This window comes from Collinsella sp. AM20-15AC (genome assembly GCF_003471405.1).
Classification (GTDB): Bacteria; Actinomycetota; Coriobacteriia; order Coriobacteriales; family Coriobacteriaceae; genus Collinsella.
The window spans coordinates 1-57,671 of sequence record NZ_QRJA01000017.1 but is presented as its reverse complement, the minus strand read 5'-3'; the positions used below and the strand labels follow the sequence as shown (position 1 = coordinate 57,671).

General features: G+C 58.9%; 46 protein-coding genes and 1 pseudogene (1 of these 47 running past the window's edge). 21 read left to right on the top strand and 26 right to left on the bottom strand.

Going from position 1 to position 57,671, the window contains the following annotated elements:
- Positions 1 to 522, top strand: the 3' end of a protein-coding gene (locus tag DW233_RS06920) for an MATE family efflux transporter (RefSeq protein ID WP_118267434.1). It extends 861 nt beyond the left edge of the window; only the last 522 of its 1,383 coding nucleotides appear in the window; its start codon lies off the left edge, out of view; the stop codon is at positions 520 to 522.
- Between the two features lie 29 nt (positions 523 to 551).
- Here DW233_RS06920 and DW233_RS06915 read toward each other — a convergent pair whose 3' ends face one another.
- A complete protein-coding gene (locus DW233_RS06915; protein WP_118267432.1) occupies positions 552 to 1,418 on the bottom strand; it encodes a LysR family transcriptional regulator in 867 nt (288 codons plus the stop codon).
- 158 nt (positions 1,419 to 1,576) lie between these two features.
- On the opposite strand from DW233_RS06915, the gene DW233_RS06910 reads away from it, so the two are divergent.
- Positions 1,577 to 2,479 carry a DMT family transporter gene (locus DW233_RS06910; protein WP_117862360.1) on the top strand — a complete coding sequence of 301 codons (903 nt, stop codon included), beginning with the start codon at positions 1,577 to 1,579 and terminating at the stop codon, positions 2,477 to 2,479.
- 86 nt (positions 2,480 to 2,565) lie between these two features.
- A complete protein-coding gene (locus DW233_RS06905; protein WP_118267430.1) occupies positions 2,566 to 3,294 on the top strand; it encodes a uracil-DNA glycosylase in 729 nt (242 codons plus the stop codon).
- Between the two features lie 5 nt (positions 3,295 to 3,299).
- Here DW233_RS06905 and DW233_RS10575 read toward each other — a convergent pair whose 3' ends face one another.
- The 8 genes from DW233_RS10575 to DW233_RS06865 all read right to left on the bottom strand — a co-directional run bounded on the left by DW233_RS10575 (position 3,300) and on the right by DW233_RS06865 (position 16,998).
- A complete protein-coding gene (locus DW233_RS10575) occupies positions 3,300 to 7,421 on the bottom strand; it encodes a leucine-rich repeat protein (protein WP_147357141.1) in 4,122 nt (1,373 codons plus the stop codon).
- A gap of 141 nt (positions 7,422 to 7,562) precedes the next feature.
- Positions 7,563 to 9,875 carry a transglutaminase domain-containing protein gene (locus tag DW233_RS06895; RefSeq protein WP_158567822.1) on the bottom strand — a complete coding sequence of 771 codons (2,313 nt, stop codon included), beginning with the start codon at positions 9,873 to 9,875 and terminating at the stop codon, positions 7,563 to 7,565.
- A 1-nt stretch (position 9,876) separates the two neighbouring features.
- Positions 9,877 to 11,049 carry a DUF58 domain-containing protein gene (locus DW233_RS06890; RefSeq protein WP_118267424.1) on the bottom strand — a complete coding sequence of 391 codons (1,173 nt, stop codon included), beginning with the start codon at positions 11,047 to 11,049 and terminating at the stop codon, positions 9,877 to 9,879.
- A gap of 35 nt (positions 11,050 to 11,084) precedes the next feature.
- Positions 11,085 to 12,038: a MoxR family ATPase gene (locus DW233_RS06885; protein ID WP_118267423.1), complete on the bottom strand. Its 954-nt coding sequence runs from the start codon at positions 12,036 to 12,038 to the stop codon at positions 11,085 to 11,087.
- A 2-nt stretch (positions 12,039 to 12,040) separates the two neighbouring features.
- Positions 12,041 to 13,684, bottom strand: a complete 1,644-nt coding sequence (locus tag DW233_RS06880; RefSeq protein ID WP_118267421.1) for an ATP-binding protein — start codon at positions 13,682 to 13,684, stop codon at positions 12,041 to 12,043.
- 131 nt (positions 13,685 to 13,815) lie between these two features.
- Entirely contained in the window at positions 13,816 to 14,496 is a 681-nt protein-coding gene (locus tag DW233_RS06875; protein ID WP_118267419.1) for an SDR family NAD(P)-dependent oxidoreductase, read from the bottom strand.
- A gap of 9 nt (positions 14,497 to 14,505) precedes the next feature.
- On the bottom strand, positions 14,506 to 15,228 hold the full coding sequence (locus tag DW233_RS06870; RefSeq protein WP_233543264.1) for a VUT family protein: 723 nt from the start codon (positions 15,226 to 15,228) through the stop codon (positions 14,506 to 14,508).
- Between the two features lie 156 nt (positions 15,229 to 15,384).
- The gene (locus tag DW233_RS06865; protein ID WP_118267417.1) at positions 15,385 to 16,998 is read right to left on the bottom strand and encodes a peptide chain release factor 3; all 1,614 of its coding nucleotides are present in this window, start codon (positions 16,996 to 16,998) and stop codon (positions 15,385 to 15,387) included.
- A 215-nt stretch (positions 16,999 to 17,213) separates the two neighbouring features.
- Between DW233_RS06865 and DW233_RS06860 the strand changes: the two genes are divergently transcribed.
- From DW233_RS06860 to DW233_RS06850, 3 genes are read left to right on the top strand one after another with little or no spacing between them, the layout of a single operon-like run.
- Positions 17,214 to 17,594 carry a GntR family transcriptional regulator gene (locus DW233_RS06860; protein WP_117862352.1) on the top strand — a complete coding sequence of 127 codons (381 nt, stop codon included), beginning with the start codon at positions 17,214 to 17,216 and terminating at the stop codon, positions 17,592 to 17,594.
- A gap of 23 nt (positions 17,595 to 17,617) precedes the next feature.
- On the top strand, positions 17,618 to 18,499 hold the full coding sequence (locus tag DW233_RS06855; protein ID WP_118267415.1) for an ABC transporter ATP-binding protein: 882 nt from the start codon (positions 17,618 to 17,620) through the stop codon (positions 18,497 to 18,499).
- Positions 18,496 to 19,194: an ABC-2 transporter permease gene (locus DW233_RS06850; RefSeq protein ID WP_118267413.1), complete on the top strand. Its 699-nt coding sequence runs from the start codon at positions 18,496 to 18,498 to the stop codon at positions 19,192 to 19,194. The genes DW233_RS06855 and DW233_RS06850 overlap by 4 nt, the downstream gene beginning before the upstream one ends.
- A gap of 89 nt (positions 19,195 to 19,283) precedes the next feature.
- Here the strand turns inward: DW233_RS06850 and DW233_RS06845 are convergent, their stop codons facing one another.
- The 3 genes from DW233_RS06845 to DW233_RS06835 all read right to left on the bottom strand — a co-directional run bounded on the left by DW233_RS06845 (position 19,284) and on the right by DW233_RS06835 (position 21,711).
- Positions 19,284 to 20,588, bottom strand: coding sequence for a chloride channel protein (locus DW233_RS06845; protein ID WP_118267412.1), 1,305 nt, complete (start codon positions 20,586 to 20,588; stop codon positions 19,284 to 19,286).
- Between the two features lie 126 nt (positions 20,589 to 20,714).
- Complete coding sequence (locus tag DW233_RS06840) at positions 20,715 to 21,248, bottom strand: TIGR00730 family Rossman fold protein (protein ID WP_118267410.1); 534 nt, start codon at positions 21,246 to 21,248, stop codon at positions 20,715 to 20,717.
- Positions 21,249 to 21,285: 37 nt separating this feature from the next.
- Positions 21,286 to 21,711, bottom strand: a complete 426-nt coding sequence (locus DW233_RS06835; RefSeq protein WP_055252221.1) for a potassium channel family protein — start codon at positions 21,709 to 21,711, stop codon at positions 21,286 to 21,288.
- 281 nt (positions 21,712 to 21,992) lie between these two features.
- Between DW233_RS06835 and DW233_RS06830 the strand changes: the two genes are divergently transcribed.
- Both DW233_RS06830 and DW233_RS06825 read left to right on the top strand, forming a co-directional pair.
- Positions 21,993 to 24,797 carry a transporter substrate-binding domain-containing protein gene (locus tag DW233_RS06830; protein WP_158567821.1) on the top strand — a complete coding sequence of 935 codons (2,805 nt, stop codon included), beginning with the start codon at positions 21,993 to 21,995 and terminating at the stop codon, positions 24,795 to 24,797.
- Between the two features lie 42 nt (positions 24,798 to 24,839).
- The gene (locus DW233_RS06825; RefSeq protein WP_118267407.1) at positions 24,840 to 25,319 is read left to right on the top strand and encodes a pyridoxamine 5'-phosphate oxidase family protein; all 480 of its coding nucleotides are present in this window, start codon (positions 24,840 to 24,842) and stop codon (positions 25,317 to 25,319) included.
- 96 nt (positions 25,320 to 25,415) lie between these two features.
- Here DW233_RS06825 and DW233_RS06820 read toward each other — a convergent pair whose 3' ends face one another.
- Together DW233_RS06820 and DW233_RS06815 are read right to left on the bottom strand one after the other, a co-directional pair.
- Positions 25,416 to 26,627 (bottom strand): MalY/PatB family protein, encoded by a 1,212-nt coding sequence (locus DW233_RS06820; protein WP_118267406.1) that lies wholly within the window; start codon positions 26,625 to 26,627, stop codon positions 25,416 to 25,418.
- A gap of 113 nt (positions 26,628 to 26,740) precedes the next feature.
- Positions 26,741 to 27,478: a tRNA (N6-threonylcarbamoyladenosine(37)-N6)-methyltransferase TrmO gene (locus DW233_RS06815; protein ID WP_233547961.1), complete on the bottom strand. Its 738-nt coding sequence runs from the start codon at positions 27,476 to 27,478 to the stop codon at positions 26,741 to 26,743.
- Between the two features lie 140 nt (positions 27,479 to 27,618).
- Here DW233_RS06815 and DW233_RS06810 point away from each other — a divergent pair, with 140 nt between their 5' ends.
- Entirely contained in the window at positions 27,619 to 28,446 is an 828-nt protein-coding gene (locus DW233_RS06810) for a TipAS antibiotic-recognition domain-containing protein (RefSeq protein WP_118267403.1), read from the top strand.
- Between the two features lie 51 nt (positions 28,447 to 28,497).
- On the top strand, positions 28,498 to 28,743 hold the full coding sequence (locus DW233_RS06805) for a glutaredoxin (protein ID WP_118267401.1): 246 nt from the start codon (positions 28,498 to 28,500) through the stop codon (positions 28,741 to 28,743).
- 171 nt (positions 28,744 to 28,914) lie between these two features.
- On the opposite strand, the gene DW233_RS06800 is transcribed toward DW233_RS06805, so the two are convergent.
- Complete coding sequence (locus DW233_RS06800; protein WP_117773961.1) at positions 28,915 to 29,871, bottom strand: tRNA-dihydrouridine synthase; 957 nt, start codon at positions 29,869 to 29,871, stop codon at positions 28,915 to 28,917.
- 539 nt (positions 29,872 to 30,410) lie between these two features.
- Here DW233_RS06800 and DW233_RS06790 point away from each other — a divergent pair.
- Together DW233_RS06790 and DW233_RS06785 are read left to right on the top strand one after the other, a co-directional pair.
- Positions 30,411 to 30,938 carry a DUF3592 domain-containing protein gene (locus tag DW233_RS06790; RefSeq protein WP_117583287.1) on the top strand — a complete coding sequence of 176 codons (528 nt, stop codon included), beginning with the start codon at positions 30,411 to 30,413 and terminating at the stop codon, positions 30,936 to 30,938.
- Positions 30,939 to 31,001: 63 nt separating this feature from the next.
- Positions 31,002 to 32,135 (top strand): hypothetical protein, encoded by a 1,134-nt coding sequence (locus DW233_RS06785; protein WP_118267399.1) that lies wholly within the window; start codon positions 31,002 to 31,004, stop codon positions 32,133 to 32,135.
- Between the two features lie 37 nt (positions 32,136 to 32,172).
- On the opposite strand, the gene DW233_RS06780 is transcribed toward DW233_RS06785, so the two are convergent.
- From DW233_RS06780 to DW233_RS06765, 4 genes are all read right to left on the bottom strand, one after another.
- Positions 32,173 to 35,427 (bottom strand): ABC transporter ATP-binding protein/permease, encoded by a 3,255-nt coding sequence (locus tag DW233_RS06780; RefSeq protein ID WP_118267397.1) that lies wholly within the window; start codon positions 35,425 to 35,427, stop codon positions 32,173 to 32,175.
- A 227-nt stretch (positions 35,428 to 35,654) separates the two neighbouring features.
- Entirely contained in the window at positions 35,655 to 36,617 is a 963-nt protein-coding gene (locus DW233_RS06775; protein WP_118267395.1) for a redoxin domain-containing protein, read from the bottom strand.
- 35 nt (positions 36,618 to 36,652) lie between these two features.
- Entirely contained in the window at positions 36,653 to 37,612 is a 960-nt protein-coding gene (locus tag DW233_RS06770) for a 4Fe-4S binding protein (RefSeq protein WP_118267393.1), read from the bottom strand.
- Complete coding sequence (locus DW233_RS06765) at positions 37,557 to 37,703, bottom strand: CD1871A family CXXC motif-containing protein (RefSeq protein ID WP_197032826.1); 147 nt, start codon at positions 37,701 to 37,703, stop codon at positions 37,557 to 37,559. Before DW233_RS06765 ends, DW233_RS06770 begins: the two co-directional genes overlap by 56 nt.
- Positions 37,704 to 37,792: 89 nt before the next feature.
- Between DW233_RS06765 and DW233_RS06760 the strand changes: the two genes are divergently transcribed.
- Positions 37,793 to 38,467 carry a response regulator transcription factor gene (locus tag DW233_RS06760; RefSeq protein WP_118267391.1) on the top strand — a complete coding sequence of 225 codons (675 nt, stop codon included), beginning with the start codon at positions 37,793 to 37,795 and terminating at the stop codon, positions 38,465 to 38,467.
- Positions 38,464 to 39,612, top strand: coding sequence for a HAMP domain-containing sensor histidine kinase (locus DW233_RS06755; protein WP_118267389.1), 1,149 nt, complete (start codon positions 38,464 to 38,466; stop codon positions 39,610 to 39,612). Before DW233_RS06760 ends, DW233_RS06755 begins: the two co-directional genes overlap by 4 nt.
- A 116-nt stretch (positions 39,613 to 39,728) precedes the next feature.
- Here the strand turns inward: DW233_RS06755 and guaA are convergent, their stop codons facing one another.
- Positions 39,729 to 40,709 carry a glutamine-hydrolyzing GMP synthase gene (gene guaA / locus DW233_RS06750; RefSeq protein ID WP_082435590.1) on the bottom strand — a complete coding sequence of 327 codons (981 nt, stop codon included), beginning with the start codon at positions 40,707 to 40,709 and terminating at the stop codon, positions 39,729 to 39,731.
- A 297-nt stretch (positions 40,710 to 41,006) separates the two neighbouring features.
- On the opposite strand from guaA, the gene DW233_RS10350 reads away from it, so the two are divergent.
- Together DW233_RS10350 and DW233_RS06740 are read left to right on the top strand one after the other, a co-directional pair.
- Entirely contained in the window at positions 41,007 to 42,011 is a 1,005-nt protein-coding gene (locus DW233_RS10350) for a helix-turn-helix transcriptional regulator (protein WP_055252404.1), read from the top strand.
- A gap of 155 nt (positions 42,012 to 42,166) precedes the next feature.
- Positions 42,167 to 46,534, top strand: coding sequence for a hypothetical protein (locus DW233_RS06740; protein WP_118267387.1), 4,368 nt, complete (start codon positions 42,167 to 42,169; stop codon positions 46,532 to 46,534).
- A gap of 90 nt (positions 46,535 to 46,624) precedes the next feature.
- Here the strand turns inward: DW233_RS06740 and DW233_RS06735 are convergent, their stop codons facing one another.
- From DW233_RS06735 to DW233_RS06725, 3 genes are all read right to left on the bottom strand, one after another.
- Entirely contained in the window at positions 46,625 to 47,209 is a 585-nt protein-coding gene (locus tag DW233_RS06735; RefSeq protein ID WP_055252406.1) for a hypothetical protein, read from the bottom strand.
- Between the two features lie 9 nt (positions 47,210 to 47,218).
- Positions 47,219 to 47,449: a helix-turn-helix transcriptional regulator gene (locus DW233_RS06730; RefSeq protein ID WP_055252407.1), complete on the bottom strand. Its 231-nt coding sequence runs from the start codon at positions 47,447 to 47,449 to the stop codon at positions 47,219 to 47,221.
- A 270-nt stretch (positions 47,450 to 47,719) separates the two neighbouring features.
- Positions 47,720 to 48,280, bottom strand: a complete 561-nt coding sequence (locus DW233_RS06725; protein WP_055252408.1) for a sugar O-acetyltransferase — start codon at positions 48,278 to 48,280, stop codon at positions 47,720 to 47,722.
- Positions 48,281 to 48,514: 234 nt separating this feature from the next.
- Here DW233_RS06725 and DW233_RS06720 point away from each other — a divergent pair, with 234 nt between their 5' ends.
- Positions 48,515 to 50,512 (top strand): type IIA DNA topoisomerase subunit B, encoded by a 1,998-nt coding sequence (locus DW233_RS06720; protein WP_055252409.1) that lies wholly within the window; start codon positions 48,515 to 48,517, stop codon positions 50,510 to 50,512.
- A gap of 45 nt (positions 50,513 to 50,557) precedes the next feature.
- Entirely contained in the window at positions 50,558 to 52,798 is a 2,241-nt protein-coding gene (locus DW233_RS06715; protein WP_118267385.1) for a DNA gyrase subunit A, read from the top strand.
- Positions 52,799 to 52,897: 99 nt separating this feature from the next.
- On the opposite strand, the gene DW233_RS06710 is transcribed toward DW233_RS06715, so the two are convergent.
- The 3 genes from DW233_RS06710 to DW233_RS06700 all read right to left on the bottom strand — a co-directional run bounded on the left by DW233_RS06710 (position 52,898) and on the right by DW233_RS06700 (position 55,657).
- Positions 52,898 to 54,187 carry an ATP-binding protein gene (locus tag DW233_RS06710; protein ID WP_118267383.1) on the bottom strand — a complete coding sequence of 430 codons (1,290 nt, stop codon included), beginning with the start codon at positions 54,185 to 54,187 and terminating at the stop codon, positions 52,898 to 52,900.
- A gap of 180 nt (positions 54,188 to 54,367) precedes the next feature.
- Positions 54,368 to 54,898, bottom strand: a complete 531-nt coding sequence (locus DW233_RS06705) for a flavodoxin family protein (protein ID WP_055252412.1) — start codon at positions 54,896 to 54,898, stop codon at positions 54,368 to 54,370.
- A 204-nt stretch (positions 54,899 to 55,102) separates the two neighbouring features.
- On the bottom strand, positions 55,103 to 55,657 hold the full coding sequence (locus DW233_RS06700; RefSeq protein WP_117583297.1) for a TetR/AcrR family transcriptional regulator: 555 nt from the start codon (positions 55,655 to 55,657) through the stop codon (positions 55,103 to 55,105).
- Between the two features lie 143 nt (positions 55,658 to 55,800).
- Between DW233_RS06700 and DW233_RS06695 the strand changes: the two genes are divergently transcribed.
- The 3 genes and pseudogenes from DW233_RS06695 to DW233_RS06685 form a co-directional block, all read left to right on the top strand.
- Complete coding sequence (locus tag DW233_RS06695) at positions 55,801 to 56,766, top strand: Sir2 silent information regulator family NAD-dependent deacetylase (protein ID WP_199574602.1); 966 nt, start codon at positions 55,801 to 55,803, stop codon at positions 56,764 to 56,766.
- Positions 56,767 to 56,769: 3 nt separating this feature from the next.
- On the top strand, positions 56,770 to 57,468 hold the full coding sequence (locus DW233_RS06690) for a hypothetical protein (RefSeq protein ID WP_118267381.1): 699 nt from the start codon (positions 56,770 to 56,772) through the stop codon (positions 57,466 to 57,468).
- Positions 57,456 to 57,671: pseudogene (locus DW233_RS06685) on the top strand (hypothetical protein); the annotation flags it as partial. The gene DW233_RS06690 and the pseudogene DW233_RS06685, both read left to right, overlap by 13 nt.

Below are 57,671 nucleotides of genomic sequence, written 5' to 3'. Positions count from 1 at the left end.
TATGTGTGCTACAACCTGCTCAACAGCTTTAGCCAGGCCTGCACCACCTTTGTGGGGCAAAACCACGGCGCTCGCCAGATCGACCGCTGCACCAAGACGCTCAAGGTCTGCCTGGTCGAAGGCGGCATCGTCGCGCTCACCACCATCGTCATCATCGTCGGTCTGGGGCGCGAGATCCTGGCGCTCTTTAACAGCGATCCCAACATCGTCTCAATCAGCTATATCCGCGTGTGCTCGATCTTCCCGGCATACGCCTTTAGCATGTTCTACGAAAACATGTCCGGCTACCTGCGCGGCTTTGGCATCTCGCTTATGCCCGCCCTCATCACCATGATTTGCGTCTGCGGCATCCGCTTCTATTGGGTGTTCTGCGTGTTCCCGCACTTCCGCACCTTTGCGAACATCATGATGGTCTACCCCATCAGCCTGGGCACCACAGCGTTCTTTATGGTCGTGGCGGTATTGCTCTGCCATCCGGCACGCACCTATCGTCTGGCGCAAGCCAAGACTGGGGCGCGCTAGACACATCCAACAAGGTGGCGCATCGGCAACTAGCTCACGATATGTGAGCTCATGTAGTCGATAAAGCGCCTCGTGGCGATCGGCATGGTATCCCAGCTGCGCCAGGCTGCCACGACGTCGCGTGAGGGAGCGTGCACGATGGGACGCACGCAAATATCAGCCTGCATGCCCTCGACCGTACGCCGGTAGAGCATGCTCACGCCGAGGCCCTCCTCCACCATCGCCATAATGGTGTAGTCGTCGGTAACCTCACTTGTCACGTGCGGGGACAGCCCGTGCGCCGCGAATGCATCGAGCACCAGGCTCTGCTCGCCCTCATCCAGCAGCACAAACGGTTCGGACGCGAGGTCGGCGAGCGTCACCTTTTCCTTTGCCGCCAGCGGATGGGCGGCTGGCAACAGCGCCACCAGCTCGTCATGATAGGCCACGCGCTTCTCGAGCCCTGTGGTAAATCCACGCGCCGTAAAGCAAAAGTCAACCACGCCATCGTGCACCCATTGGGCGTTGCGCGTGTAATCGCCCTGCTTGAGGGTAAAGCGCACGCCCGGATGCAGGGCCCCAAAGTCGCGGATCACGCGCGGCAGCACGGTACGGCTCACGTTGGTAAACGTCGCAATGCGAATGTCGGTCGATGAAAGCCCCAGCAACTCCTGACGCTTGCCCTCGAGCTCGGCCTCGGCCGTTACGATCTGGCGCAGATATGGCAGATACTGTTTGCCGTCGCGCGTAAGCGAGACGCCCTGCTTGCCACGCTCGATAATCGTGGTGCCCAGCTCGCGCTCGAGCGCCTTGACGGCCTGGCTTACCGCGCTTTGCGTATAGCCCAGCTCGTCGGCGGCACGTTTCAGGCTGCCGCAATCGACCACCATACATACAATCTGATACCGCGATGCCATCGTGCCTCCACATCGATGTAGCCGTAAAACGTTTTGCCAGGACTTTTTCTTCCAACATTAGTACTTCTTAATCATACTGAAGATACATTCGCTTTACTACATCCATATCTGGGAGCAGAATCCTTTTTGCGAAACCGTTCTGTAACAAAAGGAGTCCCATGGATCGCAAAAAAGCAATCGCGCTCTCATTTTCCGTTCCCGTCGCATGGGGCTTTTCGTACCCCCTCATGAAGATCGGCATGGACAGCATGAATGCCACGAGCATCGTCGCGCTGCGCTGCATCATCGCCTTTGCGGCCTGCCTGCTGCTCTTCCACAAGCACGCGGTGCGCATCAACCGTGACCTGATGGTCCGCGCCGCCATCATCGGCGCCATCATGGCAACCGAGATCACCTGCATGTGCCTGGGCTCCAGCCTCACCTCCGCCTCCACCGCCGGCTTTTTGCAGAGCCTGACGGTCGTGATCGTGCCGTTTGCCAACGCGGCCCTGCTGCGTCGCGCCCCCGAGCGCAAGGTGCTCATCGGCACCGCCATCGTCACCTGCGGCATGTTGCTGCTCTCGGGCGCCGACTTTACCAGCCTGAATCCCGGCGCGATCATCATGCTGCTCTCGGCCTTTATCTATGCCGGCCACATTATCATCGCCAAGCGCTTTGTCGAAGAAGTCGATCCGCTGGCTCTGGGCGTTTGGCAGCTGGGCTTCGGCGGCTTGTTCTCGGGTATCGCCGCATTTACCTTCGGCGGCTTCACGCTTCCCAGCACGCCGAGCGAGATCGTCGTTATCGTTGCGCTCGCACTCATCTGCTCTGCCTACGGCTTTATCACCCAGACGCTCGTGCAGCCCCACGTACCCGCCGAAACCACTGGCTTCGCCTTCTCGCTCGAGCCGGTCTGCTCCGCCGTCTTCTCGTTTTTCCTGGTCGGCGAGGTCCTGAGCCCCATCGCCTTCCTTGGCGCTGCCCTCATCCTCACCGGCGTCATGGTGGCAACTGCCGAGCTTCCGCGCCTTCGCGCACATGGGCATGCTCATATGGCGGCAGCGCCCGAGCACGTCTCGTAGACCCCACTCCTCATACAGCCGCGGCATAAAGGTCTCTGACGCCTTTACAATAGATGCCGACAAAGCATCTGCCCTAAAGGAGTTCCATGGACGCTGCAACTCGCGACCGCAACATAGCAACTTGGTTGGGCGATGCGCCGCAGCCGGTACGTAACGCTACGAACCAGCTGCTCGAGTGCATCGCCCTTCTGCGTGCCGAGCAGACCATCTACCCGGCACAAGACGACATCCTCAATGCCCTCGCCTACACGCCGGCCCACCAGGTCAAGGCCGTCATCCTGGGCCAAGACCCCTATCACGGGCCCAACCAGGCCATGGGGCTGTCGTTCTCGGTTCCTGCGACGCAAACCAAGTTGCCGCCGAGCCTGCGCAACATCTATAAGGAACTCAACGCCGATCTGGGCTGCCCCATTCCCGCCACGGGAGACCTAACCCCCTGGGCACAACAGGGCGTCCTGCTTCTCAACACGACGCTCACCGTGCGCGAACATGCCGCGAACTCGCACGCCAAGCTGGGCTGGAGCACGCTCACCGACTACGTTATCGAACGCTGCTGTCAGCTGCCCCAGCCGGTCGTCTTTTTGGCATGGGGCCGCTTTGCCCAGCAGATGGTCGAGGGCAAGCTCGCCGCGACCGGCGCGGGCAAGGCGGGCGGCAAGTTCTGCCTTGCCTCCACGCACCCCTCGCCGCTTTCGGCCAACCGTGCCACGGCAGAACTCCCCGCTTTTATGGGGTCGCGTCCCTTCTCGGCAGCCAATGAATTGCTCGAGCAAAACGGCAGCAGCCCCATCGACTGGGGCTGCCTCGCTTCATAACCTGCCTAGCCGGCGATCCAATATTGCGGATACTTATTGATATCAATGGGGTCGCCGAGCTCGCCGATATCGCTTATGGCCTCCATGCCCATCAGCGAGCGCAAGCGATTCTCGCACTCCATGATGGGCTCATTTACGGCCTTATTGAGCACATCGAACGTCGGCGACTCAAACGTATCCATGTTGACGTTGCCGAACCACTTGCTCTCAACGTAGTCGGCCTCCTCGTCGTCTGTGGCAACCCCCACCATCTGACGAGACCACGTCTTGAGCAGCGGCTCGCGATCGGCCTCGGCAATATTGAGCGCCACGTTGCCGCCAAACGAGAACGGCATGCTCTCCATCCCGCCCAGCAACTCCGGCAGCAGACAGCCAGTAGGCAGCGTCACCGTCACGCCGCTGCAGCCCGCAAACGCACCGCTCTGGATGCCGACCACCTTATCGCACAGCTCAATCTCGATGAGGTTCGAGCAGTGCGAGAAGGCATTCGAGTCGATTACGGTCGGTCCCGTCAACACACTCGCTAAATCGGCACGCTCGATATCGGACGGCGCCGAGACCAGCGTGGCGGTACCGTCACCGCTGTCCTCGATCTTCCATTCATCGCTCTCGAACGCATCGCCGTCCGCCTGGATAACCGTAGAAGCCTTGACCAACGGCAGCCCCATCATGGTTCGCAGGCGATTCTCGGGCTCCAATAGGTTCTGAGCCATCTGCGCCCTAACCGCATCGGCCGTCGGCTCCGGACCCTCCCCCATGAACCAATCGGAAAGCATGCCAAATTCCACAACGCCATAATACGTGTCGTAGTCGTCGTAGCCAATGAGTCCGTAGACCCATGCATTGAGGTAGTCCTGCTCCATGCCGCTGGGCAACGACAGGTGAATGCGGCTGGCCTCTTCTTGGGCATCGGTTGCGCCGTCCAAGAAGAAACCCACACCCGGCGATGGATAGCCCAGCGTCGCGATACCGGTACCGACGGTCAAGTTCGTAAAGGCGGCATCATTGCCAAACACCGATGACGCCAGGTAGTTTCGAGAGCCCGCACCCGTAGCTGCGTCGTAGTCGCCATTGGTATCCGCCACAAACGATGCACTCGCGAGCCTCGGGCAGTCCATGAATGCCTGGTCGCTGATTTCGATCGTTGCCGCGTGCACAGACGCCGAGACAAGATTCGTACAGCCTTCGAACGCCGACACGCCGACGTAGATATCGTTATCGGGAAGATCGATGTTCAGGTCGCCGGAGATGCCGGAATTTCTGAAGGCATAGCGATCGATATATGCCAGCTTGGGAGCCGAAGCCCAATCGACATCCCACGCGCCTCCGGTCCCCTCAAAGGCACCAGGCAGGTCCTTGGCGCCAGACAAGGAATAGCCGCCAAAGATCTCAATCGTACTCGGCAGCAGCTCAATCGTACCGTTGAGCATCCAGGGCGCACCGAGCAGGATGCTTGGCTTGCCTTCCTCGTCGCCATCGTAATAGCCGTAGAGAAGGGGCGCGTCGTCGCTTTGGGCATCGCAAGCAAAATCGTAAATGCCGTCGACAGTGACAAAGCGGCTGTCGTAGCCCTGCAGCTCGCCATCGGGCGCATACCAGGTGCAGCCGGCCGGATTGGGATTCTCGGTCGTGGCAAAGACAGCCTTTTTAGCACGCGACGCCACAAAGCCCAGGCCCGTACAGCCCTTAAAGGCATCGGCCCCCACCTCGATGCTATCAGGCGTGCCGATAAACACACCTTGAAGGTTTTGGCAGTTCTCAAACGCGTTACGGCCGATGGCACTCGTCTTCTCGCCCAGATTGACAAACCTGAGCTCCGCATCGCCCGAGAAAGCATACGGTGCGATGGAATCTACTTGGAGCTGCTTGCCGCCATCCGTAAGCAAGGTGCCGTCAAAGGTCGCGGACAGGTTGCCATCCTCATCGCCTGCAGCGGACAGCAAAATCGTCTTGTCGGCGTTGGCATAATACAAGTATCCGTCTTGAGACAGGCTCATCTTAATCACGCGCGCATCGGGTGCACCGGCAGCAGCCTTATGCTGCTCGACATACGCGACCTGGTCGTCGGTTGCGCACACGATGGTCCGCACGGAACCGCCCGCAAGGCTGCCGTCCTCGAGCGTCACCCTATCGTCAAACCGCGGCATGAGCACCAGCGTGTCCACAGAAGTGTTGCCCGCAAAGGCACCCTTCTTGATGGTGTTGGAAATCTGCACCAGGGCAATATTGGAACCCGTATCGAGCACATAGCACAGGTCGCTTTCGAGCTGCGAATTAATGTTGTACACCAGCCCCTGTGAGTACGTGAGCTGGACACTGGGGTTGGTCGCGGGCGACACGTATACGCCGTAGGCATTCTCTAGTTCGTCCGCGTGCTCGGTAATAAAATCGAGCAGCGCGGCATCGTCAACGACCAGGGTACAGTCCTGCAGCTTACTCACGTCAATCTGGGGCAACTCGCCCTCTTGGGACGCGTGCAGAACAATACGATCGAGCTTATTGCGATCGGGAATGACGACATGGGTAATATCGGCGGGAACATCGAGCTCGCGCGTATGGTAGGGAACGCCCAGATACTCCTTGCCATCGCGAGAGGTCAAGATACCCTCATCCGTTGCGGCATAGACGGGGTTATCCGATGCGACACGGTAGGCATCGAGCACCTGAAAGCCCGCATTGACGTTGACGTAGTACACCGAGGACGGTAGCTCTAGATTGTTGATCTGCCACGTAAAGACTTCACGCTGACGACTGTCGGTATAGGCGTCGACCGCCTGCACACCCTGCGGAACGCTGAGCGTCTCGCCCCCGCCATCGACCGACACGACCGACTCATCCACATCGACAAGCGTCTGCAGGCGTGAGTTATTGAGGCTGGTAGGGTCGTCGTCAAAGCGATAGTCCTCGTCGAGAGCATAACCCTGAAAACGCACCTTGTAGGCGGGGTCGATGGACACGACGTCGCCGGGAACCACCACATGGCGACCGGGTGTCAGCGTGTAGAAATACGGGACGGCCGCCTCGTTCTCGCGCCACCCCAGCAACAAGGCATTGAGGTAGCCCTCCGAATCGACATGGCCCGCCTGCTTCATAAAGGCTTCTTGTGTGTTAACGCCCAGCAGGTTCTCCTTGGAGCTCAGCGTGCTCCAAATCACACTACGCTGGCCCATCGAATCGGGCTGGCCGACCACAAACAGGCGCGACTGCGCCGGCTGGATGGTAACGGTTCGTGTCGTCCACGCCGTATCCTGCGACAAGCGCAGCGAGACGCTTACCGTGAGCGGCTGGCTCGAGCACAGCGCCGGATTCTGCTCGCCCGCTGCATTGGTCCACGAGTCGATGCGGAGATATGGAAACGTGGCGAACTCACCCTTGGTGCAGGCAAGATAGTAGAGGCCCTTGTCGTCACTCCAGTGGACATCCATGGCGCAGAACAGCGTCCAGGCGTCGAGCATCTGCCCATCGTAGATTGCATCCTCCACGGGCGAAATCTGCACGTTAACGGGATCGATGAATCCGGCCGCACCGTTAAACTGCGTAAGGAACGTTGTATCTCCCATGGGGGCACCCTTTTGAGGCGTGGGGTCCTGAAGGAGATACTTGTAGGAATTGGCCGTTGAGGTGGCCGAGCCGCCAGAACCACCGTTGCCGCCCGAACCGTTTCCACCCGCACCGCCGCCGGCATTGCCGCCAGACGCTCCACCCCCATTAATGACGGGGACGTTCTGTCCCGCGCCCGAGCCGCCAGCGCCGCCCGCGCCGCTGCCCGAGCCGCCCGCAACCCCTACGCCCGTTCCATCGGCGTTGCCGGTAACGTTATAGGCGGTCGTGCCGCTTTGCCCCGTCAGATTTACCTGTCCCTGTGTATTATCGAGCGGTGCCCGCTGCTCGCGTGCGCTCGTTTCCCGGTTGTCGCTATCCTCGTCATGACGATTTGCCTCGGCATCCGTCGAGAGCGGACTGATCCGATACGCCTCGCCGGACTCCGCGTCACCGTGACTGTATGCAGCGATATGCCCCGAAGGGTCGAAGCTCAGATTACTCTGGGCCAACTCAAAGGCGACTGTGCCAAATACGCCGACCACAGCAACCGAAACCGCCGCCGCCACAACGCGCGTTGCAGCCAAAGGCTTGGCACCATACATATTTTTAGCGGCATGCTGAACACGCGCGGACGCATTCCGCGGGCCTTTTAATTTGGCCGACGCCGCGTTCTTGTGCGAAGCCATATGTTGAGGATATTTAGAAAACACGTAGACCTACTCCCTCTACAACGCGTACAGCATGTAGCGACGGAAGCGTTCAATAACAGTTTGCGGAGCCGGCATGCTCCGATGCAGGCGTTCGGTAAAACGTCGGAGCGTGCGCAACTCGTTCGGTCTAAGCTGGCGGCCACCAAACGCATAAGCTTGATGAAGTCGAATCGCTCGACGGTATTCCCACGGGTCGATCTGGGGGAACACTGCAGCAAAGGCATCCAGGCAATCGAGCGGCTTGGTCTCGTCAAAGGCGTCGAGACCGCTTTGGTTCATCACAAGGGCAAGATAGCCGTAGAGTGCCGGCACGCATATATCCTGCTCATCACTCTCGATAGCCCGCGTGCGCCGAGCGCGCAAGACAAACCTGCGAACAAACAGAGCGAGCAGGGCGGCAATCGCCGTGCCGATCAAACCGACCCCAACTTTGGCCACAACGGGGATGTTATACATTACCGGCACATCCTCGCGATGCTTATCCTCGGCCTGTCCTGCGACCGAGCCCGCATCGAGCGTCTTATCGTTGGCGCCGTTGCTCCATGCCTCGCCCACATCGATAATCTTATCGGCATCGAGCGTCTGGCTATAGTATCCAGGGGTGACCTCCACGGGCGTCCATCCCTGACCGTCAAGGTAGATCTCGGTCCACGCGTGCGCATCGGCAGCCGTCAAGTTGAGCGCCACGCCTGCCCCAACAGCAGCGGCCATCTGATCATCTGTTGCCCGATAGCCCTCGACATAGCGTGCGGGAATTCCCTGAGATCGAAACGCGAGCGTCGCCGCCGTGGCAAAGTAAGCAGAGTTGCCCTCGTGCGCCGTGCCCAAGAACCACGCGACAAACGACATCGCCCCGGTATAGGCTGGCGGGTTATCCGTCTGCCCCGCAAGCGAAGCCAACATCGTGCGCACGCGACTGATCACGGCTGTATCCGAAACAGTCGCCCCAGCATCCCAGCTGTCGCTCGAGAACAGGTATGCATCGATGGCATCCCGCTCCTCTTCGCGAACGTCCAAGTAATTATCGCGAACAAAAGCGGCGTACACCCGCTCGCTTTTTGCATAGCTGCTCTTGGAGGACGCCAGCCAGCTCGAATCTGCGATGACGTCATCCACCGGCACGTTATCGACGGTCATGCGATACGCCTTAGACGGCAAAAAGTCCATGCTTAGCATCGTCGAGGCCGTCAACATTGCACCGGTACCGCCCAGCGAGCGCAGCGTATAGGGAGCATAGGTGTATCTGCGGTTGGCGCCCGACGCATCGACCGAAATCTCAACCGCCTCGACAGGCTCTCTGCCCTCACGCTCGGCCTCGGTGTCAAACGCGGCGCGCTGCTCGGCTACCGTCAAACCGTTCTGGCGCAGCCAATCACGCATGCCGGACCATTTGCCCTCGTAGGACATCCAGTCGCCGCGCCCCCAAGACATGCCATCAAACGTCGTGCCCACAAAACCCTTCATGAGTAGATCGTCGCCGAGCGTCTTGCTGGCGGCAAGCGACAGCGTCGTGGACTCGCCTTCGTTCATGTCCGCCGCTTGCGAAAGGTCGCCCTCGGGCAGCGAATCGTCCCCAAATCGAACGCCCTGGACTGCTCTGACGGCAGACGCCGACAGGGCGGACAACGCGGGAAGAGGTTGTACAAGGGCAACGGTCAGTACAAAGAGAACGCCGCATGCAACGCACAGGCCGCCAAGACCAAAAAGAACCTGGGGCAAACCTACCGTAGAGCCCCGCAACTCGTCAGCACGGCACTGGACAAGCCAGCCCGCAACGCCCAGCGTCATAGACATCGCAGAATCACCAAGCTGCAGCGCCATGGAAGCCGAGCCGCAGATAACGATGATTAAGAGCGTGGGCCACGAAACGCTCAAGTTGGCAAAAAGCCAGGCGAGTGAGCCGGCAAACATGCCGGCGAGCACCGCCAGCGACACGGCTTCACACAGCAGACCGGCGTCTGCCACCAATGGAATATACAGCTCACAGATTGAGTTGACGCGAGCGATAACGGTATTGACGCACGCATAGAAGCCCCAGCGTGCCGAAGGAATCAAGAGCGCGCATAAAAGCGCTACGGACGCCGCAGCCAAGGCAATCCAGAGGGGAGCCTTTTTCGAAGCCATCAAAACGCCCAAAGCGCCCAGCGCAACGGCCACGCCAACGGCAACGGCCAGCATTATCCCCATGCACGTTGCACTCAGGCACCGAGCAATTGTGCAGCAGAAGCCCGCAGACAATAAAACCGCGGGAGCCACCGACAGGAACATGGCAACAACGCGACCATTCGAAGCGATGCGCTCCGTCGAGGTAAGAGTCACAAAGTTCATCTTAGAGCTCCAGACTCTTGATACGGGCCGAATCACTCGATACCGGGCAATGCGTGATGATGTAGTTGGCTCCGTGCTCGATGCTATACGACTCGACCGAATCCGACACATGGAGTACCGATAGATCGGTCAGACGGCCTATCTCGATATAGGCCTGTTCATCGACGCCCACCGTTACCAGCACCGTTTTGCCAATGCCCTTTGCTGCCACGAGCTTGGCATAGTGCTCGTGCGATGTTGGATAGGCAGGGCCAAGCGGCGTTGCCGTCAAAGCATCAAGCATCCTATTGAACCCACGTCGGTCATCAACGGGATAGACAGCCAAAGAGCCTTCGGGGGCAGCCACGACCACATGATGGTATCCCTGACGCATAAGCGCCAGCGATATCGATGCGGTAAAACCCAGCACCGCAGAAAGAACCTCAGCGTGGCTTGCGTGCTCAAAATCGCACGCAAACGCACCAAACAAGATGGCAATAGCGTGGTCTTGTGGGCGCGAAGCCTCGCGCACCAGCATGTCGTCAAAACGCGTCGACAGCTTCCAGTGAATCGACTTAACGGCATCACCCTCGTGATAGGGCCTTATGTCAAAGACCTCGGAGGCATCTTGGCCGCTTCGATGGGGATCGTAGCTCGTGCCCTCAAGACCAGCAGAAGCACTTTGGTTAGGAACAACCTGGATGTCGAGCACCTCGGGATAGACCGTAAACAACCCATGAAAGTCTGCATTCTCGAGAGCAAGCGACGTAAAGCCCATCTCATCGACCAGGCGCGCGGTGTCAAGGGTAATCGTGTGCGCACCGCAGACGGTCGAATCGAGCTCCAGCTCAAACAAAGCGGGCCTGCCCGTCGCGGGGGCAAGACTTACGGGATAGACCGTCCGCGCTCCCGTCAGCTGGTTATAAACCGAAAACGACAGCTCCATACGACCGCGAAACATAAGCGGGCGATCCAGTGTGATGCGCAATACAAGAGGCGCGTTTACAACACACGACCGAGGAAGCTCAAAGCTAAGCTTAAGCAAGGCAACGCTCGAACGGCACGCCGCCACCGTAATCACGGGCATGGCGATCAACGCCGCGGCAGCAGCAAGCGCAGCCGCATTGGCGGTAAACACGAACGTGGCGAGCAGGAGCGCGACGGACGCGATATAGGTAATCTTGTTGGCAATCATGGGCGTAACGTAGGACGCAAAAGGTACACGATCCGCTACGAGCGGCCGCGAACCTGACCCATAGACGGGGCGGGAACGGCAGCGAGGATGCGGTCGAGGACGTCGGCGGCGCCAATCGATTCAATACGGGCCTGGGGGCGTAAAACGAGACGGTGGGCGCAAACAGCCTTAAATACCTCGCGCACGTCCTCGGGCACCACATAGTCGCGCTCACGAATCAATGCGCAGGCGCGCGCCATGCGGGTGAGCGCGATAATGCCGCGGGGGCTCACGCCCAGCTCGACAAGATCGTCATTACGGGTCTCCTCGCACAGGCGGACGATATAATCCAGCACCGTGTCGGCAACCTGTACGCCGCCCAGGTAGTTTTGGATATCGAGCAGGTCATCGCAGGCAACCATGGGCCTAATGTCGTCGAGCGGGTTGGCATAGCGACGGGCCTTGAGGATATCAATCTGGTCCTGGCGCGACGGATAGCCAACAGACAGGCGAACCATAAAGCGATCGAGCTGGCTATCGGGCAGCGGTTGCGTGCCGGCCGAGCCCACCGGGTTCTCGGTTGCGATACACACAAAGGGACGCGGGACCTGATGTGTCTGCCCGTCGATAGTCACCGCGCGCTCTTCCATAACCTCGAGCAGGGCCGACTGCGTCTTTGCGCTGGTACGGTTAATCTCGTCGCCCAGCAGCATGTTGCAGTTGACGGCACCCCACACAAAGCGAAACGTGCCGGTGTCGCGGTCGAACATCGTAAAGCCCGTTATGTCCGAAGGCAGGGTATCGGGCGTAAACTGCACGCGCTTAAAGTCCAGACCCAGCGCACGCGAAAGAGCCAGGGCCAGCGTCGTCTTGCCGGTACCGGGCACATCCTCCAACAGGATATGACCGCCAGCATAGATAGCCATGAGCGCCTTCTCGATCACATCGCGCTTGCCCAGCAGGGCGCGGCTCACTTCGTTGATGATTCTGCTTGACTGTTCGACGATCACGGTTACTCATTTCCTCGGTAAGCTGCCTCGGCCGTCGCGGCCGCCAGCTGTGCTTTCAAAACGTTCAGATCAATGGGCTTGCCCACATGTCCGTTCATGCCCACGCTGCGCGAGCGCTCAACGTCCTCGGTGTAGTCATTGGCGGAAAGCGCAATGATGGGAATGACAGCGGCATCCTCATGATTAAGTCCTCGAATCTGCTCCGCCGCTTCCCAACCGTTGAGCACGGGCATCTGAATATCCATAAGGATCGCATCGTACGTGCCCGTGGGCATGCTCTGAAATCGCTCAACAACCGCCTGGCCGTTTTCGGCACGATCAACCGCCGCGCCTCGTCTTGCCAGCAACTCAATCACGATCATGGCATTGATTTCGTTATCCTCGGCCAACAGGAATCGCTTGCCCTCAAACTGATAGGTAAACGACAAGTCAATGGAATCGCGCGCCGTCTCGAGGGTCTGCTCCTTACGTTTAAGGTCCTCGATCTGCTCCGACGTGGCCAGTCGCAGCGGAATGTAGGCCGAAAACGTTGAGCCGCGACCGGGCTCGGTATCGACGACGATCTCGCCGTCCATCAGGTCGACGAGCGCGCTCGTAATGGCCATGCCCAGACCCGTTCCGCCGTAGCGGCGAGCGATAGTGCGGTCTTCCTGCTCAAACGGTTTAAAGATTTTGCTGACGTAGCGCGGATCCATACCCTTGCCTGTGTCGCGCACGCGCAGCATATAGCTCACGCCGCCGTCTGCCCGGTACATCTCGCGCAGGGTTACGGTAACGCTGCCGCCCTGCTCGGTAAACTTGACCGCGTTGGAGATAAAGTTGATGACGATCTGCGACAGGCGTATGCGGTCGCCCACGACAAAAACGTTTTCGCAGTCCTCCAGATTGACCGAGTACGTAAGCCCTTTGTCGGCTGCCTGCGAGCTAAACATGCGCTCGATCTCGTCGGCAAACAGACGCATATCAAACGGCGCATCGTCAAGGCGCACGCGCCCGCTGTTGAGGCGACTCATGTCGAGCATGTCGTTGATAAGCGAAAGCAGGTAAGCCGAAAGCTGCGAGGCACGAGACAAGTCATCCATCAGGCGAGACTCATCCGCATGATGCTCGCGGGCAAGCGAAATCATGCCCTCGATGCCATTGAGCGGCGTGCGGATCTCGTGGCTCATCTGGTTCATATAGTCCGTGCGCGCGTTGGCGGTCTCGACGGCGCGATCGCGCTCGGACTCTGCCTTGGCGATACGCTCGTTTTCGGTCGTCACATCGACTGCAGAAACCAGATACTGCGTGCCGTCTTGAATGAGCGCAATCGTAAACCTAATGCTGAGCTGCGTTTTTTCTCCATGGGGCGCATGGTAGGAGCACAGAAGGTTCAGCGGAGTCGCGTGGTCCCAGTCCCTCACCTGTCGCTGTATGCGAACACGGTCGCTATCGGGAATAAAACGGTACAGCGTCTCGATGTCGTCGCCAATACGCTCGGGCGATACGCCAAAGACGCGTTCAAAATTTGGGGTGATATAGAGCGGAAGACAGTCGCTGGCACGCAAGACCAGCGCAACGTTGGGCCCTTGCTGCGCAAGCGCCTCTTCAAACAGTCGACGCGCTCGGTCCGCGTCGCGCTTCTCGTGTGAACCGAACAGCCCCAATATGCCCCCTTTTATATTTCGGGGTTTAGTCTACCAGCTCAAAGGCACTTTACAGAGATAATACCCAGCTAAAGTTAGCAATTAATGATGCAAAACGCGCCCGAGGCAACCATGCCATCGAGCGCGTTTTGTTACTCGGGCCAAATAAACTGGGTGCGGCCGGCCTCTCCGCCATCAATCAGCAGACTCTGCCCGGTCATAAACCGGTTGGTCACGCCCACGAAGTAGATCCACTCGGCGATCTCTTGGGCAGTGGCCCAGCGCTTGAGCGGTGTGAGCTCCATAATCTGATTCCACAGGCGCTCGTCTTCCATCACGCAACGGTTGAGCGGCGTGATAACGCCGCCCGGGTCCACACTGTTGGCGATGGCCTGCGGCGCCAGGCGGTTTGCAAGGTTCTTGGTGTAGGCGATAACGCCGCCCTTGCTGGCGGCATAGGCGGGAAACTCCGATCCCGTATGCCCGCTCGCCGACCCCACATTGACCACGGATGTAATGGCCGGCGCCGGCTTGGCGGCAAGCCCCTCCCCCACAAAGGCGTAGTGCTCGGTCACGTTGATGGTGCCACGCAGGTTGGCGGCAATATCGTCGGCCGAATCCTGTGTACCGGCAACGTTCACGATCACCTGGGGTTCAAGCTCGTCTGGAAACGAATCCGGCTCGCAGACATCAACGATCAGATGGCGATAGTGCTCGTGCTCGACTGCCGCCGGCAGCAGATCAAAACCCACGACCTCGTGACTCTCGTCCAAAAAGCGCTGCACGCACGCGGCTCCAATACCACCCGAAGCACCCGTGATCAAAACCCGCATACTTGCTCCTTAGGCGATTGCGTGGCGCTCGAGGTACTCGGCGCCCACATTCTCACGCTCCCAGCCACGCACGACCTTGTAGCCCACGGGGCTCAGGAAGACCTCGCACAGCAGCTCGGCAACAGCGCCGGTCAGCGAGCACATAAGGACCTGTACCCAGGTCCAACCAAAGAACGTGTGGCTCACCACAATGGCAAAGACCAGGTTGTCGATAAACTGGCCAACACCCGTGGACACATAGGAACGGAAGGCAAAGCTCGCAAAGTTATTCTTTTTGAGCATACGGCCGAGCGACTGGTTGAGCGTGGAGTTAACCACGGCAGAAACGAGCATTGCCAGCGAAGAGCCCAGCACCACGTACCAGGTGCCGCCAATGGTGGCGTTAAGGGCGGTGTTGACCTCGATCATGCCCGTGTCATAGTAGGCGCCCCACATGCCGGGCGTGAGCGAGCACAGCCAAAAGCACAGACTCACTGCCAGGTTGACCGCCAGCGCGAGGATAGAGATTTTGATGGATGCCTTGGCGCCAAAGCGCTTGCAGATCATGTCCTGGCACAAAAACGAAACCCAGCTCACCACAAAGCCGCAATCGAGTGCCAGATACGGCAGGCTGATGAGCTCTTTGTTGGCCAGCAGGTTCATCATGATGACGCTCACGAAAAACAGCGAAACCGTTGCCGCGGGAATGCTCCGCAACAGGACCTTGTAGTCCTCCATGACCTTCTTGATCATTATGTACTCCTTTGGTTTTAGGTTTAACGAGCAGGATATCGGACCCGAACTGCTCGGCCGCCACGGTCTTGAGGCGACGGTGGGTATGATAGCCGCTCACGCGGCGGCAGGCAAGCAAACGGCGCGGCAGCCCCGCAAGGCCACCGCGCCGGTGCACTAAAACGTTACGTTGCCAAACTCCGACAGGATAAGGTCGGGGTTGTGGTCGGTTGCCCAGTCCACGTTCCACGGACTCGTGAACAGCAGCAGCTTGCCGCCGCGCATGTCCTCGACACGCAGCGTGTCGCGCGTGAGCGAAAGGCCCGGGATATCGATAGTGTCGGGGTCGTTCTGGATCCAGCGGATGTCCGTATAGGGCAACGGCTGGCGACGAACCTCAACACGGTACTCGGCCTTAAGGCGGCGCTCGAGCACCTCAAACTGCAGCACGCCGACCACGCCCACGATGACGCTCTCCATGCCGGCACCCAGCTCGCGGAAGATCTGGATGGCGCCCTCCTGGGCAAGCTCCTCCATGCCCTTTACGAACTGCTTGCGCTTGAGCGTGTCGACCTGCGTAATGCGAGCGAACATCTCGGGGGCAAACGTCGGGATCTGTGGATACTGCACGTGGCGCTTGCCGGAGCACACGGTGTCGCCGATGCTAAAGATGCCCGGGTCGAACAGGCCCACGATATCGCCCGCATAGGCCTCGTCCACGATGGCGCGGTCGTCGGCCATCATCGAGGTGCCCGTCGCCAGCTTGAGCTTGCGGTTACCCTGCACATGGAAGGCATCCATGCCGCGCTCGAACTTGCCCGAGCAAATGCGCACAAAGGCAATGCGGTCGCGGTGGTTCTTGTCCATGTTGGCCTGGATCTTAAACACGAAGCCGCTAAAGTCGTTCTCGGCGGGCGCGACCGGCTCGCTGGTGAGTGTATCGGTATAGGCGCGCGGCGTCGGGGCCAGACGCAGGAACTCTTTAAGGAAGGGCTCCACACCAAAGTTGGTGAGTGCCGAGCCAAAGAACGCCGGGCTCAGCTTGCCGCAGGCCACGGCATCCAGGTCGAGCTCGTCACCGGCGCCATCGAGCAGCTCGATGTCGTCCATCAGGTTCTTGTGGTTCTCCTCGCCAATAAGCTCGTCCATGGCCGGATCGCCCAGCTCGGCCTCGACCTCGGCGACCTTCTTGGTGGCGTTGGCGTGGCCGTCGCCCTCAAAGGCAATGACGCGACGGGTCTGACGATCGAACACGCCGCGGAAGTTGCGCCCGCTGCCGATCGGCCAGTTCATGGGATACGTATTGATCCCCAGAACATTCTCGATCTCTTCCATGAGCTCAAAGGGATCGCGAGCCTCGTGGTCGAGCTTGTTCACAAAGGTAAAGATGGGAATATGGCGCAGCGTACAGACCTTAAAGAGCTTTTTGGTCTGGGCCTCGACGCCCTTGGCGCCGTCGATGACCATGACCGCGGCGTCGGCAGCCATAAGGGTACGGTAGGTATCCTCCGAAAAGTCCTGGTGGCCGGGGGTATCGAGGATGTTGACGCAGGCGCCGTTGTAGGTGAACTGCAGCACCGAGGAGGTAACGGAAATACCGCGCTCCTTCTCGATGTCCATCCAGTCCGAGACGGCATGCTTGGCCGAGCTCTTGCCCTTGACCGAACCGGCGGTCTGGATGCTGCCGGTATAGAGCAGCAGCTTCTCGGTAAGCGTGGTCTTACCGGCGTCCGGGTGGCTGATGATCGCGAATGTGCGGCGCGACGAGATTTCATCCGACAGGCTTGCCATGCGGATCCTTTCTTGCATTGAATGCATTACGTCGTTGTAACCGCACTATTGTAGCCGCGAAATCCCGCTCTAGGGCGCCTATCAGGACAAATTCATCAGTTGGGGCCTGGGTAGCCGGCCCAATCCGAATTTGTCTCTTGCGTAACTGTACATAGTGTATATATACTGTGCTTACCGGTTATATACACGTGTAGCCCAACAGCTAAGGAGCCGCTGTGGACATCATCCTATCCAATTCGAGCGACAAGCCCATCTACGAGCAAATAGCCTCGCAAGTCAAAGCTCAGATCCTTTCGGGCGCGCTCGCTTCGGGAGCCAAACTCCCCAGCATCCGTGCACTCGCGAGCGATCTTGGCGTGAGTGTCATCACCACCAAGCGTGCCTACGCCGACCTGGAGCAGCTCGGGTTTATCTGCACCGTGCAGGGCAAGGGCTGTTTTGTCGCCGAGGGCAACCAAGAACTCTTGCGCGAAAACCAGCTCTGCCATATCGAAGAGCTACTTGCGAAAGCGGCGAGCCAAGCCGAAGCCTTGGGCGTCACGCGCGACAAGCTGCACGAGATGCTCGACCTCGTAGCCCCCGAAACCATGCAGTAGCCATCTGCAAGAAAGGCTATACCATGCAAAACTTGCTAGAAATCAAAGGTGCATCGCGCCGCGTGAGCGACCGTTTCTCGCTGCGCGACGTCACGCTTGCCGTGGAGCCCGGTCAGATTGTCGGCTTTGTGGGCGTAAACGGTGCCGGCAAGACGACGACTATTCGCGCCGCGCTTGGGCTTATCAAACTCGATGTCGGCGAGGTGCACCTGTTTGGGCAGCGCTGTGGCGCCGACGCGCCCGATGAAGCGCAGCGCTGCTTGCACTCCCGCGTCGGTCTTGTCCTGGACACGTGCCCCTTCCCCTCCACGCTCAAGGTGGGCCAGGTCGAGACGCTCGTAGGCCCGGCGTACCCCACATGGAGTCGCGAAACGTTCGCCGGATTCATCAACCGATTTGGCCTCGATCCCAGGACAAAGGTCAAGGACCTCTCCCGCGGCATGGGCATGAAACTGCAGCTTGCCTGTGCGCTCAGCCACAATGCCAAGCTGCTCGTTTTGGACGAAGCCACCGCGGGCCTCGATCCCATGGCACGCGAGGAACTGCTTGATGAGCTGCTTGCCTTTGTCGCCGACGGCCAGCGCAGCGTGCTGCTCTCGAGCCACATTACGTCCGACCTCGATCGCACTGCCGACCGCGTCATCTGTATCGATAACGGCTCGATTGTGTTTGACCTGCCGCGCGAGGACATTACCGACCGCGCCGGCATCGCCCACTGTACCCAAGCACAGGCCGCCGAGCTTACGGCTTGCGTCGAAGGCGCCCGCGCCGCCCACCACGCCTACAGCGTGGACGTGCTCGTGCCCAACCGTCGCGATACGCTCGAGGCCTTTCCCGAGATTCCCTGCGATCGGGCAACCATTGATGACTATCTGCGCCTCATGCTGAAAGGGGCTTCGAAATGAAACGCGCCTTTATGTCCGAGCTCGCCATCGTTCGCACGCTCATCCCGAGCATTGCGGGCGTCGGCCTGTTCATCTTCGTCGTGTTGACCCTCGCCAACGCATCGGATGGCGATTCCGGTATGAGCGCCGGCGCCTGCGCGGTCAGCGCCATGTCGCCCATCACGGTCATGAATTCGCTAGCCGGCTTCGACAATCAAAATGGCTGGGAGCGTTATCGGGCGACGCTGCCCTTCTCGCGCAAAGACATTATTTGTGCCCGCTACCTGTGCATCGTTGTCTTCTCGGCCATCATGGCCTGCGCCGCCGTGCTTTTGAACATCATCGTCCTTCCGCTCTTCAACAGTGCGGGCGTGACCTCGACAGGACAAACCGTCTTTGAGATCGCAATCGCCTCGGCAGCCTCGATGCTCATCTCACTCATGATGGTATTTCTGGCGCAGCCGCTGTTCTTTCGCTTTGGACACATGGAGGCGCTGCGCCTTTCCGTCGGCCTGTTTGCCCTGCTCGGATGCCTTGCCATGGCCGCACTGAGCTCCTCCAACCCCATCAGCAACTGGCTTATGTCGATTGCCGGGGCGAACCCCGATCCTGCCGTCCTCGGCTGTCTGTGCGCAGGAATTGCCGCGCTGGCCCTCGTGCTATGCGCACTGAGCTGCGCCGTCAGCACCAAGGTTTATCGAGTACGCGATCTGTAAGCATGCGAGTCTCGATCCACGAAGGGAGTGATCGCCCCCCTCCCCGCAAATCCGTGGCAAACGGCATGTCCCCGGCGTGCGCCACCGCGCTACTTGCGCAGCGGCTTGGGCAGCGGAATGCCCGCTGCGATGACTGCGGCGATGATCATGCAGACGATACCCTTGAGCGGGAAGCACATAAGCAGCAGGCCCACGACCATGACGGGCTGACGCATAACGGCGCCCATCGTCGAGGCGGTGCAGACGGCGACGCAAAAGACCGGATCGGCGCCGGTAAGGATAGCGAAGCCGTAGCCCAGGCTCACGCCCGAAAAGATGACGGGGAAGAAGTGGCCGCCGCGCCAGCCAAGGTTGATGAGGGCGGGCGTCAGCATGGCCTTGACAAGACCGGTTGCAATAAGCACGCCAGCGGGGATGGTCATATAGGTCTCCATGAGCACATCGGCCTGCGTCTCGCCGGCAAACATGGTGTAGGGCAGGACCGTGCCGCAGATGGCGAGTGCCAGACCGGCCAGCATGGCCTTGACGACAGGGCGCTCCCCTATGACGTGGGCCAATACCTCGCTCGCGTGCTCAGAGACAAAGTACAGCCAGCCGCAGATTGTTCCGATCAGCGACAGAGGAATGAGCCAGGTAAGCTCCAGGTTGCCCACCTCGGCGGCCTCGAACCTGGGCATGCCCATGCCGCCGCCCACAAGCTGGCCAAGCAGCAGGTAGGTACCCAGACCGCCGGCAATCGCAATGCCGTAGACCACGGTCTTTTGCGCCTTGGGCAGCTTGATGGTGATCTCGTCGGATTCGGAGCCCTCGTCGCCGTTGGCGTCCTGGCCGTCGGCGCTGCCGGCGAGCGGCGCCACAAAGCCAAAGACGGGCGCGGTGAAGAGCGCCGTCAGGGCAGCCTGAGTACCCAGCAGCGTGAGCTGCCTAAACTCGGCGCCAAAGCGATGCATGCGGTCGCCGACCCAGCTGCACAGACCTGCGATAACGCCGGTCAGGCCGGCCTCCGGTCCAATGCTTCCGCCAAACAGCAGCGGCAGCAATGCCGCAAGCGAAAGCTTGCCCAAGTTGTCGTACGGGTAGCGGCCGTCGCGCTTTACCTTGGCCATTACCTGATTGAGATCATCGGTCTTGGTGCCCGTAAGCTTTTCGTACAGGCCGATCAGCAGGCCGCCCAGGAGGCAGACGAAAAACGGGTACGGCAGAAAGCCAAACGGGCCGCTTGCGAGCTCGGGCGAAGCGACGCCCAGCATATGCGGGATCTCGGTCCATAGATAGTCGATACCGTGCTCCATCGCAAAAAAGAACAGCCAGACCGCGGCGCCTGCAAACGCACCGGTCACGGCAACGCTCACTAAAAACAACGCACGATTTTTGGGTTTTGCAAGGTTATCCATCGGGGCCTCCCGTGGTCAAAATCGACAAGGATACGTTTTATTGTAAGACGGGCACAGCGCGGACGTGCCGACCATCCACGCCGCGAACGGCGCTATTGGGCGCCGCACGTGCGATAGGCCTACGGCTTAGCTGCCGATAATCGATGCGATCTCGTGCAGGTCCTCGACAAAGTAAATGCCTTGCTGGCGCCTCGGGCTCGAAAGCCCCTTATCAATCATGTGCTCGAGCAGCGCCTTGAGGTCGTTGTAGTAACCGTTCAGGTTGTACAGAATGCACGGCGTGCTCAGATGCCCCAACGATACAGCCGACATGACCTCGGCGATCTCCTCGAGTGTGCCCGTGCCGCCCGGAAAGGCGATAAACGCATCGCCGAGCTCGATCATCTTGGCCTTGCGCTCGGCCATGTCGCTCGTCACGATAAGGTCATCGATACCGTCGTGCTGATACTCCGCCTCGATAAAAAAGCTTGGCTCCACGCCGGTCACGTGTCCACCGGCATCGAGCACGCTATCGGCAAGCGCGCCCATCAGCCCCGACTTGGACCCGCCGTATACCAGCGCGTGGCCGTTGGAGCCAATCCATGTGCCGAGCTGCCGCACCGCAGGCAGAAACGCCGGGTCGTTACCGACGCTGGCACCCAGGTATACCGTAATATTCATATTTTTGTCCCCCTCATCGTGACGCGCGGCGCCCGCCCTAGCGTTGGCGTCGGCGATATTCGCGCACGCGGCGCGACAGGTCGGCGAGCTCATCGCGGTCGAGCTCTTCCAAATGCTCAAGATCATCCATAAAGCGCGCCATGGTGTCCTTTTGGCGCATCTTGATGAGCGTATTGCAGTAGTTCACTGCCACGCCCGTGAGCATGGCGATGTAGAAGATGCTGATGACGCTCAGGACGACGGTGATAGCGCGGGCAACCGGCGTCTCGGCCGGGATATCACCAAAGCCGATCGTCGAGACCGTCTCAAAGCTAAACCACAGGCCATCGCCAAACGTAAGGGTCGTGGGCTCGGACAGCCAGACGGCCGTCGAGCACAGCAGATAGAAGACGAGAAACAGGCCCGTGATGCGCGCAAAGCCAGCCTGGCGCAACACGTCAGCAAGCGTCCTCAACTTATTCATCGCGACCCCTTTTCCAGACGCCCAATCACATTCGCTCGTTATTGTCCCACACCCGGCACTTGGGGACGCTCCTTTTATGCCGGACAGATTGGGACTGTCCCCAACTGCCGGCACATAAGGAACGTCCCTAAGTGCCAACTCCCCAAGTGCCAACTCCGGCAAAGAGTGTCCCCAGCGACTAGTCGTTTAAGAACGTCCCCAATGACTACCCATCTGCCGGGTGTTAGGGTGGCTGAGCTGGTATCCTTATGCGGTATTATCTCGACTCGATGGGATTGCATGTGAAACCTTCCGCCGTCCTTCGCTTAGCTCTATATCGCGCCCTAGCCGTCGCGCTTGCCGCACTCACCGTGCTGAGCGCCGTCATGCCCGCCCCTGCCTTTGCCAACGACTCCGACCAGCAGGTCAAGACGGTCCGCGTCGGTTGGATCGTCGGCAACAACGGCTTCCAGGAAGGCATGCCGGGCGAGCGCCTCTCGGGATGGGGCTACGAGTACCTCCAGACCCTCTCGTATTACACAAAGGGCTGGAAATACGAATATGTTAGCGGCACCTTCACCGAGCTTATGGACATGCTCGAGGCAGGCGAAATCGACCTCATGCCCAACATCTCGTATTCGGCAGAACGCGAGCAGAAGTTGCTTTTTTCCTCAAACCCCGAGGGCACCGAACGCTACTACATCTACGCCAGGCCCGATCATGAAGACCTGTCCCGCGGCGATCCCCAAGCACTCCAAGGCCTCACCATCGGCTGTAACCCTGGCGTTATGCAAACCGCCGTCGGCCAGCAGTGGCTCGCCAACGAAGGCATCACCTGCACCTATAAAGAAATCGACACCGGCGGCGCCCTCTTTGAGGCGCTTGCGGCCGGCGAAGTCGACGCCATCATCATGAACGACACCATTTCGTCGCCCGATGCGTCGCCCATGTTCTACGTAGGCTCGAGTAACTACTATTTTGCCGTCCCCAAAAGCCGTCCCGATCTGATGGACGACATCAATGCCGCCATGACATCAATCTCCCGCGTCAACCCGCGTTATAACGATGAAGTCAAGTCGAGCTACTCGGCCCAAAACAGCGGCTCATCATCGCTCACCGCTGCCGAAACCTCTTGGCTCAAGGCAAACGGCAACACCATCACGCTCGGCTATCTTGTCAACCAGCTTCCCTACTGCACGCAAAATGACGATGGCGAGATGGAGGGATCGCTCACCTCGCTTGCAACGACGCTGCATGACAAGTTTGGCATTACGGTTAAAACCGTCGCATTCTCAAACAACGAGAAGATGGTTGAAGCCCTTTCCGACGGAACCATCGATGCCGCCCTGCCATTCTTTCGCGACTACTGGCTTGCCGAACAGAAGGGGGTCACCCAGTCAAACTCGATGGGAACGATTTCCCTAACCGCTATTCACGTCAGTAACGACCTAGACAGCGACCTAAAGGACATCGCTTGCACAGAGAACGCGATCATCAACCGGTTTGAGCTCGAAAGCCTCTTCCCCGACGCGACGGTAACCGAATATCCGAATAAAGACGAAGCGCTCAATGCTCTCCGTGTGGGAAAGGCACATTGCATCGTTGTCCCCAGCACGCGCCTGGAAACCATCCGCGACACCTACGACATCGAGGATTTCGAAACACAGGAACTCACCAACACCGCAGAACTATCGTGTATGATTTCGCGCGGCAAGCCCGAGCTGTTGGGAATCATTAACAAGGGCATCATCAATGCAGGCGAATCGCTCTTTGCAAGCAGTTATTCCCCCACATCGTACTCGGCGCAAGAATCGGACACGTACCAGTTTATCTACCGCAACCGCACCGCCATTGTGGCTGTCGCCATCGGCATTTTGTCCATCGGCATCGTCATCCTTGTCTGGTCGCTTTACCGCGCACGGAAGGAACGGCAGAAAGCCGTTGCCGCCAACGCCGCCAAAACCGCTTTCCTCACGCGCATGAGCCACGATATTCGCACGCCGCTCAACGGTATCCTGGGGCTTATCGAAATTGAGGAACTGAACGAAGACGACATACAAGCCGCACGCGAAAGTCGCGCCAAGGCACGCGTCGTCGCCAATCACCTGCTATCGCTGATTAACGACATCCTCGAGATGGGCAGAATCGAGGAGCGCAAGGTAGTACTCGAGCACGAATCATTTAACGTTAAAGAACTGTGCGATGATGCACTCGTACTGTGCAAGCTCCGCGCATCGAGCTGCGGCATAACAATGACAGACGTCAGCGAACCTTACGCCCTCGGCCAATACATGTTCGGCAGTCCCACCCATATTCGACAAATCCTCATCAACCTGCTCAACAACAGCATTAAATACAACAAGCGCGGCGGAACCGTCACGTTTATGTCGACTATCAAACCGCTCAACGACGAGCGTGCACTCTTTTGCTTTAGCGTCTCGGATACCGGCATTGGCATGACTCCCGAGTTTTTGAAGCACATTTACGAGCCGTTTGCCCAAGAAGGCGCAGATGCGCGCAGCAAGTTCCAAGGAACCGGTATTGGCATGTCAATCGTCAAATCGTTCCTCGACATGATGGACGGCACGATTGAGATTTCGAGTGAAGTGGGCGTGGGAAGCACGTTCAACGTCCAGATTCCGCTCGATATCGACAAGAACCCTCAGATACAGGGACGTACGAATAAGCAGGAAACCAGTTGCTCGCTTGCCGGCATGAACGTTCTTTTGGCAGAAGATAACGAGCTCAATGCCGAGATTGCCCAGGCCCTGCTCGAAAGCGAAGGCATCGTCGTAACGCGGGCCGCCGACGGCAACGAAGCGGTCGACCTATACGTTGGTCATCCCGCTGGCAGCTTCGATGCGATCCTGATGGACATTATGATGCCGGGCATGGATGGCTACGAGGCAACCCGCGCGATTCGCCTGAGCGAGAAGGCCGATGCAGCCGACATCCCCATCATCGCGCTCACCGCCAACGCCTTTGTCGAGGACGCACAAGCGGCACGTGACGCCGGCATGAACGCCCATCTGCCCAAACCGCTCGACTTTAACAAGCTCAAAAGCATGCTCGCCCGCATCAAGCAAAACGGAACTGTTTCGCTATAGTTTGTGCCCAACTGTCATGCACAGTTAGAAAGGAAGCCGACGATGTTTAGACCCTTACGCCGAAAGAAACGTGCCATCACCGACGAGGAGGCGCGCGAGCTGCTGGCCACCTGTAAGCGCGGCGTCTTTGCCGTTAACGGCGATGATGGCTACCCATACGCCATTCCCGTCAACTACTTCTTTGACCCCAAACACGACAAGATTTATTTCCATGGCGCCAAGGCTGGCCACAAGGTCGATTCGCTCAAGCGTGACGATAAAGTCTGCTTTACCGTGTACGGCAACGAGTGGTACAAGGACGACGACTGGGCTCCCTACGTTATGAGTACCGTTGTCTTTGGTCGTTGTCGTCTGGTAGATGAAGCGCCCGCGTTTATCGAGGACAAAGTCCGTCAGCTCGCGCTTAAGTACTACCCTTCTGCCGAAGAAGTCGAGGAGGAGATCGCCAAAGACATAAAGGGCGTCCAACTCTACGAGATTTCGATTGAACATCTTTGCGGCAAGCAGATTCATGAAAAGTAGCGAATGCGGAAAACGCGCTCGCTACCCTCTGCACCCCATGTGCCCACGCATTTTGACGGCGTGGGCACATGGGGCAGCACTCGAATCGAGCGCCCCCTATACCCCAAAAACGTAGCGGTCCAGGCGCTCACACGCCTCCTTTACCCGCGAAAGCGGCAGTGCCAGATTCACGCGGATGTGACAGGGCCCGTGGAACGGGCGGCCGTCCTGATACCCCACGCCCACGCGCGCCCCCTCGTCGAGCAGCCACTGAATATCGCGGCCATGCTCGAGGCACCACTCGGTGCAGTCCAGAAACACCATGTACGTGCCCTGCGGACGCGAATAGCCCACGCCCTCAAAATGCTCGTCCACGTAATCGCAGAAGTAGTCAATGTTGCCCTGGATGACCTGATTGAGCTCATCGACCCACTCGTAGCCCTGCGGCTGGTAGGCGCCGATAAGCGCGTGCATCGAAAGGACGTTCATCTCGTTGTAGTGGGTCTTGTTGGACACGGCGCACACGCGGTCGTGCAGTGTCTCGTTATAGATGATGTGGTAGCTGCCGACCAGGCCCGCCAGGTTAAACGTCTTGCTCGGCGCATAGAGGGCGACCGTGCGCATGCGGGCATCCTCGCTCACCGACTGCGTCGGGATATGCTTGTGGCCCGGCAGGATGATATCGGACCAAATCTCATCCGAGATCACCACACAATCGTGCTGGCGATAGATGTCCATGGCACGTTCGATCTCGTCGCGCTCCCATACGCGACCGCAGGGATTGTGCGGCGAGCAGAACACCGCAGCATGGATGTGGTTTTGGGCGAGCTTGCGCTCCATGTCCTCAAAGTCCATGCGCCACACGCCCTGATCGTCGAGCTTAAGCGGGCTATGGACAATGCGATAGCCCGCAGCCTCGATGGACTTGGTAAAACCGATGTAGGTGGGGCTGTGGACCAGCACCGCATCGCCCGGCTGGACATACGCGCGCAGGGTCGACACGACGCCGCCCAGCACGCCGTTCTCGTAGCCGATATGCTCCGGGAGCAGGCCCTCGACGCCATTACGGCGGCTCTGCCATTCGATGATGCGGTCGAAGTACTCGGGGCGAGGATCGAAATAGCCAAACATGGGATGCTGGGCGCGCTGAATGATGTGCTCCTGGACCGTGGGCACCGTGGCAAAGTTCATGTCCGCTACCCACATGGGGATGCGGTCGAAGCCCTCGTCGGGCGCGTTCGGAGCCATGCCGGGGATTTCACCCCAGGAGTCAACGGCGATGGCGTCCATGCCGTGGCGGTCGATAAGCGAAGTAAAGTCGTATTTCATGCTGAGCTCCCGTGCAAAGCGGATTGTTTTGGTAGGCGTTATTGTCCACCAGCGTGGGCGATTTTGTCATGAGGGTTTGGCGTTGAATTTGGCGGGCGCCGGCGAATGGCCGGCTAGTCCCGCGCGTCGTTGACGGCGATTACCGTCAACCTGGTTCCATCAACCGTAAAGGATATGTCGAGCCCAGCGTAAGCCAGATGGTAGACGCGGTTTGGCTCGTGTTTGCTACCCGCGCGGCGAGAATCTTGACGAAGGACCTCTATCAAGCCGGGGAGCTTTGCGGGCGGAATCATATCCTGCAGCGCTTGCGGGAACTCGATATCGAGCTCTTGCCACGGAGCATCCTCAATCCAGCCGCCGGTCGCATCTGGATGGCAATCCGCAAACGGAATGTAGGGCTTAATGTCGTAGATGGGCGTGCCGTCGCGCAGATCGGCCCCTAGCACATGGATGATTGGGCCATCGTCGGTAAGCTCGACATGATCGAGTTTGACGCAGGTAAGCCCAATGGGATTAGGGCGAAACGGGCTGCGCGTGGCAAACACGCCCACGCGCTCGGCTCCACCCAGGCGCGGCGGGCGCACGGTTTTCGACCATTTTGCGTTGGTGCCGGACCTGTCCTGTGTTTTAGCGTCGACGGCAATATCTTTAGCCGTGCCGCCGGGCGTGCCGTTTTCGAAGCGCCAGAGCAGCCATAGGTGAGAGAAGGAGTCCAGGCCCTCAACCGCTGCATTGGAGGCAAATTCCGGCTCAAAAACGATGCGTCCCTGCAGATGGGGCGCCAAAAAACTGTTGCGCGGAATGCCGAACTTCTGCGGCAGGTCGGTATGTATGCGTGCAATAGGTTCCATGCCGGTCATTGTACGGCACAGGCGCGCGGGGCGCAGGCTGCGATTCTCTCTCATCGTCATCTGCATGCAACCAACGGTTGCTTGGAAGGACATCGGCTGCCGCGTATGCTTAAGCCAACAAGCACCAGAAAGGAGCCGTCATGGCCTTTGCAGAAAAACTCATCGCCGTCCGCCGCGCCAACAACCTTACCCAAGAGCAGCTCGCCGCCAAGCTCTACGTCACGCGCCAAGCCGTGAGCCGTTGGGAGCGCGGCGAAGTCACCCCGGGCATCGACATGATGAAGCTCATTGCCGCCGTTACCGGAGAGCCGCTGTCGCACCTGCTCGAAATGCCCGAGCACTATTGTCAGAGCTGCGGCATGGTGCTCACGCCCGACGACTGCGGCACCGATGCCGCGGGCGCCACGACCGACCATTACTGCAAGTGGTGCTACGACCGCGGCAAGTACACCTACGACACCACAATGGAAGCAATGATCGAGGATTGTGCCCCGCGCCTGGCACAAAACACCGGCATGTCGCCCGATGAAGCCGTCTCGCTCATGGGCGCCGTGCTGCCGCAACTGGAGCGCTGGCGCTCCGTGCAAGAAAACGAGGAGCGCTACGGTGCCGAGGCGCGAGCGCGCTATGGCGACGAGGCGATCGACGCCGCAAACGAAGCACTGCTGGATATGGATCCCGAGACATGGAACGACATGAAAGAACTTGAACGCGCTATTCTGGGCCAGCTCTCGATTGCCATGGGCGACGGCGATCCAAAGAGTAACGAAGCCCGCAAGCTTGTCGCAATGCACCGCCGATGGATTGGCCTTAACTGGGGACACGAGCCCCAGGACGAAGCATACCTGGGCCTCGCCAATGGTTATCTTGCCGACCAGCGCTTTGTTGACTACTACGACAAGCCCTGCGGCACCGGAGCCACGGCGTTTCTGGTACAGGCAATCGAGTCGTCGTTGACGCGTGCATAGACCGCGGCGGCTTTGGGTATTTCAATCGAAACCTCAACCGATTGGAGGCCCATGGCTACTGATCACGAGCTCGCGCTCTACGTTATGACCGGCTGCCCGTATTGCATAAAGGTCAAGCGTTTCCTGGCCGATAACGGCGTGACCATCCCCGAGCGCAACATCTCGACCGATACCGAAGCCGAGCAGGCACTCATCGCCATCGGCGGAAAACGCCAGGTTCCCTGCCTGTTTATTGACGGCGCACCGCTCTACGAGTCGGGCGACATCATCGCGTGGATACAGAAGAACCTGCTCTAGTACGCAATTGCAGTCGGCTCGCCCCGACGTCCAAGCCCATACGACCCAAACATGTACGCCAGCATCCAAAGTTGACGTTTTTCGACATCTTTGGATGCTGACGTACAGCTTTTCAATCTAGTCATTGGGGACGTTCTTGAATGACTAGTCGTTAAAGAACGTCCCCAACGACTAGTAGCCACAAAAGCGGGCAACAGGCGCAAGCGGCTGCTCGCGAAAGACGCGCTCGACAGCAGCGCGGTATTCATCGACCTTTTTGGTCTTGCGAACGAGCTTGTGAACGGTCGCGGGATCGGCGAAGGCGCATTTGGCGTAGAACCACCACTCCTTCATGCGAAAGACCGCGTTGTCCCCAATCTCGTCCGCATAGGCCGCAAACAGCATGTCGTGGAAGCGCTGCAGCTCAGCGGCCGTGGCAGCAGGGCCGCCCTTAACCATGCGAGCCAGCGCGGGGTTCGCGAGCAAGCCGCGCCCCAACATTACGTGGCGTGTTCCGGGATAGGCCCCCACCAGCGCATCCATGTCCTCAAGATCAAAGATGTCGCCGTTATAGGCCACGGGAAACGGCGCCCGCTCCAACGTCTCGCCGTAAAACTCTTTACGCGGCGAGCCCGTATAACGGTCCTTTTGCACGCGCGGATGCACGATCAGCTCTGCCAGCGGCATGCGGCAATAGAGGTCGAGCACGCGTTCGTACTCGTCATCGCTTTCCAACCCCAGCCTGGTCTTGACCGACACCGGCAAGGGTGAGCGTTCGCACACGTCGCTCAAGAACACCTCGAGCTCATCCAGGTTGCGCAGAAAGCCCGAACCCTTGCCTTTGGCAACAACCGTACCCGAGGGGCAGCCAAGGTTGAGATTGACCTCGCGGTACCCCATCTCGGCGAGCACCTGCGCCGCCCACACAAACTCGTCCGCATTCTTGGACATCAGCTGAGGTACTACGTTAAGCCCCTGGTTATTGGCAGGATCGACCTCTTTAAACGCCTTGCCACCAAAGCGGTTGCCCACCCGCGGCGGCGGCAAAAACGGCGTGTAATAACAATCGAGTGCGCCAAAGCACTCCGCATGCACGCGACGGAACACATGCCCGGTAATCCCCTCCATAGGGGCCAGCGATAAATTCATCAACATCCACTCTCAAATCAATGTGACAAAGGGACAGTCCCTTTGTCACATCCCATTCAAGCGGTTCAGGAACTCTTCGCAGGCGCGAGAACGCAGGCGATATTTTTTCCACACCAGATACGATGCAATGGTGAAGGGGCAAAAGGGCAGTCCCTTTGCCCCAAGCGCCGGCTACCGGACGCAAGCTAGTTGCCGTTCGCGAACGCCGCCCATATTTCGAGGTCTAATACTTTTCCCGAGAAGTGAACGGCTGTATTTGGACCCCCGAAGCATTGACATTTTTAGGCGTCAAAACCGCAGGATTTGACTGGCAAAACCGCAGGAAATTGCACGCCAAAAGTGTCGATGCTTCGGGAGTCCGTTTTCACTCGTTCACTTCTCGGGAAAAGTATTAGACCTCGATTCCGCAGTCCCCGATGTGACAAAGGAACAGTCCATTTGTCACATTCAGAATTGACCCCCCCCCCGCAATAGCTCATCGATGGCGGGATTCTCTATACTGGGTCACATATGACGGTATCGCGCCAAAGGAGAACGCCGTGACCACGTCGCAGATATCCCTGCTCGCGCTCATCTTGGTTGGGGGCATCGGCATCCTGCTTATCGGAGTGAGCGCGCTCATGAAGGCCGCCGCCCGCAAGAAAGCCAAGGCCTGTACCGCCGTGACCATGGGGACGGTCATCGACCATCGCTTTATGGGTGAAGGCAGAATGAATCCCGTTTTGGAATACACCGTCGACGGCACGCAATACCGCGCGAAAAAACAATTCCGTGGCATAAAGACCAAAAGCTTGTCGGGACTCCCCATCCGCACGCAAGCCACCGCCTACGAAGACGCCAAGGGCTGGCTGCACGTGCAGACAGGCCCCATCGCCCGCCTAGGCACCCTCGCGGAGCAGCTTTGGCCCCTCGGTAGCCAAATGACCGTGTACTACAACCCCAGCAACCCAGACAAAAGCTATGTCGAACGCCCCATCGTGGGCAACTTTGCCACACTGATGTTTAACATCGCAGGCTTCTTGCTCATCGCGATGAGCATCTTGCTCTATGTTCTTATCCAGCGCTAGCTCAAACTGATGCGCCCCGCGCCCCATGCGCCGCAACGACCGTTACGACACCAAGGATCAGCCATGGCAACACTTTCCGAACAAGAACGTAAGCGCATCCAGCGATACTGCATCTGTCCCAAGGTTGCCGGCGCGGCGCTTGCCATGGCATTCGTGCTGCCCTTATTGATTATTCCTTTCGAAATGATCGACGACATCGTCTTCCATCACGAAGGCTTCCAAGAGACGGGCATGATGACCGCCTTGGTGCTCACCGCCATCGAGCTCGTCATATTCTGCTACCGTGCCCTCGCGCCGCGTTTTGGCATGCGCGGCAAGCAGTGGAAGGAAATGCAGAACCGGCTCGCCATCGAGCAGAGCGAGAAAGACCGCTCGGCACAAATCGCAGGCGTTGTTGGCACGCAGGCCGCCGCACGCCTGCTCAAGAACAGCGACAACGAGACCGCACGCAACCTGGGCGGCGCGGCAGAAGTCGCCGCTGCCGTAGGCGCCGTCGCCACCGCGGCAGACGTGCTTGCCGAAAGCTTCGCCAACGCAAGGGCCATGGCAGAGGCCTGTGGCGTGCCTGTCCCCCGTGCAAAGAAGTGGGTCGTCGCGCTTGTGGCGCTGCCCCTCGCGATCGTGTGCGGCGCCTATATCCCGCAGCTGGCGCAGGGAAACATCGAGATGCAGGAGAACGCCGCGGCCGCGGCCGAGCAGATCGCCATCGCACGCAAGGCATTAGAGCCCTCATGCGAGTACGTGTCCGCCGATGACCCCTACGAGCGATATCAAGATTACGGCTATCACGTCCGCGGCTATCTGCACGACGGCGACTCCGATGCCCAGAAGACCTATACGTACCTGGATTTTGACAACAAGGGAACGCTCACGGAAGTGAGCTACGCGGCAGAGATCGACCCCGACGCGAGCCTTGAGGACAACCTCGCCCGCATCGAGCTCGACTTGGACGAACTTTCCTCTGTCGTCCAAACCGTAGACGTCAAGACCGTGAGTCCCGAGCTCCTAGCACCGCAAAAGCTCCCCGAAGAGTTTAGGCAGGCTTTTTTGAACGGTTCGCTCTACGAGAGAATCTCCATCAGGACGAGTGACAACCCCATCAAAACGTACTATTCGTTTGACACGGATCCCGAGGATGAATTTGACGAGTACACCCATCCAAGCATCCGTATCACATTGATGGGCAAAACGAGCTAGCCACCCAATGTGACAAAGGGACTGTCCCTTTGTCACATTATTCGGAGCGTAGGGCTTCCACAGGGTCTTTCTTGGATGCGCTGCGAGCCGGCAGCAGGCCGGCAACGACCGTCAGCAGCACCGAAATTACAATGAGCATCAGCGCGTCTTGAACGGGCAGGCTCATCAGGTTGGGCACCTGCTTGGCCGCAAGCGCCCAGGCATTAACCGGAAAGCTCACGGCCACCACGACGACAATGGCAAAGACGCCGGCAATGAGGCCTTCGATAAAGGTCTCGGCATTAAATACGTTGGCCACGTTGCGCTTTGACGCGCCGATCGCGCGCAGGATGCCAATCTCCTTTTTGCGCTCCAGCACGCTGATGTAGGTGATGATGCCGATCATGATGGAGCTCACCACCAAACTGATACTCACGAATGCGATGAGCACCAAGCTGATAGTATTCACGATGTCGGTCACCGAGCCCATGATGATGCCCATGTAGTCGGTATACGAGATTGCCTGCTCATCGTGGCCAGCAGCTTTGACCTGCTTGTTGTACGCATCGATGTAATCGAGCACGCGCTCCTTGGCCTCAAAGTCGCGCGGGAAAATCTTGACCGAAATGGGGTCCGCCTCGTCCGCATAGCCCAACGTGGTCAGATTGTTGTCGTAGGTGAGCTTCGACGCCTTGGCATAGCTCATCATGAGCGAGCTCAGATCCTCGGCGTCCATGTTGAAGTGGATGGCACGAGCAAAGGCGCCCGCATCCACGCGCATGGCGCTCGCCAGGTTGGCAAAACTCGAAGACATCTGCGTCGCCATTTGGTCCATGAACCCTGCCGCACCCGCCTTGAGCTGGGTTGATACCGTCGTCGCAATCTGCTCGCTGACCGCCTTCATCACCTGATCCATAGACTGCTGCAAATACGGAGCCAGCTGCTTTTGCACATAGTCGCCCATCACCTGCTGCAGACGCTCGGCCAAGGCATCGCCGCCCAACGCCTTGAGCTGAGCCAGGCATTGCTGGGCTGCGGCATCATTCTCAAGATACGCCGAGAATGCGGCAGCAAGCTTTGACGCGTCCTTAAGATCTTCGGGCGACAGCGCCTTAAACTGATCAGACTGCAGAAAGCCCTCAAACAGCTGGTTGGCAAGCGTTCCTACCTGCTGCATCTGCTCGGGCGTGAGTTCCAGACCGTCAAAGATGCCCGAGAAATCTGGGGCCGGCGCTTTGGCCATGATGTCGCTGAAGTCGATGTCCTTCCCAACGCCCGAAAGGTCAAGGTCCAGCCCGGACAAGTCGATACCAGAAAGGTCTATACCGCCGGCCGCACCCGAGAGCGCCGACGAATCGAGAGAGAACGCACTCTTCAGCGCCGCTTCGTCCACACCGAACATGCTGCCCAAATCCACGCCCTGTTTGGCCTCGCCTTGCAGTTCATCGAAAGACTTGCCCGTAAAGACATCCGTCTCGGGGTGGGCAAGCTGCTCCTGCACGATTTGCGAATCGGCAGCACGCTCCATAAGCTGGCGAGTCAGCGCATGCGTATAGGCAATGCCCGGGGACAATGCGCTCGCGTTTGCCGCCTCGTTGGGTCGCACCACGCCCACAATGCGCACGTCAATACCGTCGGCAACCTTGGCTTTCATAAAGTCGGCGTCGCCAGACATGTCAGTCCACATGCCGGTCTCTTCGTTTTTGCGATAGGCATCGGCCGGCGACAACACCTTAAACGTCGTGGACAGTGCATCGTCGTAGGTAAAGTCGCTGCCGGTCTTGGGCGTCTTGACCTTGCCGTCGGCCGTCATGGCACTGTTAACCAGGTCGTTGAGCTCATCGATATCCAGCGCGCCGATACTGTAGAGCGTGTAGTCGCCCACTGTTCCGCGGCTCGAAAGCACCATCACGGCCTCGTTGGCGGACGTAGGCCAATGGCCGGCAACGACATCGTACTGGCTGTCGAGCAGGCTCTGGTCGTCAATCATCTCGTTAAAGACCGAGGTTCCCATGGAATCCATGCTCACCGTTGCCGCCGAACTTGCGCCGCCGCTCATGGCCTCGGTCATAGCGTTGGGAACAAGGCGAACGGGCTTCTCGTCGCCCTTATTCGAACGATAGACGACCGGCGTCACGCCGTAACCATACTGAATAGCGTTGACCTCTTTGTCGATACCGTCGCCGCCGTCGTCAAGCCATGCCTTAAAGCTCGTCATATCGTTAGATTTAACACTTGCGAACATGTCCTTTACGGCCGTGACCACGGGAATCGTATCGGTTCCCTTAGCCTTGCCGCCGGTGGCGCCGTCGGACGCGTCCTTGTCCTCGGACGCCTCCTCATCCGTGGCCCCCTGTCCGCCCATCATAGACGACAGGTCGTAATCTTGTTTGGAAATCGTAAGCGGGTAGCTTGAGAGCGTGTCCTCCTCGACCTTTTTGATGTAGCCGTTTACGCCGTTGGAGAGCGCCAGAATCGCCGCGATGCCAATAATGCCAATCGAACCTGCAAAGGCCGTCATGGCCGTGCGGCCCTTCTTGGTCATGAGATTTCGGGCAGAAAGCCCCAGCGCCGTCACAAAGCTCATCGAGGTTTTGCGCGTGGGCTTGGCCTCGCGACGCGCGGCCTCGGCAGCATCAAAGGGATCTGAATCGTCGGTGACCTTGCCGTCCGCCAGGTTGACAATGCGCGTGGCGTACCTGTATGCCAACTCGGGATTGTGCGTGACCATGATGACCAGACGGTCGCGCGCAACGTCCTTGAGCAAATCCATGACCTGGACGGACGTCGTTGAGTCCAAGGCGCCGGTCGGCTCGTCAGCCAGCACAATCTCGGGGTCATTGATCAGGGCGCGGGCAATGGCCACGCGCTGCATCTGCCCGCCCGAAAGCTGGCTCGGGCGCTTGTCAACGTGCTCGCCCAGACCGACTGCCTCGAGCGCCTTGCGCGCACGTTGGCGGCGCTCGGCATGCCCCACGCCCGTGAGCGTAAGCGCCAACTCCACGTTTTCCAAAATGCTCTGGTGCGGAATGAGGTTATAGCTCTGGAACACAAAGCCGATGCGATTGTTACGATAGGCGTCCCAATCGCGGTCGCTGAAGTCCTTGGTCGAGATGCCATCGATCAGCAGATCGCCAGAATCGAAATGGTCGAGTCCACCAATGACGTTGAGCATCGTAGTTTTACCCGAACCCGAGGGACCCAGGATGGCTACAAACTCGTTATCGCGAAAAGACAGGCTTACGCTGTCGAGCGCTACCTGCGTAAACGACTGCGTAACGTACCTTTTGCAAATATCTCTGAGATCCAGCATGGACGGCAACCTCTCTCGCGCGGGCGCGCTCGCCCGCTCCCCCGCCGTTCGCATTCGACGCGTTTGTCCTACTCTATCCTCATTTTTGGCCGGTACCAGTGAGGAATGTAACGAACCGCGCCAAAAAACGAACGGGATGGCACGCCGCGTGGCGCACCATCCCGCATATAACATCCCCGATGCGACAAAGAGGCTGTCACTTTGTCACAGCTTTGTCACATTCGGACTTACTGTTCGCTCTTCGCGAGTGCCTGATCGATCAGTTTGTTGAGCGCCTCGCGCTGCTCAGCGGAGTTGATGCCGCCCATGATCGGCTCTCCCACAATGTTACCGTTCTGGTCGATCACGTAGGTGGTCGGGAACGAGTACAGGTTGGAGGTGAACTTTCCGGCCTCGCTGTCCGACTTAAACCAGATGTTCTTATACGTCACGCCCTTCTTGGAAAGCACGTCCTTAGCATCGGCCACCTCGTCTTTGTTGCCATCGAGCGTAAAGGAATTAACGCCCACGACCTGGCCGTCCTTCTCGGCAAGCTCCTTGTTGAGCTTCTCCAGATCGCCCAGCTCTCCCACGCACGGCTTGCAGGTGGTAAACCAGAAGTTCATGACGGTGACCTTGTTCTTGGAGAACAGCTCGTCGCTGTTTACATCGTTGCCGTCCAAGTCCTTGCCCTTAAAGCTGGGGAACTTCGTCTCCCCGCTCTCGCCGTTGGCCATGCCTGCGGTCGAGGCATCAACACTCTCCCCCTCGCCGGGCGTGCTGCCGCATCCGGGGAACTCCTTCTCCAGCGCCATGAGCTTGTCCTCGATCTCCTTGACCTGCTGTGCGCCGGCCTTAAGCGTCTTGAGCTCGTCAGCCGCAAACTGATCCTTGGCGCCCTCGATGGTATCGAGCAAGAAGTCACCGTAGTTCTTGCCGTCCTCAATCATGGGAGTGTCTTTGTTGGCCGCAAGGAACACCTTTTCCCATAGGGCGTTATCGCTCGCAAAGATCTCGTTTTCCTTTTGCAGCAGCTGCTGGTACAGCTCGGCCGCCTCCTCGGCACTCGACGGCTTTTGCGCTATGAGCTCGGCAATCTGCGCATCGCCGCTCGTGGCATCCTTCGCGTCGCCCTTGGGGGCAGAGCACGCCGCGAGAGTCAGCGCCAGCACGGGCAGCATCAACAGAGCCGCAATTTTTGACAGTTTCATGGTTCCTCCGTTTATATCGAAACTTATATAGGTACCTATTTGTTTTCGCAGGCTTGCGTGGACTGCGCGGGTTTGTCGCCCGTCACACCCAGCCCATAGCGAAAGCTAATAGCATCGACGGGGCACGCGCCCACGCATTTGCCGCAACGAATGCACTCGGCATGGTCGGGCGTACGCGTAACGTCCACGTCCATCTGGCACACCTTGGCGCACTTGCCGCACGAGACGCATTTACAATGATCGACCTGAATCCCCAGCAACGACACCTTGTTCATGAGTGCATAAAATGCGCCGAGGGGGCAAATCCATTTACAGAAGGGGCGGTAGAACAGCACGCTCAGCACCGCAACCGCAATGAGGATCGCGAGCTTCCAGGTAAAGAGCTTTCCCAGCGCAGAGCGGATTCCCATGTTCATGATGGACAGCGGAATCGCGCCCTCGAGCACGCCCTGCGGGCAGATGTACTTGCAAAAGAACGGGTCGCCCATACCCACATCGTTGACCACCAAGACGGGCAGCAGCACCACGGCAAACAGCAGCACGGCATACTTGATGTACGTGAGCGGCTTGAGCTTTTTCGTGGAGAGCTTCTTGCTGGGAATCTTATGCAAAAGCTCTTGCAGCCATCCAAACGGGCACAAAAAGCCGCATACAAAACGTCCCAGCAGCACGCCGATCAGAATGAGTGTTCCGGTGACGTAATACGAAAAGCTAAACTTAGACGAGCCCACCACCGACTGAAACGACCCGATGGGGCACGCACCCGAGGCCGCCGGACACGAGTAGCAGTTGAGCCCCGGCACGCAGACGGCTTTGCCCGCCCCCTGGTAGATGCCTCCCTTGGCAAAATTAGGCAGGTGAATGTTGGTCGCAAGCGTTGCCGCCGCCTGAATCAATCCGCGAAATCTCGCCAAAAGATGCGATACGGTATTTTTTCTTTTAACCAATTCCGATACACTCCAAGCACAGCCTGATTGCCTTGGCCAGCACGGCATCTGCCTCGCCGCGCATAATGCCAAAGCCAACCATGGCTACCCCAACGATCAGCAAAGCCACCTGCGCCACAGGCTTAATCGCTTTGAACAATCTGACCACTCCTTTCGTTTCGCGACCCATTGGACCATACCGACTATAAAATCCGTGTTAAGCGCGAATGACTATGCAAGGAGAACGTTATGCGCATCTTGGTCGTCGAGGACGAGCGGGCGCTGTGCGATGCAATCGCACGCAGCCTGCGCAACTTGGCCTATAGCGTCGACTGCTGCTACGACGGGCAGCAGGCCCTCGATCTGCTCGATATCGAGACCTTCGATCTTGTCGTGCTCGACCTTAATCTCCCCCACGTCGACGGCATGACCGTACTGAGGCAACTCAGGACAACTGATTGTGAGACCAAGGTGCTTGTGCTCTCGGCACGTGGCGAGGTCTCCGACAAGGTAGCGGGGCTCGATGCGGGCGCCAACGACTACCTCACCAAGCCGTTCCATCTTGACGAGCTGGCGGCACGCATACGCAGTCTCACGCTCAGGCGCTTTACGCAAAACGACGTTGTTCTAACCTGTGGATTGTTGAGCTTTGACACCAAGGCGCGCCTCGCCTCCGTGGGCGGCGAGACCCTATCCCTCACGCGCAAGGAGACCGGCATCTTGGAATACCTGATGCTTAACCAGGGGCGGCCGGTGAGCCAGGAAGAGCTTATCGAGCATGTATGGGACAGCAGCGTCAACAGCTTTAGCAACGCGACCCGCGTGCACATCTCGTCGCTGCGCAAAAAGCTGCGCGGCGCGTTGGGGCACGACCCCATCCGCAACCGAATCGGCGAAGGCTACGTTATGGAGGATGGCAAATGAAGCGGTTGTCGCTGCAGTGGCGCATCACGTTGATGACGGCACTGCTGATATGTTCGACCTGCGTACTTATGAATTGCCTGGTTGGCTACTCCGGCATGCGCTACATGGACTCGATTGGTGCAGAAGCGTCGGCGCACAGCAAGGTGGAGGCGGCCTCGCCCAGCTCATTTGACCCGACAAACAAAGAGCTCGACGACGCGCTGACCATCGTCGTGAACGACGCCCAAGAATCGTTTGGCGCGACGAGCTGGTATATAACTGCGGCGGTGACGCTGCTCGGCGGCGTGCTGGCCTACTTTGTAAGCGGACATGCGCTGCGGCCGTTGCGCTTCTTTGCGACGCAAGTCGAGAGCGTGCGGCCCGACAACCTCGCCGACACAAAAATCAGCGAGGACGTGCCCTCTGAACTCAGGCGCTGCAGCGCGTCGTTTAACGACATGATTGCCCGCCTTGACGAGGGATTTTCCGCACAAAGACAGTTTACGGGCAATGCGGCGCACGAGCTGCGCACGCCACTTGCGCTCATGCAAGCTCAGGTTGAGCTGTTTTGCGCCGAGCACCCCGACGCCGATGCAGATACAGCGCGTCTGCTCGGGCTGCTGCAAGAGCAGACCGAGCGAATGACGCACGTGACAAAGACCCTGCTCGAGATGAGCGAGTTGCGCAGCGTCCCCTGCAACGATGCGATTGACCTGGCGCCGATGATCGAAGAAGTGCTCACGGACCTGGCACCCCTTGCCGAGCAAAAAGACATCACGCTTACAAGTGAGGGCGACGCGCAAACGATCGGCAGCGACACGCTGATCTATCGGTTGCTGTTCAACTTGACCGAAAACGCCATACGCTATAGCGCGCCCAACTCGACCGTGCAAATCAACGCCTGCGCCGAAGGCGACCGCGTGCTGCTACGCGTGCGCGACCAGGGGCCGGGCATTCCCGAGCAATACCAGACGAGCATCTTTCAGCCCTTCTATCGCGTCGACAAATCGCGCAGCAGGGCATACGGCGGCGTGGGGCTGGGGCTTGCGCTGGTCTGGGAGATCGCCGCACTTCACGGCGGCTCCATCGAGGTCGAAAAGAGCTCGGAGCGCGGAACGACCATGCTCGTGACTCTTCCCACTCGCGCACTCGGCTCATTAAAATAACGAACGGGATGGCACGCCGCGTGGCGTACCATCCCGCACATAATATCGAGGATGTGACAAAGGGACTGTCCCTTTGTCACATCTGCTAGTTCTCGTCGCCTACCAGCTGAGTTAGCTTACTCCCACTCGACCGTGCCGACGGGCTTCGGCGTGAGGTCGTAGCACACTCGGCAGATGCCGGGAACCTCGGCGGTGACGCGAGCGGTAATACGCTTGAGCAGCGCCCAGTCGAGCTCGGGCACCTCGGCGGTCATGACGTCAACGGTGTTGATGCAGCGGATGATGCAGGGCCAGTCGTAGGCGCGCTTACCCTCGCGCACGCCGGTGGCGCGGAAGTCGGGCACGACGGCAAAATACTGCCAGATGGTCAGACCTGCCTTGTCGATCTCCTCGCGCACGATGGCGTCGGCTTCGCGCAGCGCCTCAAGACGGTCGCGGGTGATGGCGCCAAGGCAGCGGACGCCCAGGCCAGGACCGGGGAACGGCTGACGCTCAACCATGTTCTCGGGCAGGCCGAGCTCGCGGCCCACGACGCGCACCTCGTCCTTGTACAGCAGCTTGACGGGCTCGCAGAGCTCAAACTGCAGGTCATCGGGCAGGCCGCCCACGTTGTGGTGAGCCTTCACGCCATCCTGGGACTCCAGGATGTCGGGATAGATGGTGCCCTGGGCGAGGAAGCTAACCTCGTCGCCAACCTTGCGGGCCTCCTCCTCGAACACGCGAATGAACTCGGCGCCGATAATCTTACGCTTGGCCTCGGGCTCCTCGACGTCCACGAGCTTATCCAGGAAGCGATCAGTCGCGTCAACATAGACCAGGTTGGCGTCCATCTGGTTCTTGAAGACGTCGACGACCTGCTCGCTCTCGCCCTTGCGCATCAGGCCGTGGTTCACGTGCACGCAGATGAGTTGCTTGCCGATGGCCTTGATGAGCAAGGCCGCGACAACCGAGCTGTCAACGCCGCCCGAAAGGGCCAGCAGGACCTTCTTGTCGCCGATCTGCTCGCGGATTGCAGCGACCTGCTCTTCGATGAACGCCTGGGCAAGTTCGGGAGTGGTGATACGCACCATGTCGTCGGGACGCTTGTTGGGATCCATGCAGAGCTCCTTTTCGGTTCGATGGGAATGCGTTACACGTATGCAAACGCACCGTCACATGACCTCATTATATGCAGAACGAGATGCGTTTCCCATCGCTGCGACAGAGCTTTTTACAGGGGTGGTATTTTTTCCTAATGTCGAGGTCAGCTAGGCTTCGGTAGCCACCTTGGGAGCATCGCCAATAGACTCTTCCTTTATACGTTCGGCACAATCGTAGGCGATACCCACAAATTCAAGTCCCGAGCAACAGGAGTACAATTGCTGCTATTGTTGCCAGCTGTTGGGAGATGGAAGATGGACTGCGATGGCTACCCATGCGTTCCCATGCCGTTGATGTGCACTGCCTTTGTGCCGGGGCAGATGGACGCTGCGGTTGCAGGCATTTCCGACCCCGATTCGCGCGCCATTGCCACGGCAGAAGCGCTGTACTTTCGCGGACAGGCCACCCTTGCTGCCAAGACGGCGCGCCCCTATCTTGACGCCACCGATCCCGCACTGCGCTATTCCGCATGCTTTATCTGCGGATACGCCAGTCTGTCGCTCAACCGTATCGCCGACGCCCGCCGGTGCCTTGCGGGCATCCTCGATACGCCAACTGACGAGGAATCGCCCGCCGTCCACGCCACGCATATCCTGTTCGCCTCGGCCGCGAGCGTCCTGCTGCACTTGCCTTCCCCGTATTCTGCCGAAGAGTTTTATCCGCTTGCGGCGCATCTGCCCGAAGGCCTGCGCTTGTTCGCCAGCTACGTGATGGCGCATGCCCTGTACCTGCGCGGCGAATATGGCCGCAGTCTGGGCATGGCGGAAAACGCCCTAATTATGAAACAGGGAAGCTATCCCATCTCGGAACTGTTCCTGCACCTGGCAGCTTCCATGGCATACATGAGTCTCAAAGACGTCGACGCCGCAAAAGCGCATTTTGGCGCCGCTTGGGACATTGCGCGCCCCGACGGCCTCATCGAGCTCATCGGCGAGCACCACGGCCTTTTACAGGGGCTCATCGAGGCGTGCCTAAAAACGCAATACCCTGACGATTTCGCGCGCATCATCGAGATCACGTACCGCTTCAGCTACGGCTGGCGGCGCATCCACAACCCCGATTCGGGCGAGGACGTGGCCGACGATCTAACGACCACGGAATTCACCATGGCCATGCTCGCCTGTCGTGGGTGGACCAACGCCGAAATCGCACGCCATATGGGAGTATCGCCGGGCACCGTCAAAAACCGCCTATCCGGCGTATACGCAAAGCTTGGCATCGGCACACGCGCCGAGCTGGTCGCGCATATGTTGCGTTAGCGACCGGGCTGCCAAGCGCATCGAACGCGTTCCGGAACCCGGCGCTTCGCTCGATCAATTTGGACATTTTGGCCATCGAACGGCACTACCGCCACGAAGCGTCTTCTCGCAAAATTGGATTATTTCCACCGATATTTGCGGGATGGGAGCCCAAGATGCTTGATCGCCGTTCGTTACTTGTTGCTGGAGCGTCCTCGCTGGCGAGCATCATGTTGCCTCGCGTGCCGGGAAGCGAAAATGCCTTCCTGCTGCCGTTCGCGCCCACCGCGGCCTATGCCGACGAAGAAGATCCCTTCAAGGTGCTCGTTCTCTCGCGCACCATGTTTGGTGTAGTCGTGGTCGACGTCGCCAACAAGAATACGCCCATCGCAGGTGCCCAGGTCACGCTCACATCGCGCTATGCCGTAGGCAAGCAGCTCACCGCCACGACCGATGACGAAGGCACGGCCATCTTTGAGGTCGCCCCTCTTTCGGAAGACTACGTGGACGAGGCAACGCTTCTCGACGCGTACGACTTTAACGGCGGCATCTCCATTAGCATGGCGGGCTACCGCGATGTCGAGATTCCCCTTGCGCGTATCCAGGGCGGCACCGCCATAACCGCACCCACACGTCCGCTGTCCGACGGCGAGCCGTACTTCCGCCAGCTCACATTCGACGAATGGGACATCCAGTACGCTGATGCCACGTTCATGGCATTGCCGAAGGACGACGCGGCAAACGACCAACCCGACACGCATGCCTTTATTGTACAGGCACATCTGCCACAGGGTGGACAGGCAACGCTGCACATCAACAAGGTAATGCCCGCCACGGGTAGCTCGCCCGAAACCGTCACGCAGATCGGCCAGATCAAGGCCAGCGCATCAGGCGCGGATAATCTGGCGACGTTCACACTCGAAGACAAGTTTCTCGACGCGGCATCGGGCCTTCTGGAGGAAGGGTGCAAGCTGCGCTTTGTCCTCGACTATCAGGGCAAAACCTACACGCTCTCATCCCCCATGGCCGTTGTCACCGCGCCGGCCGCAAAGGCGGAATCGGGCTCGACCACTATCGTCCCCACTACCATGGACCAAGAGGTCACTCCGTTTGATTTCCCCGCGGCGTTTCCCGGCATCGGCGGCAATAAGTTCACGTGCTGGATACCCACATTTCCGATCCTCTTCGATTTCTCGTTTGCTGGATACGTGCTGTTTGGCGGAGGATACAAACCAGCCAGCTATATGAACGATTCGGGCAATCCGGATCCGGAGTACTGGAAGAAGTCACCGCGCGAGTCGGGCGCCAAGCAGGCAAACCGCTACCTCGACGAAATGGAGGGGAAGTGGAATCAGTACAAAAGTATGAGTGCCGGTTCGGGCACCGATCCAAGAAACACCAAGCTCCTTCGCCACCATTGCACGCCGCTGTTCACGATGGATATCGCCACACAGCTGTACGGCTCGCTCGCCTACGATTGGGTGGGCAAAACCTGGGGTGACAACAACGACCCCGCATACGGCAATATTAAGGCCCTCTTCCAGGTAAGAACCGACCTCAATTGGACCGAGCAGTTTACCCTAGGACCGGTGCCGTTTTTCCTAAACGTCAACCCCTGGGTGCTGGCAAAACTGGCGCTCGCCGTGGGCGCCCACACGCACGGCAGCGGCGCGGCGTTTTTCAAGAACATTTCGCTCGACTATTCCAACACGTCGGGCTCGTTCACCATCCAGATCGGACTTGCCGTCACCTTTGGAGCCGGCATTGCAGGCGTCGCTTCGTCCGCTGTGCGTGGCGCCGCATCCCTCACACTGTTCATTGGGTACGAGAAGGCAGATGGACACCAGCTTCCGCGGCTGCGCGTAGGTGCAGACGTCGATGTCGATGTGATACTCCAGTTCGTAATGTTCAAGTGGACCACCAAGGCTTGGTCGGGGTCGTGGCCCACACTCATCGATTCGTGGAATATGTCGGTGAACAATGGCGACCAGTATGTACTCCAGCGCTCTGAGCTGGCATTGGGTGGAAATACGCCTTATACGTTGGATGCCTGCTTCGGCTCGGCCGGCAACGCCGAAGCAGGTGGTGTGCCGCAGTTTATCGCATCGGCCACCATCGTCACCAACGCCGAGCTGCTCGCACGCGCCGAGGTTAAGGCCACTGCCGTAAATGCCGCGCCTGTCGTGCGCGATTGGGATCAAGCGGCCACGCGCATTGAGCTCGAGGCGGATTCAGAAAGCGAAGACACGGGACAGATCGAGCATTTCGTCCATGCACTGGTAGAGAACGACGAAAACGCCGCGCCGATGTATGAGTACACCTACATCGGTCAGTCAACGAACGCCGTTGCGGACCCGAACGCCAATTCTGCCGGCGTGTCGGAGGACGAGCGTGGCGGCATAAAACCCTCGAGCGACAACGTGCTGTTTTCCGGCGTGCTCAGCGAAGCCCACATGAAGCTAACGATGATTGCCGGCGTAGAATGCCTGTTCCGTATCGCCTCGGTGCGCTACGGCGACAATGGCCGCTCGCGCCTGGTGGTGCACACAAAGGCAAACGGCACGTGGTCCGCTCCCACGCCCGTGGACTTTCCCCTTGGGTTTGGCGAGGGCGACGTGGAGCGCGACGGCATATTCGATTACGACTTCGACGTGGTGGAATATACGGACGGAAGAGGAAACCAGGACGCCTACGTGCTGCTGGTCTCGGGCGAGCGCCCCGCCGGCGACAACACCCTTTTCGATACGGCAAGCACAGCCGGCATACTGTCCGTTGTGCGCCTGCGCATAAGTAATGACGAGATCCGCGTTGTGTCGCATACGTCATGGCGCAGCATCTCGCGCGGCCGCCTGCAAGAGGATGGCTACCATTGCCTGCAGTGCCCGCGCATCACGGTAGGCAAGACGCTGATCGACGGACGCCTGTCGGGTGCCTACCTCCACCGCCGCGGAACCACCGCAGAAAAGGCGCTCGGCAGCGAGGCCGAGGTTGCGCTGGAATGCTTTACCCTGTGGTCGGATGATTTGGGCGACAGCCTGACGTTCCGCCAAGTTCTTCGCTTTCCGCAAGCACCGTCGAGTATCGAGCTGAGCGAGCCCGAGAATATCAACGGCAAAATGGTGGTGCCCGTTGCGTACGAGACCGCAGACGGTTGCGGCTGCGCATCGTACGCCGTGATCGGCCAGTCCATTGCGGGCTGGGGCGTTATGCCACCAGACGCCACGGTGCCCCATGCGGTGCCGTGGCCACAACATTCGGGCTTTTTGGCCACCGTCAACGAGCAGCTGCAGCATATTACTTGGACGCGAGGCGCATCGGCATTTGCAACGCAGCCCGTGGGTGCCGCAGGCTGTGGCCCGGCATCGTTTAGCGTAAGCAACAACGGCAGGTGCGCGCTCTATGTAGAGAACACCGATGGCAAGGTGGGGCAAACCTACGACGAAGAAGGCAACCCGGTAGCAGTAATGGGCAAGCACTTCCGCATCTTCGCCAGCACCTTGGCAGGCGATCTGTTCACGGAGCCGTTCGTGATGTGCGAGCTGGACCATCCCGTCGATCAGATAACGACATTTTTGACGTCGGGAGGCATGCTCTCCGCGCTCGCCACGCACATTGTGAGCGCGGAGAAGAGCGAGGCAGAGCTGCACGGCATCGAAGTGCCTCTGGTGGCGTGTGCCACTCCGACGGGCGCGGTCGCTACCTCGGGCGCGGTGGTGCCCGGAGCAGCAGGCGAATCCTTCATGGTCACGGTGCGAAACGACGGCAACACTTTGCTGACTGCCGGCACAATCGATCTGTACCGAGAGGGCTCCAGCCAGCCGTTCTCCAGCGCATCCATCGGATTCGGAGCGAACGCACGCATGGCTTCGATCTACGATCCAGAGCTTGCCGAAGACGCTTCGGCCAACGACATGGCACACGTAAAGTACGCGCTCGAGACGCTGGGCGCACGTTTTGCAACGCACCCGCTGGTAGCCGACAACGGCAACGCCGTGCTGGCACCGGGTTGCACGGCACAGTTCCGCATGAGCTTCGCCATCCCCGAGAGTTGGAGCGACGAAGTGGGCAAACGCGTCACGCTGTATGCGAAGGCGCGTAATCTGGTGGCGCTCGATCCCGTAACGCTCGAGGAGATCCGACCGGGCGCAAACTCGGCGCTGAGTGCCGTTCTGCACGAGCTTCATGTGCCCGACGCGGCATGCGAACGCTCAGAAGTTCAGGTCGGCGTATGCGACAGCGCGGATACGACAGGACTTCACGACGCCCCGATGACAGCAGACGGCGATGGTAGCTCGAGTGGCGGCGGTACTGACGAGGGCGGCGGCTCCGGCGGAAGCAGCTCCGGCAGTGGCAAGGACCACGGCAATAACAAGCGCTCCGGAAAAGCGGGCGCGCTTGCGGGCACGGGCGACAGCAACGTCCCCCTAACCGCAGCCGCAGCAGCGCTCGCCGCAGTTGGTGCCGGCCTTGTCGCCTACAGCGCCCGCCGCACGGCGCTCGAAAAAGACACCGCCAATGAGGACAATTCGGATAGGCCTCGCTAGCTCCTAGTTACTTTTGTGAGAGGCGCCGACTCGGCTCATCGAACATCAAAATGGGCTGGTTCTGAATACCCAGAGCCAGCCCATTGCGCATTAAATGTCGTCTGAGGAGTCGAGTTCTGCCTCGAGCTTGGCACGGCGTCTTTTCGCCGTGAAAAACGTTGCGCACAGGACAGCAAACGTGGCCGCGAAAATCGTCGCACCGCAGAACACGCCCGTGACCAGGTTCGCCAACCAAAAGACGCTTTCGAGCGGTACGATCTGCGCCTCAGCGATACAGCGCATTGCGGCAATAACAAGCGCGAACGCGGCGCCGCTAAGACCGCTGACAAGCAGGAAATATCCAACAGGAAGATGCTCGGTTTGCCCAAAACGATTGGTATCGACATAGCCCTTCCGCGTTTGCAGTCCTGCGCAAATCAACATCACGAGAACGAGCCACAAATACATGGCTGCCTCGAACGGCGTTGCAAAGCCATGCGGCATTTCACTAGCGTCGCTGTGAACCCACGTAACCTGTCGAGCTATAAACTGGTAGAAAAAGATCATCAACATGCCAAACGAAAGCAGCACGAAGCCAATCTTGTAGATCTTCGCGTTCTCAGCCTCCAGGCGTTCATCCTTTGGGCCGGCATATTCACGCCACTTTTGCACGATTTTCAGATCTTCATATTTCATAGTGAACTCCTAAAGAGCATTAGGGTCGGCGTCGGTTTCGTCTTCCCAAAACAAGTCGTTCAACGTAACGCGCAGCGCCTTACAGATTGCCACGCACAAATTGAGCGTGGGGTTGTAGCCGCCCGCCTCGATAAGGCCGATGGTTTGGCGCGTAACGCCCACGGCTTGGGCTAAGTCAGCTTGCGAAAGGCCAGCCGCCGCGCGTGCCGCCTTCATGCGTAGGTTCTTTTTGCCCGGCATGGAGTTCCTTTCGTAGTAATGGACAGATATCCGTTGCAACATGACAGAAATATATTGCATCCTTCACAAGATGTCAACTATATCTGTCATTATGGAAACCATGTCCGCCATCGCCATGTGGACATAACAATTTCGATTCGCTATTCAATCTTACTCGGACAAAACCGAGTCGGAAGGACCCGAGTAAGTGGAACTTATCAGCATGGCCAACGCGCACGCCAATAACCGGATTTGCCGGAACCATGCGTGCCCCATCGTTTAATAGCTCCGTTATTGTTCGATGATCTTCTTGACGACCGCGGGAACGCCTGCCGCCACCACGTTGTCCGGAAGGTCTTCCGTCACGACGCTGCCCGCGGCAATTACGCAACCGCTGCCGATGGTAACCCCCTGCAACACGGATACGTTCGCGCCAAACCAGCAGTTATCGCCTACAACAATAGGCAGAGCCTTCTCGAGACCCAAGTTGCGGTCCTTTGCCTTTAGGGGGTGCGAAGCGGTGTAGAAGCCGCAAAACGGCCCGATAAACACGTTGCCACCAAAGGTGATAGAGCCGCCGTCCATAAAGTAGCAGCCATGGTTTACAAAGCAGCCCTCACCAAAGCTCGTCTTGCTCCCGTAGTCAAAGTAGGCAGGCGAAAGGACCGTCAGCCCTTGCGGAAGATCGGTATCGAGCAAGGATTTCAAAGCGTCAAGCTGCGCGTCGCTTCCGGGTTTTGCCATATTAAAGTCATAGCAGAGCGCCTCCGCCTTTGCGCGTTGCGCCAGGAGCTCCTCGTCAAAGTTGGCATCATGCCACTCCCCGCGCTCCATCTTCTCTTTCTCAGTCATTGCGCCCCCTCAAACAACATGCAGTCTTGATGCGGCAATTCTACCAGCCGATAAGCCACGGTTTTAACACGAGCACCACGCCGCGCAGGGAATGACCGCAGAAGCTAAAGGTCACCGACTCCGAACGCGCGTTCGATGGAATTCGTGTTAGTTGGAATCGTCCGAGGCCTGGGCTATGCTACCTTGACTATCTATATGACTACAACGCAGCAAAGGAGCATCGAGAGAGCGAGCATGGCAAAAAACACCGCAAACTATGGTAACGACAGTATTCGTCAGCTCAAGGACGAGGAGCGCGTACGCCTGCGCCCCGCCGTTATCTTTGGCTCGGACGGACTCGACGGCTGCGCGCATGCCGCCTTCGAGATCCTGTCCAACGCCGTTGACGAGGCGCGCCAGGGCTACGGCAAGCTCATCACCCTTACCGCCTTTCGCGATGGTTCCATTCAGGTAGAGGACAACGGCCGCGGCTGCCCGCTCGACTGGAACCCCTCCGAGAAGCGCTTTAACTGGGAGCTCGTCTTTTGCGAGCTCTACGCAGGTGGCAAATACAACAACAACCAGGGCGGCGACTACGACTTCTCGCTCGGTACCAACGGCCTGGGCTCGTGCGCGACCCAGTACGCATCCGAGTACATGGACGTCACGGTTTGGCGCGACGGCAACAAGTACTCCCTGCACTTTAAGAAAGGCAAGGTCGTTGGCGCCAAAAAGAAAGCGCTTGAGATCGAGCCCAGCGACGAGGACCGCACCGGCACCACCATCAAGTGGCGCCCCGATCTTGAGGTCTTTACCTCGATCAGCATTCCCCACGACTGGTATCGCGAGACCATGCGCCGCCAGGCCGTGGTCAACGCCAACGTGACCTTCCGCCTGCGCATTGAGGGCGACGATGGCGAGTTTTCCGAAGAGGATTTTTGCTATCCCAAGGGCATCGAGGACTACGTGCTCGAGAAGGTCGGTACCGACTACCTTACCGAGCCCTTCTTTATCGAGGCTGACCGTCGCGGTCGCGACCGCGAGGACCTGCCCGATTACAACGTCAAGATCACCGCGTGCATGTGCTTCTCGCGCACCTTCATGATGCAGGAGTACTACCACAACTCGTCATGGCTCGAGAACGGCGGTTCGCCCGAAAAGGCCGCCCGTAGTGCTCTGACCAGCGCCATCGATGCCTACATCAAGCAACAGGGCAAGTACAACAAAAACGAGAGCGGCATTAAGTGGCAGGACGTCCAGGACTGTCTGGTGCTGGTGACCAACTGCTTCTCCACCCAGACGTCCTACGAAAACCAGACTAAGAAGGCCATCAATAACCGCTTTATCCAGCAGGCGATGACGGCATTCTTTAAGGAGCGCCTCTCGACCTATCTGATCGAGAACAAAGACGCCGCCAACAAGATCATGGAGCAGGTGCTCATCAACAAGCGCTCGCGCGAGAACGCCGAGAAGACGCGCCAGAGCATCAAGACCAATCTGCAGCAGAAGACCGACATGGCCAACCGCGTGCAGAAGTTCATCGACTGCCGCTCCAAGGACAAGAGCCGTCGCGAGATCTACATCGTAGAGGGCGACTCGGCAGCAGGCGCCATCCGCACCTCGCGCGATGCCGAGTTCCAGGGTGTTATGCCCGTCCGAGGCAAGATCCTCAACTGTCTGAAAGAGGACTACCCGCGCATCTTTAAGTCCGACATCATCATGGACCTCATGCGCGTGCTGGGCTGCGGTGTGGAGATCAAGGACAAGCGCATCAAGAACCTTGGCGCCTTTGACCTGGACAACCTCAACTGGAACAAGGTCATCATCTGTACGGACGCCGACGTCGACGGTTATCACATCCGCACGCTTGTGCTCACCATGCTCTATCGCCTGGTGCCCACGCTTATCGACGAGGGCTACGTGTATATCGCCGAGTCGCCGCTCTACGAGATCAACTGCAAAGAGAAGACCTACTTTGCCTACACCGAGCTCGAGAAGAACGGCATCCTCAAGGAGATTGGCGACCAGAAGTGCTCGATCAACCGCTCCAAGGGTCTTGGTGAGAACGATCCGGACATGATGTGGCTCACCACCATGAACCCCGAGACGCGCCGCCTGATCAAGGTAGAACCCGAGGACGTCACCAAGATGGAGACCATGTTCAACCTGTTGCTGGGCAACGACGAGACGGGCCGCAAGCGTCACATCTCCGAGCACGGCAAGGAATACCTGGACCAGCTGGACCTGCAGTAGCAGCAAATCGATAACGACGGCCCATAAGAAGTTCAAGAGGAAATCGTGGCAAAGAAGAAGACGAAGAACCAGCCCAAGAAAAAGCAGGTCAACGCCGAGAACGTCATCGGCCTGCACTCCGAGGTCACCGACCAGCCGATTACGCAGACGCTCGAGGTCAACTACATGCCCTACGCTATGAGCGTCAACGTCTCGCGTGCATTCCCCGAGATCGACGGCTTTAAGCCCTCGCACCGCAAGCTGCTCTACACTATGTACAAGATGGGCCTGCTCAAGGGCGAGCGCCAAAAGAGCGCCAACATCGTGGGCCAGACCATGAAGCTCAACCCACACGGCGACGCCGCCATCTACGAGACGATGGTGCGCCTGGCCACGGGCAACGAGGCGCTGCTTGCTCCTTTCGTGGAGTCGAAGGGCAACTTTGGCAAGTACTATTCGGGCGACCTGAGCTACGCCGCCTCGCGTTATACCGAGGCCAAGCTCTCCCCCATCAGCGCCGAGATCTTCAAAGACATCGACAAGGGCCCGGTCGACTTCGTTGACAGCTACGACGGTGCCATGAAGGAGCCGCGTCTGCTGCCCACCACGTTCCCCAACATCCTCGTCTCGGCCAACAAGGGCATCGGCGTCGCTATGGCGTCCGATATCTGCGGCTTCAACCTCAACGAGGTCTGCACCGCCACGATGCACTACCTGAAGGACCCCGACTGCGACCTGCTCGAGTACATGCCCATGCCCGATTTCTCGACCGGCGGCGAGATTATCTACCGCCGCGAGGAGATGGAGAAGATCATCGAGACCGGTCTTGGCAGCTTCCAGATTCGCTCCCGCTGGCGCTGGATTCCCGAAGAGCGCATCATCGAGGTGTACGAGATCCCCTACACCACCAAGACCGATGTCATCATCGAACGCATCGTCAAGCTCTCCAAGGAGGGCAAGGTCAAGGAGATCGCCGACATCCGCGATGAAACCGACCTTTCGGGTCTGCGTATCGCCATCGACCTTAAGCGCGGTGTCGACCCCGACAAGCTCATGGCCAAGCTCTATCGCTCGACCACGCTGCAGGATTCGTTCTCGTGCAACTTCAACGTGCTCGTCGACGGCTATCCCCGTGTTATGGGCGTGCGCCAGATTCTGCACGAGTGGGTCAAGTGGCGTATTGAGTCCACGCGTCGCCGCATTAACTTTGACCTGGGCAAAAAGTCCGAGCGCCTGCACCTGCTGCACGGCCTTGAGGCAATTCTGCTCGACATCGACAAGGCCATCGCCATCATCCGCGGCACTAAGCTCGAGGCAGAGGTTGTACCCAACCTTATGAAGGGTTTCGACATCGACGAGACCCAGGCCGAGTTTGTCGCCGAGCTTAAGCTCCGCAACATCAACGAGGAGTACATCCTCAACCGCACCAAGGACATCGCCAAGCTCGAGGGCGAGATTGCCGAGCTTGAGGAGATCCTCTCCAGCGAGGAGAACATCAAGAAGGTCATCAGCGACGAGCTAGCAGCGGTCAACAAGAAGTACGTGATGCCGCGCCGCACGGGCAGGATCGAGCCCCATGAGGTTATCGAGGTAAGCTTGGAGCCCGAGGTCGAGGAGTACCCGGTCACCATCATGCTCTCGCGCGATGGCTACCTAAAGAAGATGACGGACCGCGTGCTCAAGAAGGCGACCACGCTCAAGTACAAGGACGGCGACAAACCCTTTATCGAGTTCCCGTCCTCCAACACCCACGAGCTGCTGGTCTTTACCAACAAGAGCCAGGTGTACAAGTGCAAGGTCACGGCGTTTGAGGACACCAAGTCGGCCCAGCTGGGCTCGTACCTTCCGACCGATCTCGAGATGGAACCCGACGAGAGCGTCATCTGGGTCATCGACCCCGAGGACTACAAGGCCGACGTGCTGTTCGTCTTTGAGAACGGCCGCGTGGTGCGTGTCGCGCTTTCTGGATACGCTACCAAGACCAACCGCAAGCGCCTTAAGAACGCCATCTACGGCGGCAGCAAGCTGCTGTATGCGCAGGTGCTCAAGGAGGACCGCGACCTCGCGCTGGTCTCGAGCGACTACCGCCTGATGAACTTCAACACGTCGCTGCTCAAGACCAAGACGACCACCAACACGCAGGGCGTCCAGGCCTTTACGGCCAAGAAGGGCCGCTCGGTCACCACCGTCGGCACGACCGAGGAAATCCTTGGCGCCGGCGTCTCGGCCGAGAAGTTCACCGCGCAGAGCCTGCCCTCCGCCGGCGCCCTCATGAAGGAAAATGACATGCCGAGTTTGTTTGACTAAAACAACGGCGACTAAACCGTCATGGTTTTACAAAGCAGCGGGGCCCGGAGCGCAGTAAACGCTGCGCCCCGGGCCCCATGCATTACACCAGCATCATCCCTATAGACAAAATGCCGCATAAAGCGGAACAGACATAAGCCCATCATTCATTCCAAAGGGCTTAGTCGATAGCCTGATAAGGCGTACGCCCGGATGGGTCTTTTTAAGTGAGGACAGGCTTCGAGATCTTGTGTTCTCTCCCGCCTTGACTTCAATCGCAGACAAGCATCCCTGCTTCTCTACTACAAAGTCGATTTCCGCACGATTATCTCGCGCCCAATAATGCAGCGGATAGCCCATGGCTGAAAGCTGTTGGGCGACGTAGTTTTCGGTAAGTGCACCCATGAATGTGCCGCCGATGCTGGCAAGAATATCGGCGCGTTGAGCACCGGCCTTGGAGACCAGCAGCCCTGTATCCGCCTGATAGATTTTAAAAGCAGAAGGGTTAACGAAGGCCTCTAAGGGGCTTTCGATCTGCCCGACTAGGCTGCAGCGCGCCACCGTACCCGACAATACAAGCCAATCGAGAGCATCTCCAAAGAGAGACGCATTGCCCCCCGCTCGCACTACCTTGTATTGAAATTTACGATTCTCTTTGGCAAGCTGCTGTGGAATGGAATCGAAGCACGCACGCGTCTTTGCACTCAAGCGTTCATCAGCATATTTATTGGTGTCGGCGGAATATCCGTCGAGAATAATCCGATGCTTTTCGGCCACATCAATGATTGACTGATCATCGATGTACGTTTGGACCGCCTCGGGCATTCCGCCAACAACAAGATACTGTCGATAGAGCCCAAGCGCCTTTTCATGAAGGCTTGGCGCAAGAGGACCCATTATCTCGAATGATGAGCGTATCTCGTCGACCAGCTGATCGTGCCCCATCGCCCAGAGAAACTCCTCGAAATCGAGTGGAGCCATCTCAATCAAGTCGGTCTTTCCGACGGGGAACGAATACGACTGATGGTTAATGGCAACCCCAAGAAGCGACCCGGCAGCCGCAACGTAATACTCGGGAGCATCTTCGCAAAAGTATTTAAGGGAAGTGAGCGCTTCCTCGCATGCCTGGATCTCGTCAATGAACAGTAAGGTTTTGCCAGGCACGATACGCTGTCCCGTACGAGCCTCGATCGCACGTACGATCGAATGAGGGTCAAGACCGCCCGAAAAATCCGCTCGCGCCGACCGGTCGTTCTCAAGATTAACGTAGACAACCGATTCGAAAAGATCCTGGGCGTACGTTCTGAGCAAATAGGTCTTGCCACACTGGCGCACGCCTTTGACCAGCAAAGGTTTTCTATCAGCTCTGTCTCGCCATTCCCTAAGGAGCTCGTCTGCCTTGCGACGCATACGTAACCTTCCCTCATGAACTTCTATTTGACAATATTTTAACGCGGATTAATTTGTTTTCAGTTATTTTTCTGCGTTTAAAAATTGTTCTATACGGCACTTGAGGGAATTCGCCCCTATCTCTCGGTAAGGACAGCAAGCATTTCCACCAACGCTGATTGCCATGCGTTCTTCTTGTCCTTAGGCAAGCTTGCGAGCGAGCTCTCGCACCTCTTTCAACTTGGGCGAGGATGCCATGCTGTCGCGCTCGGTCATACCGCTGATGGTGACAATGCCCTGGTCCTCCCACTTGCAGTACGCGCAGGTTGACTTGTACATAGCGATCGCCGCATCATAGACACCCTCGCTGTGGCTATCGAGTAAAAGGGCCGTCTTGGTGAACGGGAATCCCGTGGCACCGAAGGCGTACAGGCGGTCGATGGCGGTCTTTTCCTGCGCAGTGATATCAAACCAGTAGATAGGCGAAGCGAAGACAACCATGTCGGTGTCTTTCAGCGACTCAATCACGTTGGCCATGTCATCCTTCTGCACGCAGACGCCCTCATGGGCGAAGCAGTACTGGCATCCCAAGCAGCCGGCGATCTTCTTGCTGGCAACGCGGATGACCTCGACCGTATGGCCGCCCTCACGCGCGGTCTCGGCAAACGCCTCGACCATGGTATCGGTATTAGCGCCCTTACGCGGGCTGCCGCTCAATACAACGATATTCATAGGATTCCCTCTCCCTCATGCTGCAGGCGCGCAGCATGCTTTCTTGTAACCAAAACGAATGGTGTTAATCAATCGCCAGCAGGCCATATCTCTTGTTCAAGTTCCCTAAAGAAGCTCAAGGCGATTGCGATTGCCTTATACAACATCGAAAACCAAAGAGGGGCCATAGCAACGTCGCCTGCCTGAAATGGCACGCTGTCAAGATCAACTACGGGGATCGTGACGAGCCGATACCGCCCGCATGCCCCCTTCGGAATAGGCGCTGAGCAGCTCCTGAGCGTGGGCAAACTCGGGCCCTCGCCTCCAACCGAGCAGGCGGTTGACCGCGAGATTTCCCTGGACGTTGTGGACGAAGAGCAGATAGGCGTCCTCGCGCGAAAGCCCAGTCTCCTCCATGATCGAGGGAACCATCTGCTCGGCGCCGCGCTCGACGACGCGCTGTGCCACCCGAGCGTACGCGTCGTCATCCGAGTAGAGCAGATAATAGTCATCGTTTGCCGGCGGACGCTGGCAGAGGGCACCCGCCTCCGTTCCCTCGAGCGGCGGCACCGCCGCCAAGGCCTCGTCGATAAGCGCGTCGAGCAGGGCGAACTTGTCCTCGTAGTGCAGATAGAACGTGCCACGGTTAATATCGGCACGGCGGCAGATATCCGCTACCGTCATCTTCGCGAAGCCGACCTCGGCCAGCAGCGCGAAGAACGCCTCCCGTATGACCGAGAGTGTATAGCGTCGGCGACGATCGATCTTCCCCGCTTCCATTACCCCTCCAATTGCAACGCTCGACAATGCCCGGCAAACGCTCGTTTATCGACAGCAGGCCGAAGCTGTTCATTGCTCTTAAGCAAATCGACATGGATACTTTTTATAGACACGTGTTTATAATAGCTGAAAGAAGGTATCCAGTGACCCTGTACGAGCAGCTCGTTATCGAGCTCACCAACCGATCGTTTTCCCTTCATGCCGCCTACCGCAGCGGCAGCACGCCCTATGAGCTGAGTGACCGCGAGCCCGAGCCCTACGACCAGCAAATCGAGGACTTCGCCCGTATGATCGAAGAAGCCGATTGCGTGCTGGTGGGCGGGGCCTCCGGGCTCTCCGCGGCGGGCGGCGGCGACTTCTATTACGAGGACAACGCAACCTATCGCAGGCATTTCGGCAAATTCGCCGAGCGCTACGGTTTCAAGGGCGCTTTCGAGGGGTCGTTCTACCGCTGGCCCACCGCCGAGGCGCGCTGGGGATACCTCGCCACCTTCCTCGACACCACGCTCAACGCCCCGCTGCGCAAGCCCTACAGGAACCTCGACGCCATTCTCGCCGAGAAGGATTTCTTCGTGCTCACCACCAACCAGGACACGCAGTTTGTGAAGCTCTATCCCTGGGAGAAAGTGGCAGAGATCCAAGGCGACCACCGCTTCTTTCAGTGCTCCCACTGTTGCACCGACGAGGTGTGGAACGCGGTCGAGCCGGTCTCCCACATGGTAGAGGCCATGGGAGACGGTCTGGAGGTTCCGACAGAGCTCGTGCCGCGCTGCCCGCACTGCGGGGCAGAGGCGTTCCCCTGGGTTCGCGGCTACGGCAACTTCCTGCAGGGCGAACTCTACGAGGAGCAGTACCGCAAGGTGTCCGACTGGCTCGACGCGCACGCACGGCAGAGGATCCTCTTCCTCGAGCTGGGTGTGGGCCGCATGACGCCCGCGTTTATCCAGGAGCCGTTCTGGGCCCTCACGGCGCAGTTACCGCAGGCCAGCTACATCGCCGTAAACAACAAGACGCAGTTTCTCCCCCGCGCGATCGAGGATCGGGGGCTCGCCGTTCGCGCCGACATCGCCGACGTGCTCGCCGACGTGCGCAAGACGCTGGGGAGGTAGCGCATGGAGACGGCGAAAGCAGTTCGCATAGGCAGGGCGCTAGCCGAAGCGGATCTTGTCATCATCGGCGCTAGCAACGGACTCGACATGGCGGAGGGGCTCAACCTTTTCTGCGCCGATGCTCATTTCCAAGAGGCGTACGGGGACCTCGCCCAGGCAGACGGCATCGGCTGCATACTGCAGGGGCTCGCTTCCCCGGATGCCAGCGTGCGACGCCGATGGGCCGAGCGGTTCCATCAAAAGGAGTATCTCGAATATGAGCCCGGCTCGCTCATGAACGGGCTGCGGCGTCTTACGGAGCATGCCGACACCTTCGTGGTCACATGCAACATCGACGGGCACTTCGCGCGCGCCGGGTTCGACGAGGAGCGCGTGCTCGAGACTGAGGGGAGCATACGCACGTCGATCGACGAGCGGCGTCTCGCCCATCCAGACGCCCTCGCCACGGCCCAGCTCGAGGAGCTCGAGCGCCTTGTGCAAGCCCATCGCAACGGCAGGGTCGCCATCCTCGAACTTGGCGTGGGACTGCGCAACGGCATCATAAAGCACATGCTCGCCCAGATCGCGAACGTCTGCGAGCACGCCACCTACATCGTGTTCAACTACAGCCAGGCTATGGCGCCCGATGCATCGTGCGAGACGATTCTCGTTGACGGCGATATGACCCCGACTTTCGAGGAGATTGCCCAATGCCGTCTCTAGAGAGGGAAGCGTATAGGCTTCGAAGCCTTATCGACGATGCCGACGCCATCATCGTCGGCATCGGCTCGGGCATGTCAAGCGCCGCCGGGTTCAACCATTACAACCGCGCAGGCATGGCGCGCGCCGGAATGACGGACTGGCAGCAAGCCTTTGGCTTCAAGAGCCTTTTCGACGGCTTCTACCACCTCTACCCCAGCCTCGAG

What these genes read in the sequence shown, in the direction of transcription:
- DW233_RS06915 (WP_118267432.1), bottom strand. Translation starts at nt 1,418, where the DNA reads ATGGCATCGCGGTATCAGATTGTATGTATGGTGGTCGATTGCGGCAGC.
- DW233_RS06910 (WP_117862360.1), top strand. Translation starts at nt 1,577, where the DNA reads ATGGATCGCAAAAAAGCAATCGCGCTCTCATTTTCCGTTCCCGTCGCA.
- DW233_RS06905 (WP_118267430.1), top strand. Translation starts at nt 2,566, where the DNA reads ATGGACGCTGCAACTCGCGACCGCAACATAGCAACTTGGTTGGGCGAT.
- DW233_RS06895 (WP_158567822.1), bottom strand. Translation starts at nt 9,875, where the DNA reads ATGAACTTTGTGACTCTTACCTCGACGGAGCGCATCGCTTCGAATGGT.
- DW233_RS06890 (WP_118267424.1), bottom strand. Translation starts at nt 11,049, where the DNA reads ATGATTGCCAACAAGATTACCTATATCGCGTCCGTCGCGCTCCTGCTC.
- DW233_RS06875 (WP_118267419.1), bottom strand. Translation starts at nt 14,496, where the DNA reads ATGCGGGTTTTGATCACGGGTGCTTCGGGTGGTATTGGAGCCGCGTGC.
- DW233_RS06870 (WP_233543264.1), bottom strand. Translation starts at nt 15,228, where the DNA reads ATGATCAAGAAGGTCATGGAGGACTACAAGGTCCTGTTGCGGAGCATT.
- DW233_RS06865 (WP_118267417.1), bottom strand. Translation starts at nt 16,998, where the DNA reads ATGGCAAGCCTGTCGGATGAAATCTCGTCGCGCCGCACATTCGCGATC.
- DW233_RS06855 (WP_118267415.1), top strand. Translation starts at nt 17,618, where the DNA reads ATGCAAAACTTGCTAGAAATCAAAGGTGCATCGCGCCGCGTGAGCGAC.
- DW233_RS06850 (WP_118267413.1), top strand. Translation starts at nt 18,496, where the DNA reads ATGAAACGCGCCTTTATGTCCGAGCTCGCCATCGTTCGCACGCTCATC.
- DW233_RS06845 (WP_118267412.1), bottom strand. Translation starts at nt 20,588, where the DNA reads ATGGATAACCTTGCAAAACCCAAAAATCGTGCGTTGTTTTTAGTGAGC.
- DW233_RS06840 (WP_118267410.1), bottom strand. Translation starts at nt 21,248, where the DNA reads ATGAATATTACGGTATACCTGGGTGCCAGCGTCGGTAACGACCCGGCG.
- DW233_RS06835 (WP_055252221.1), bottom strand. Translation starts at nt 21,711, where the DNA reads ATGAATAAGTTGAGGACGCTTGCTGACGTGTTGCGCCAGGCTGGCTTT.
- DW233_RS06825 (WP_118267407.1), top strand. Translation starts at nt 24,840, where the DNA reads ATGTTTAGACCCTTACGCCGAAAGAAACGTGCCATCACCGACGAGGAG.
- DW233_RS06820 (WP_118267406.1), bottom strand. Translation starts at nt 26,627, where the DNA reads ATGAAATACGACTTTACTTCGCTTATCGACCGCCACGGCATGGACGCC.
- DW233_RS06815 (WP_233547961.1), bottom strand. Translation starts at nt 27,478, where the DNA reads ATGGAACCTATTGCACGCATACATACCGACCTGCCGCAGAAGTTCGGC.
- DW233_RS06810 (WP_118267403.1), top strand. Translation starts at nt 27,619, where the DNA reads ATGGCCTTTGCAGAAAAACTCATCGCCGTCCGCCGCGCCAACAACCTT.
- DW233_RS06805 (WP_118267401.1), top strand. Translation starts at nt 28,498, where the DNA reads ATGGCTACTGATCACGAGCTCGCGCTCTACGTTATGACCGGCTGCCCG.
- DW233_RS06800 (WP_117773961.1), bottom strand. Translation starts at nt 29,871, where the DNA reads ATGAATTTATCGCTGGCCCCTATGGAGGGGATTACCGGGCATGTGTTC.
- DW233_RS06785 (WP_118267399.1), top strand. Translation starts at nt 31,002, where the DNA reads ATGGCAACACTTTCCGAACAAGAACGTAAGCGCATCCAGCGATACTGC.
- DW233_RS06780 (WP_118267397.1), bottom strand. Translation starts at nt 35,427, where the DNA reads ATGCTGGATCTCAGAGATATTTGCAAAAGGTACGTTACGCAGTCGTTT.
- DW233_RS06775 (WP_118267395.1), bottom strand. Translation starts at nt 36,617, where the DNA reads ATGAAACTGTCAAAAATTGCGGCTCTGTTGATGCTGCCCGTGCTGGCG.
- DW233_RS06770 (WP_118267393.1), bottom strand. Translation starts at nt 37,612, where the DNA reads ATGCCGTGCTGGCCAAGGCAATCAGGCTGTGCTTGGAGTGTATCGGAA.
- DW233_RS06760 (WP_118267391.1), top strand. Translation starts at nt 37,793, where the DNA reads ATGCGCATCTTGGTCGTCGAGGACGAGCGGGCGCTGTGCGATGCAATC.
- DW233_RS06755 (WP_118267389.1), top strand. Translation starts at nt 38,464, where the DNA reads ATGAAGCGGTTGTCGCTGCAGTGGCGCATCACGTTGATGACGGCACTG.
- guaA (WP_082435590.1), bottom strand. Translation starts at nt 40,709, where the DNA reads ATGGATCCCAACAAGCGTCCCGACGACATGGTGCGTATCACCACTCCC.
- DW233_RS10350 (WP_055252404.1), top strand. Translation starts at nt 41,007, where the DNA reads ATGGACTGCGATGGCTACCCATGCGTTCCCATGCCGTTGATGTGCACT.
- DW233_RS06740 (WP_118267387.1), top strand. Translation starts at nt 42,167, where the DNA reads ATGCTTGATCGCCGTTCGTTACTTGTTGCTGGAGCGTCCTCGCTGGCG.
- DW233_RS06735 (WP_055252406.1), bottom strand. Translation starts at nt 47,209, where the DNA reads ATGAAATATGAAGATCTGAAAATCGTGCAAAAGTGGCGTGAATATGCC.
- DW233_RS06730 (WP_055252407.1), bottom strand. Translation starts at nt 47,449, where the DNA reads ATGCCGGGCAAAAAGAACCTACGCATGAAGGCGGCACGCGCGGCGGCT.
- DW233_RS06725 (WP_055252408.1), bottom strand. Translation starts at nt 48,280, where the DNA reads ATGACTGAGAAAGAGAAGATGGAGCGCGGGGAGTGGCATGATGCCAAC.
- DW233_RS06720 (WP_055252409.1), top strand. Translation starts at nt 48,515, where the DNA reads ATGGCAAAAAACACCGCAAACTATGGTAACGACAGTATTCGTCAGCTC.
- DW233_RS06710 (WP_118267383.1), bottom strand. Translation starts at nt 54,187, where the DNA reads ATGCGTCGCAAGGCAGACGAGCTCCTTAGGGAATGGCGAGACAGAGCT.
- DW233_RS06705 (WP_055252412.1), bottom strand. Translation starts at nt 54,898, where the DNA reads ATGAATATCGTTGTATTGAGCGGCAGCCCGCGTAAGGGCGCTAATACC.
- DW233_RS06700 (WP_117583297.1), bottom strand. Translation starts at nt 55,657, where the DNA reads ATGGAAGCGGGGAAGATCGATCGTCGCCGACGCTATACACTCTCGGTC.
- DW233_RS06690 (WP_118267381.1), top strand. Translation starts at nt 56,770, where the DNA reads ATGGAGACGGCGAAAGCAGTTCGCATAGGCAGGGCGCTAGCCGAAGCG.